The 57671-nt window shown below is 41.4% G+C and carries 55 protein-coding genes and 3 other annotated features (1 of these 58 only partly in view); of the genes, 7 read left to right on the top strand and 48 right to left on the bottom strand.

Going from position 1 to position 57671, the window contains the following annotated elements; translation table 11 throughout:
• The 32 genes from rpoC to M9R32_RS10570 all read right to left on the bottom strand — a co-directional run.
• Positions 1 to 3001, bottom strand: the 5' portion of a protein-coding gene (gene rpoC, locus M9R32_RS10725; RefSeq protein WP_269926743.1) for a DNA-directed RNA polymerase subunit beta'. It extends 602 nt beyond the left edge of the window; the window shows 3001 of its 3603 coding nt (coding positions 1–3001); its start codon is at positions 2999 to 3001; the stop codon falls past the left edge of the window.
• A gap of 137 nt (positions 3002 to 3138) precedes the next feature.
• Complete coding sequence (rpoB, locus tag M9R32_RS10720; protein ID WP_269926742.1) at positions 3139 to 6690, bottom strand: DNA-directed RNA polymerase subunit beta; 3552 nt, start codon at positions 6688 to 6690, stop codon at positions 3139 to 3141.
• Between the two features lie 235 nt (positions 6691 to 6925).
• Entirely contained in the window at positions 6926 to 7531 is a 606-nt protein-coding gene (locus M9R32_RS10715; RefSeq protein WP_269926741.1) for a class I SAM-dependent methyltransferase, read from the bottom strand.
• An 82-nt stretch (positions 7532 to 7613) separates the two neighbouring features.
• Positions 7614 to 7976, bottom strand: a complete 363-nt coding sequence (rplL, locus tag M9R32_RS10710; RefSeq protein ID WP_269926740.1) for a 50S ribosomal protein L7/L12 — start codon at positions 7974 to 7976, stop codon at positions 7614 to 7616.
• Between the two features lie 75 nt (positions 7977 to 8051).
• On the bottom strand, positions 8052 to 8552 hold the full coding sequence (rplJ, locus tag M9R32_RS10705) for a 50S ribosomal protein L10 (RefSeq protein WP_269926739.1): 501 nt from the start codon (positions 8550 to 8552) through the stop codon (positions 8052 to 8054).
• A gap of 33 nt (positions 8553 to 8585) precedes the next feature.
• Positions 8586 to 8725, bottom strand: a sequence feature (ribosomal protein L10 leader region).
• Between the two features lie 41 nt (positions 8726 to 8766).
• Positions 8767 to 9468 carry a 50S ribosomal protein L1 gene (gene rplA, locus M9R32_RS10700; protein WP_269926738.1) on the bottom strand — a complete coding sequence of 234 codons (702 nt, stop codon included), beginning with the start codon at positions 9466 to 9468 and terminating at the stop codon, positions 8767 to 8769.
• A 117-nt stretch (positions 9469 to 9585) separates the two neighbouring features.
• Positions 9586 to 10011 carry a 50S ribosomal protein L11 gene (gene rplK, locus M9R32_RS10695; RefSeq protein ID WP_016429869.1) on the bottom strand — a complete coding sequence of 142 codons (426 nt, stop codon included), beginning with the start codon at positions 10009 to 10011 and terminating at the stop codon, positions 9586 to 9588.
• A 409-nt stretch (positions 10012 to 10420) separates the two neighbouring features.
• Entirely contained in the window at positions 10421 to 10954 is a 534-nt protein-coding gene (nusG, locus tag M9R32_RS10690) for a transcription termination/antitermination protein NusG (protein ID WP_269926737.1), read from the bottom strand.
• A 105-nt stretch (positions 10955 to 11059) separates the two neighbouring features.
• Positions 11060 to 11245, bottom strand: coding sequence for a preprotein translocase subunit SecE (gene secE / locus M9R32_RS10685; RefSeq protein ID WP_269926736.1), 186 nt, complete (start codon positions 11243 to 11245; stop codon positions 11060 to 11062).
• 41 nt (positions 11246 to 11286) lie between these two features.
• Positions 11287 to 11436 (bottom strand): 50S ribosomal protein L33, encoded by a 150-nt coding sequence (rpmG, locus tag M9R32_RS10680; RefSeq protein ID WP_081637847.1) that lies wholly within the window; start codon positions 11434 to 11436, stop codon positions 11287 to 11289.
• An 84-nt stretch (positions 11437 to 11520) separates the two neighbouring features.
• The gene (gene sigH / locus M9R32_RS10675) at positions 11521 to 12168 is read right to left on the bottom strand and encodes an RNA polymerase sporulation sigma factor SigH (protein ID WP_269926735.1); all 648 of its coding nucleotides are present in this window, start codon (positions 12166 to 12168) and stop codon (positions 11521 to 11523) included.
• A 73-nt stretch (positions 12169 to 12241) separates the two neighbouring features.
• Positions 12242 to 12751, bottom strand: coding sequence for an NYN domain-containing protein (locus M9R32_RS10670; protein WP_269926734.1), 510 nt, complete (start codon positions 12749 to 12751; stop codon positions 12242 to 12244).
• Between the two features lies 1 nt (position 12752).
• The gene (rlmB, locus tag M9R32_RS10665) at positions 12753 to 13505 is read right to left on the bottom strand and encodes a 23S rRNA (guanosine(2251)-2'-O)-methyltransferase RlmB (RefSeq protein WP_269926733.1); all 753 of its coding nucleotides are present in this window, start codon (positions 13503 to 13505) and stop codon (positions 12753 to 12755) included.
• Positions 13502 to 13933, bottom strand: coding sequence for a Mini-ribonuclease 3 (locus tag M9R32_RS10660; protein ID WP_269926732.1), 432 nt, complete (start codon positions 13931 to 13933; stop codon positions 13502 to 13504). Before M9R32_RS10660 ends, rlmB begins: the two co-directional genes overlap by 4 nt.
• Positions 13930 to 15330: a cysteine--tRNA ligase gene (cysS, locus tag M9R32_RS10655; RefSeq protein ID WP_269926731.1), complete on the bottom strand. Its 1401-nt coding sequence runs from the start codon at positions 15328 to 15330 to the stop codon at positions 13930 to 13932. Before cysS ends, M9R32_RS10660 begins: the two co-directional genes overlap by 4 nt.
• On the bottom strand, positions 15327 to 15986 hold the full coding sequence (cysE, locus tag M9R32_RS10650) for a serine O-acetyltransferase (RefSeq protein WP_269926730.1): 660 nt from the start codon (positions 15984 to 15986) through the stop codon (positions 15327 to 15329). The genes cysS and cysE overlap by 4 nt, the downstream gene beginning before the upstream one ends.
• A gap of 151 nt (positions 15987 to 16137) precedes the next feature.
• Positions 16138 to 16362 (bottom strand) — a binding site (T-box leader).
• 54 nt (positions 16363 to 16416) lie between these two features.
• The gene (gltX, locus tag M9R32_RS10645) at positions 16417 to 17880 is read right to left on the bottom strand and encodes a glutamate--tRNA ligase (RefSeq protein ID WP_269926729.1); all 1464 of its coding nucleotides are present in this window, start codon (positions 17878 to 17880) and stop codon (positions 16417 to 16419) included.
• 56 nt (positions 17881 to 17936) lie between these two features.
• Positions 17937 to 18413, bottom strand: a complete 477-nt coding sequence (ispF, locus tag M9R32_RS10640) for a 2-C-methyl-D-erythritol 2,4-cyclodiphosphate synthase (protein ID WP_269926728.1) — start codon at positions 18411 to 18413, stop codon at positions 17937 to 17939.
• Positions 18414 to 19109: a 2-C-methyl-D-erythritol 4-phosphate cytidylyltransferase gene (gene ispD / locus M9R32_RS10635; RefSeq protein WP_269926727.1), complete on the bottom strand. Its 696-nt coding sequence runs from the start codon at positions 19107 to 19109 to the stop codon at positions 18414 to 18416.
• Positions 19110 to 19206: 97 nt separating this feature from the next.
• Positions 19207 to 20286 (bottom strand): PIN/TRAM domain-containing protein, encoded by a 1080-nt coding sequence (locus M9R32_RS10630; protein WP_269926726.1) that lies wholly within the window; start codon positions 20284 to 20286, stop codon positions 19207 to 19209.
• 177 nt (positions 20287 to 20463) lie between these two features.
• Positions 20464 to 21840 (bottom strand): DNA repair protein RadA, encoded by a 1377-nt coding sequence (gene radA, locus M9R32_RS10625; RefSeq protein ID WP_269926725.1) that lies wholly within the window; start codon positions 21838 to 21840, stop codon positions 20464 to 20466.
• 210 nt (positions 21841 to 22050) lie between these two features.
• The gene (gene clpC, locus M9R32_RS10620) at positions 22051 to 24489 is read right to left on the bottom strand and encodes an ATP-dependent protease ATP-binding subunit ClpC (RefSeq protein WP_269926724.1); all 2439 of its coding nucleotides are present in this window, start codon (positions 24487 to 24489) and stop codon (positions 22051 to 22053) included.
• Positions 24479 to 25579, bottom strand: a complete 1101-nt coding sequence (locus tag M9R32_RS10615; protein ID WP_269926723.1) for a protein-arginine kinase McsB — start codon at positions 25577 to 25579, stop codon at positions 24479 to 24481. The genes clpC and M9R32_RS10615 overlap by 11 nt, the downstream gene beginning before the upstream one ends.
• A complete protein-coding gene (locus M9R32_RS10610) occupies positions 25569 to 26114 on the bottom strand; it encodes a UvrB/UvrC motif-containing protein (RefSeq protein ID WP_269926722.1) in 546 nt (181 codons plus the stop codon). The genes M9R32_RS10615 and M9R32_RS10610 overlap by 11 nt, the downstream gene beginning before the upstream one ends.
• A 12-nt stretch (positions 26115 to 26126) precedes the next feature.
• A complete protein-coding gene (locus tag M9R32_RS10605; protein WP_269926721.1) occupies positions 26127 to 26597 on the bottom strand; it encodes a CtsR family transcriptional regulator in 471 nt (156 codons plus the stop codon).
• A gap of 536 nt (positions 26598 to 27133) precedes the next feature.
• The gene (locus M9R32_RS10600) at positions 27134 to 28099 is read right to left on the bottom strand and encodes a nuclease-related domain-containing protein (RefSeq protein ID WP_269926720.1); all 966 of its coding nucleotides are present in this window, start codon (positions 28097 to 28099) and stop codon (positions 27134 to 27136) included.
• 537 nt (positions 28100 to 28636) lie between these two features.
• The gene (locus tag M9R32_RS10595; protein WP_269926719.1) at positions 28637 to 29956 is read right to left on the bottom strand and encodes a YjiH family protein; all 1320 of its coding nucleotides are present in this window, start codon (positions 29954 to 29956) and stop codon (positions 28637 to 28639) included.
• A gap of 1 nt (position 29957) precedes the next feature.
• Positions 29958 to 30917: an agmatinase family protein gene (locus M9R32_RS10590; protein WP_269926771.1), complete on the bottom strand. Its 960-nt coding sequence runs from the start codon at positions 30915 to 30917 to the stop codon at positions 29958 to 29960.
• A gap of 6 nt (positions 30918 to 30923) precedes the next feature.
• Complete coding sequence (gene hutI / locus M9R32_RS10585; protein WP_269926718.1) at positions 30924 to 32177, bottom strand: imidazolonepropionase; 1254 nt, start codon at positions 32175 to 32177, stop codon at positions 30924 to 30926.
• Positions 32174 to 33847 carry a urocanate hydratase gene (gene hutU, locus M9R32_RS10580; protein WP_269926717.1) on the bottom strand — a complete coding sequence of 558 codons (1674 nt, stop codon included), beginning with the start codon at positions 33845 to 33847 and terminating at the stop codon, positions 32174 to 32176. The genes hutI and hutU overlap by 4 nt, the downstream gene beginning before the upstream one ends.
• 193 nt (positions 33848 to 34040) lie before the next feature.
• Complete coding sequence (locus tag M9R32_RS10575; RefSeq protein WP_269926716.1) at positions 34041 to 34235, bottom strand: DUF378 domain-containing protein; 195 nt, start codon at positions 34233 to 34235, stop codon at positions 34041 to 34043.
• A 127-nt stretch (positions 34236 to 34362) separates the two neighbouring features.
• A complete protein-coding gene (locus M9R32_RS10570; RefSeq protein WP_269926715.1) occupies positions 34363 to 35808 on the bottom strand; it encodes a helix-turn-helix transcriptional regulator in 1446 nt (481 codons plus the stop codon).
• A 247-nt stretch (positions 35809 to 36055) separates the two neighbouring features.
• On the opposite strand from M9R32_RS10570, the gene M9R32_RS10565 reads away from it, so the two are divergent.
• Complete coding sequence (locus M9R32_RS10565; RefSeq protein ID WP_269926714.1) at positions 36056 to 36397, top strand: PadR family transcriptional regulator; 342 nt, start codon at positions 36056 to 36058, stop codon at positions 36395 to 36397.
• The gene (locus M9R32_RS10560) at positions 36372 to 37418 is read left to right on the top strand and encodes a DUF4097 family beta strand repeat-containing protein (protein WP_269926713.1); all 1047 of its coding nucleotides are present in this window, start codon (positions 36372 to 36374) and stop codon (positions 37416 to 37418) included. Before M9R32_RS10565 ends, M9R32_RS10560 begins: the two co-directional genes overlap by 26 nt.
• A 149-nt stretch (positions 37419 to 37567) precedes the next feature.
• On the opposite strand, the gene M9R32_RS10555 is transcribed toward M9R32_RS10560, so the two are convergent.
• From M9R32_RS10555 to M9R32_RS10540, 4 genes are all read right to left on the bottom strand, one after another.
• On the bottom strand, positions 37568 to 37753 hold the full coding sequence (locus tag M9R32_RS10555; protein WP_269926712.1) for a hypothetical protein: 186 nt from the start codon (positions 37751 to 37753) through the stop codon (positions 37568 to 37570).
• A gap of 106 nt (positions 37754 to 37859) precedes the next feature.
• Positions 37860 to 38195 (bottom strand): L,D-transpeptidase, encoded by a 336-nt coding sequence (locus tag M9R32_RS10550; protein ID WP_269926711.1) that lies wholly within the window; start codon positions 38193 to 38195, stop codon positions 37860 to 37862.
• Positions 38196 to 38346: 151 nt separating this feature from the next.
• Positions 38347 to 38847, bottom strand: a complete 501-nt coding sequence (locus M9R32_RS10545; protein WP_269926710.1) for a DinB family protein — start codon at positions 38845 to 38847, stop codon at positions 38347 to 38349.
• A gap of 65 nt (positions 38848 to 38912) precedes the next feature.
• On the bottom strand, positions 38913 to 39863 hold the full coding sequence (locus M9R32_RS10540; protein WP_269926709.1) for a hypothetical protein: 951 nt from the start codon (positions 39861 to 39863) through the stop codon (positions 38913 to 38915).
• A gap of 152 nt (positions 39864 to 40015) precedes the next feature.
• Between M9R32_RS10540 and M9R32_RS10535 the strand changes: the two genes are divergently transcribed.
• Positions 40016 to 40387, top strand: a complete 372-nt coding sequence (locus M9R32_RS10535; protein ID WP_269926708.1) for a hypothetical protein — start codon at positions 40016 to 40018, stop codon at positions 40385 to 40387.
• 56 nt (positions 40388 to 40443) lie between these two features.
• On the opposite strand, the gene M9R32_RS10530 is transcribed toward M9R32_RS10535, so the two are convergent.
• The 4 genes from M9R32_RS10530 to M9R32_RS10515 all read right to left on the bottom strand — a co-directional run bounded on the left by M9R32_RS10530 (position 40444) and on the right by M9R32_RS10515 (position 45804).
• The gene (locus M9R32_RS10530) at positions 40444 to 43044 is read right to left on the bottom strand and encodes an MMPL family transporter (protein ID WP_269926707.1); all 2601 of its coding nucleotides are present in this window, start codon (positions 43042 to 43044) and stop codon (positions 40444 to 40446) included.
• Positions 43045 to 43047: 3 nt separating this feature from the next.
• Positions 43048 to 43491, bottom strand: coding sequence for a MarR family winged helix-turn-helix transcriptional regulator (locus tag M9R32_RS10525; protein ID WP_269926706.1), 444 nt, complete (start codon positions 43489 to 43491; stop codon positions 43048 to 43050).
• A gap of 123 nt (positions 43492 to 43614) precedes the next feature.
• Entirely contained in the window at positions 43615 to 44862 is a 1248-nt protein-coding gene (locus M9R32_RS10520; protein ID WP_269926705.1) for a GGDEF domain-containing protein, read from the bottom strand.
• Positions 44863 to 45093: 231 nt separating this feature from the next.
• Positions 45094 to 45804: a YwaF family protein gene (locus M9R32_RS10515; protein WP_269926704.1), complete on the bottom strand. Its 711-nt coding sequence runs from the start codon at positions 45802 to 45804 to the stop codon at positions 45094 to 45096.
• Positions 45805 to 46072: 268 nt separating this feature from the next.
• On the opposite strand from M9R32_RS10515, the gene M9R32_RS10510 reads away from it, so the two are divergent.
• From M9R32_RS10510 to M9R32_RS10495, 4 genes are all read left to right on the top strand, one after another.
• The gene (locus M9R32_RS10510) at positions 46073 to 46309 is read left to right on the top strand and encodes a hypothetical protein (protein ID WP_269926703.1); all 237 of its coding nucleotides are present in this window, start codon (positions 46073 to 46075) and stop codon (positions 46307 to 46309) included.
• A 324-nt stretch (positions 46310 to 46633) separates the two neighbouring features.
• Complete coding sequence (locus tag M9R32_RS10505; protein ID WP_269926702.1) at positions 46634 to 47665, top strand: serine hydrolase domain-containing protein; 1032 nt, start codon at positions 46634 to 46636, stop codon at positions 47663 to 47665.
• A 151-nt stretch (positions 47666 to 47816) separates the two neighbouring features.
• The gene (locus M9R32_RS10500; RefSeq protein WP_269926701.1) at positions 47817 to 48101 is read left to right on the top strand and encodes a hypothetical protein; all 285 of its coding nucleotides are present in this window, start codon (positions 47817 to 47819) and stop codon (positions 48099 to 48101) included.
• A 41-nt stretch (positions 48102 to 48142) separates the two neighbouring features.
• Positions 48143 to 49216 carry a DUF3626 domain-containing protein gene (locus tag M9R32_RS10495; protein WP_269926700.1) on the top strand — a complete coding sequence of 358 codons (1074 nt, stop codon included), beginning with the start codon at positions 48143 to 48145 and terminating at the stop codon, positions 49214 to 49216.
• A gap of 116 nt (positions 49217 to 49332) precedes the next feature.
• Here M9R32_RS10495 and M9R32_RS10490 read toward each other — a convergent pair whose 3' ends face one another.
• The 8 genes from M9R32_RS10490 to mutT all read right to left on the bottom strand — a co-directional run bounded on the left by M9R32_RS10490 (position 49333) and on the right by mutT (position 57607).
• Complete coding sequence (locus M9R32_RS10490) at positions 49333 to 49896, bottom strand: hypothetical protein (RefSeq protein WP_269926699.1); 564 nt, start codon at positions 49894 to 49896, stop codon at positions 49333 to 49335.
• Between the two features lie 17 nt (positions 49897 to 49913).
• A complete protein-coding gene (locus tag M9R32_RS10485) occupies positions 49914 to 50816 on the bottom strand; it encodes a DUF4349 domain-containing protein (protein ID WP_269926698.1) in 903 nt (300 codons plus the stop codon).
• A 113-nt stretch (positions 50817 to 50929) separates the two neighbouring features.
• Complete coding sequence (gene argS / locus M9R32_RS10480; RefSeq protein WP_269926697.1) at positions 50930 to 52594, bottom strand: arginine--tRNA ligase; 1665 nt, start codon at positions 52592 to 52594, stop codon at positions 50930 to 50932.
• Between the two features lie 45 nt (positions 52595 to 52639).
• Positions 52640 to 52847 (bottom strand) — a binding site (T-box leader).
• A 70-nt stretch (positions 52848 to 52917) separates the two neighbouring features.
• Positions 52918 to 53181 (bottom strand): hypothetical protein, encoded by a 264-nt coding sequence (locus M9R32_RS10475; protein WP_269926696.1) that lies wholly within the window; start codon positions 53179 to 53181, stop codon positions 52918 to 52920.
• 12 nt (positions 53182 to 53193) lie between these two features.
• Positions 53194 to 53598: a GNAT family N-acetyltransferase gene (locus tag M9R32_RS10470; protein WP_269926695.1), complete on the bottom strand. Its 405-nt coding sequence runs from the start codon at positions 53596 to 53598 to the stop codon at positions 53194 to 53196.
• An 86-nt stretch (positions 53599 to 53684) separates the two neighbouring features.
• A complete protein-coding gene (locus M9R32_RS10465; protein WP_269926694.1) occupies positions 53685 to 54284 on the bottom strand; it encodes a Type 1 glutamine amidotransferase-like domain-containing protein in 600 nt (199 codons plus the stop codon).
• An 11-nt stretch (positions 54285 to 54295) separates the two neighbouring features.
• Positions 54296 to 57193 carry a DEAD/DEAH box helicase gene (locus M9R32_RS10460; protein ID WP_269926693.1) on the bottom strand — a complete coding sequence of 966 codons (2898 nt, stop codon included), beginning with the start codon at positions 57191 to 57193 and terminating at the stop codon, positions 54296 to 54298.
• Positions 57194 to 57607 (bottom strand): 8-oxo-dGTP diphosphatase MutT, encoded by a 414-nt coding sequence (mutT, locus tag M9R32_RS10455; protein ID WP_269926692.1) that lies wholly within the window; start codon positions 57605 to 57607, stop codon positions 57194 to 57196.
• Between the last annotated feature and the right edge of the window lie 64 nt (positions 57608 to 57671).

The following is a 57671-nucleotide window of genomic DNA, read 5'->3' as shown; positions in this document are numbered from 1 at the left end:
TACGTGTTTCAACATCACCTTGAACAGTGATTTCTTTTTGACCTTCACGGATTTCATCAATAGCAGAGATAACCCCTGTAATTTCAGAAATAACCGCTTGACCTTTAGGATTACGAGATTCGAAAATCTCTTGGATACGTGGAAGACCTTGTGTAATATCGTCTCCTGCTACCCCACCTGTATGGAACGTACGCATCGTTAACTGAGTACCTGGTTCACCGATTGATTGGGCTGCGATAATACCGACTGCTTCTCCAACTTCAACGTTTTCACCAGTTGCCAAGTTGATTCCGTAACATTTTTTACATACGCCGTGTTTCGTGTTACATGTGAATGCAGAACGAATAGTTAATTCTTCGAATCCAGCATCCAAAATAACGCGAGCTACGTCTTCTGTAATCAAACCATCTCTCTCCAAGATAACTTTATTCGTTTCTGGATGGAAAATAGTTTTACGAGTATGACGACCGACAATACGCTCGTCGAACCCTTCGATTACCTCTGTGCCGTCCATTAATGCGCCAATCAACAAGCCACGGTCCGTTCCGCAATCATCTTCACGAACAATAACATCTTGAGCAACGTCAACTAGACGACGTGTTAAGTAACCTGAGTCAGCCGTTTTAAGGGCTGTATCCGCAAGACCTTTACGAGCACCATGCGTAGAGATGAAGTATTCAAGTACTGTTAAACCTTCACGGAATGATGATTTAATCGGAAGCTCGATAATACGACCGGCCGGATTGGCCATTAGCCCACGCATACCTGCAAGTTGAGTAAAGTTGGATGCGTTACCACGCGCTCCAGAGTCACTCATCATGAAGATTGGGTTCAAGTTATCTAATGATTTCATTAGTTTTTCCTGAATAACGTCCTTCGCAGCACTCCAGTAAGAAATAACGCGATCATAACGCTCTTCTTCTGTAATTAATCCACGACGGAATTGTTTCAGTACTTTATCTACTTTATCTTGAGCTTCTTCTAATACTTGCCCTTTGTCTGGAAGTACTACGATATCTGAGATACCGATTGTAATACCAGCTTTAGTTGAGTATTTGAAACCAAGGTTTTTCATACGGTCAAGCATTTTCGACGTTTCAGTAATATGGAAACGTTTGAATACTTCAGCGATGATGTTTCCAAGAATTTTCTTCTTGAATGGTGAAACAAGTTCCATTTCATCGATGTGTTTACGCACATCAGTTGATGTCGGAACGAAGTATTTAGAAGGTGTTTCAACTTGAAGGTTGAAATCCGTTGGTTCGTTAATGTACGGGAATGTTTCAGGTAAAATCTCATTGAAAATTACTTTACCCACTGTCGTCAATAACAACATTTTGTTTTGTTCTTCAGTGAATGTTTGGTTGTTCAATGAACCTGCCGCGATTGCAATACGAGTATGCAAATGCGCATGTCCGTTTTGATAAGCAATCAACACTTCATTTGGACCATAGAATGTAGAACCTTCGCCTGTTGCACCTTTACGCTCAAGTGTTAAGTAGTAGTTACCTAATACCATATCTTGAGATGGTGTAACAACTGGTTTTCCATCTTTAGGATTCAAAATGTTTTGTGCAGCCAACATTAGTAAACGAGCTTCAGCTTGCGCTTCTGCTGATAAAGGAACGTGAACCGCCATTTGGTCACCATCGAAGTCAGCGTTATAAGCTGTACATACAAGAGGGTGAAGACGAATTGCGCGACCTTCTACTAAAGTTGGTTCGAAAGCTTGAATTCCAAGACGGTGAAGAGTCGGTGCGCGGTTAAGTAAAACCGGATGCTCCTTAATAACGTCTTCTAGTACATCCCAGACTTCTGAATGCATACGCTCAATTTTGCGTTTTGCACTCTTGATGTTGTGAGCTAAGCCACGCTCAACTAGTTCTTTCATAACAAACGGCTTGAATAATTCAATCGCCATTTCTTTTGGAAGTCCACATTGATACATCTTCAAGTTTGGACCTACAACGATAACCGAACGACCAGAGTAGTCAACACGTTTACCAAGTAAGTTTTGACGGAAACGACCTTGTTTCCCTTTCAACATATGTGAAAGTGATTTCAATGGACGGTTACCTGGTCCAGTAACTGGACGGCCACGGCGACCATTATCAATCAATGCATCAACAGCTTCTTGTAACATACGTTTTTCGTTCTGAACGATGATGCTTGGAGCACCAAGGTCTAACAAACGTTTTAAACGGTTATTACGGTTGATAACACGGCGATACAAATCATTTAAATCAGAAGTAGCAAAACGGCCACCATCTAATTGAACCATCGGGCGTAATTCTGGTGGAATTACCGGAAGTACATCTAAAATCATCCAATCTGGTTTGTTACCAGAGTTACGGAATGATTCCACTACTTCAAGACGCTTAATTGCACGCGTACGTCGTTGACCAGCGGCAGTTTTAAGCTCTTCCTTCAGCATTTCTGTTTCTTTTTCAAGATCAAGTTCTTGAAGAAGACGCTTGATTGCTTCTGCACCCATTGCTGCATAGAATTTCGTGCCGTATTTTTCACGGTATGCACGGTATTCTTTCTCAGACAATAGTTGCTTGCGCTCAAGTGGTGTATTCGCAGGGTCTACAACGACATAAGAAGCAAAGTAGATTACTTCTTCCAATGAACGTGGAGACATATCCAGGATAAGTCCCATACGACTTGGAATTCCTTTGAAATACCAAATATGTGATACAGGAGCCGCTAATTCAATGTGACCCATGCGCTCACGGCGCACTTTTGAACGTGTAACTTCAACGCCACAACGATCACAAACGACACCTTTATAACGAACACGCTTATACTTACCGCAATGACATTCCCAGTCCTTTGTTGGTCCGAAAATGCGTTCACAGAACAAACCATCTTTTTCAGGTTTAAGTGTGCGGTAGTTAATTGTTTCAGGCTTCTTCACTTCACCGTATGACCAAGAACGAATCTTGTCAGGAGATGCTAAACCAATCTTCATGTACTCAAAATTATTAACGTCTATCAAGGAGCCTACCTCCCTTAGTCTGGGTCTTTTAAAGACTTTATCCACTTAGCTCAGGCGGATAACTTTTATGGAAATGGAAATGCGGGCAGGTATGAGGGCCTGCCCTTATTTCTTAAAAAGGATTGTTATATATTGCCTTATTCGGCTGAACCGACTGGCACTTCGTCCGTCATTGGCAGGATGTTGAGAGCATCAGCTGGTTGAAGATCGTCTTCTTCATCCAAATCACGCAATTCAATTTCTTGGTCGTTGATTGTCATCATCTTAACGTCCATACCTAAGCTTTGAAGTTCTTTAATTAATACTTTGAATGATTCTGGAACACCTGGTTCCGGAACGCTTTCACCTTTAACGATGGCTTCGTATGTTTTCACACGACCTACCACGTCATCGGATTTCACTGTCAAGATTTCTTGAAGTGTGTAAGCAGCACCGTATGCTTCAAGTGCCCAAACCTCCATCTCACCGAAACGCTGTCCACCGAATTGTGCTTTACCACCAAGCGGTTGTTGCGTAACAAGAGAGTAAGGTCCAGTTGAACGTGCATGCAATTTATCGTCAACCATGTGGGCTAACTTAATCATGTACATGATTCCGACAGAAACACGGTTGTCGAATGGCTCACCTGAGCGGCCATCATACAATGTTGTTTTACCGTCACGGTTCATACCAGCTTCTTCCATCGTATCCCAAACGTCTGCTTCATTGGCTCCATCAAATACTGGTGAAGCCATATGAATGCCAAGTGTACGTGAAGCCATACCTAAGTGAAGCTCCAATACCTGACCGATGTTCATACGAGATGGAACCCCTAGAGGGTTAAGCATGATATCAACTGGTGTACCGTCTGGAAGGAATGGCATGTCTTCTTCTGGAAGGATACGCGAGATAACACCTTTGTTACCATGACGTCCAGCCATTTTATCCCCTACAGAGATTTTACGTTTTTGAACGATGTATGCACGAACGAGTTGATTCACACCTGGTGGAAGCTCGTCGCCATCTTCACGGTTGAACACTTTAACATCCAGGATAATTCCGCCTGCACCATGAGGTACACGTAGAGAAGTATCACGGACTTCACGTGCTTTTTCACCGAAGATTGCATGTAATAAACGTTCTTCAGCTGTTAACTCAGTAACCCCTTTAGGTGTTACTTTACCTACTAAGATATCGCCATCGCGAACTTCCGCACCTACACGAATGATTCCACGGTCATCTAAATTACGAAGCGCTTCTTCACCCACGTTTGGAATGTCACGTGTGATTTCTTCAGGTCCGAGTTTTGTATCACGTGATTCTGACTCGTATTCCTCGATATGCACAGAAGTGTACACATCGTCTTTTACAAGACGTTCACTCATGATAACAGCATCTTCATAGTTGAAGCCGTCCCATGTCATGAAAGCAACAAGCACGTTACGTCCAAGTGCCATCTCACCACGTTCCATAGAAGGACCATCAGCAAGAATATCAAGTGGTTTTACGCGATCGCCAACTTTAACGATTGGGCGTTGGTTATAACTCGTCCCTTGGTTAGAACGAATGAATTTTTGTAATTTATATTTCGTTAAATCGCCTTTAACTTCTTTGCCGTCGATTTCTTCAATACGACGAACTCGAATTTCTTTCGCTTCTACATGCTCAACGATACCGTCAAACTTAGCGATAACCGCAGCACCCGAGTCACGCGCATTCACATGTTCCATCCCTGTTCCTACGAAAGGAGCTTCAGGATTTAACAATGGAACGGCTTGACGTTGCATGTTCGCACCCATTAGGGCACGGTTGGAGTCATCGTTCTCTAAGAACGGGATACACGCTGTCGCAGCAGAAACAACTTGTTTAGGCGATACATCCATATAATCGATTGATGAACGTTTGAATACCGTGTTATCTCCACGGAAACGACCTACAACTTCTTCATCCACAAATTCACCAGTGTCAGAAAGACGTGCATTAGCTTGTGCCACTACATAGTTGTCTTCTTCATCAGCTGTTAAATAGTCGATACGAGTTGTTACAAGGCCTGTCTCAGGATCTACGCGACGGTAAGGTGTTTCAATAAATCCGAATTTGTTCACTTTCGCAAAACTTGAAAGTGAGTTGATTAACCCGATGTTTGGTCCCTCAGGCGTTTCAATCGGACACATACGACCATAGTGGGAGTAATGAACGTCACGTACTTCAAAGCCAGCACGTTCACGTGTTAAACCACCGGGTCCTAATGCCGATAGACGGCGTTTGTGCGTCAATTCAGCAAGCGGATTCGTTTGATCCATGAATTGAGACAACTGAGAACTACCAAAGAACTCTTTAATTGATGCAATAACCGGACGGATATTAATCAATTGTTGTGGAACTATAGATTGTGTGTCGTTAATTGACATACGCTCACGTACCACACGTTCCATACGGGAAAGACCAATACGGAATTGGTTTTGTAATAACTCTCCTACTGAACGTAAACGACGGTTACCTAGATGATCGATGTCATCCGTGTTTCCAACGTTGTAAAGTAGGCCAAAGAAGTAACTAACAGAAGAAATAATATCAGCAGGTGTGATGTTTTTGATTGCATCTTCAATATAAGCATTGCTGATAACATTGATTTCTTGTTGCGCTTCGTTGTTTGGTGCATAAATTTTTATTGATTGCAACGTGATATCGCCATCTAAAACGCCACCGACTTGAGAAATTGTTTGGAATCCGATTCCATTCTCAAGATGTGGGATTAAACGATCAAGTAAACGACGGTCAATCACTGCACCTTGTTCAGCTAGAATTTCACCAGTTTCTGGATCAACTAGTGTTTCAGCAATTGTTTGATTGAACAAACGGTTTTTGATGTGCAGTTTTTTATTCATTTTGTAGCGACCTACATTTGCTAAGTCATAGCGTTTTGGGTCGAAGAAACGTGAGTACAACAGGCTCTTCGCGCTTTCAACTGTTGGCGGCTCGCCTGGACGAAGACGCTCATAAATTTCAAGCAACGCTTTATCTGTGCTCTCCGTGTTATCTTTTTCTAAAGTATTACGAAGGTATTCGTTATCGCCGATCAGGTCGATAATTTCTTGATCAGAACCGAAGCCAAGTGCACGCAGAAGTACCGTTACTGGTAATTTACGTGTGCGATCGATACGTACATATACTACGTCTTTCGCGTCAATTTCGTATTCCAACCATGCGCCACGGTTAGGAATAACCGTTGCACCGAAACCTTTTTTACCGTTTTTATCTGTCTTATCATGGAAGTAAACACTTGGTGAACGTACTAACTGAGATACGATTACGCGCTCAGCGCCGTTGATGACGAAAGTACCTGTCTCTGTCATGAGTGGGAAATCACCCATAAACACATCTTGTTCTTTCACTTCATCTGTTTCCTTGTTATGAAGACGTACTTTTACGCGAAGTGGTGCAGCGTATGTTACGTCACGTTCTTTCGACTCATCGACAGGATACTTAGGTTCCCCTAATGTATAATCGATGAATTCTAGTGAAAGGTTGCCTGTGAAGTCTGCAATTGGAGAAATGTCTCGGAACATTTCACGCAAACCTTCTTCCAGGAACCATTCATAAGATGCTGTTTGAATTTCAATTAAATTCGGAAGTTCCAGCACCTCATTAATACGCGCAAAACTTCTGCGCTGGCGGTGTTGTCCGTACTGAACTAGTTGACCTGCCAACTCATTCACCCCTCAATAAAGCAATATTAGGACTTTTCGACGCACCATATTTAGTGTATGATGTCGAAAAGACAAAAAGAAAACGAGTTCTATAAGAGCTCATTTTCGGTTAACTAAATTTATTCATGGTAAGTATACCCACTAAGAAAATATCTTTATACAAAAGGGCATACGACCGCAAAATAATATTTTTGCATTTTATTATAATATCATAGCGATTTTGTCAAGTCAATAATCATTTGACTTTTTCAGCTTTAATGATCCAGTAACCTCTTACCTTGTCGATCACTTCAACTTGACCGAAAATTTCTTCTAATCGATCGAAAGTTGACGGAGCTCCTTGTTTCTTCTGAATGACAACCCACAACTCTCCACCCACACGCAATTTCGTATAGGCATCTACATAGAAACGAAAAATCGTTTGTTTACCAGCTCGGATCGGCGGGTTTGTTAATATTGTAGCAAAGTCAGTTTCCGTAACGTCGGTTAACCCGTCACTTTCATAGATTCGTACATTTTGTACCCCGTTGACTTCCGCATTTTTTCGCGAAAGTTGAACTGCACGCTCGTTAATGTCCACCAGATGAATCGTACGGTCTGCCTCAGTTTTAGCGATGGATAAACCAATTGGTCCATACCCACACCCCACATCAAGCACAGGCCCTTCAGTAGCAGGCATTTTAAACGAATCAATCAAAACACGGGACCCAAAATCTACTTCGCTTTTACTGAAAACACCCGTATCCGTTTCAAAATGAAACAGCTCACCACGCAGTTTAAAACTCCATGATTTAGGCTTACTTTCAGTTTGAGGTTTTTTTGAATAATAATGATCAGCCATTCGGGCACCCTCCAACCTGATGATGAAATGAAGAAAAAGCCCGCCGTTAACTGACGAGCTTTCCATTACTTATTAAAAGAAATTATTTAACTTCTACTGAAGCGCCAACTTCTTCAAGTTTAGCTTTGATTTCTTCTGCTTCTTCTTTAGTTACGCCTTCTTTAAGAGCTTTAGGAGCGTTGTCTACAACTTCTTTAGCTTCTTTAAGACCTAATCCAGTGATTTCACGAACCACTTTGATTACTTTGATTTTTTGATCTCCTGCAGAGTTAAGCATTACATCAAATTCAGTTTTTTCTTCTTCAGCAGCAGCACCGCCACCAGCAGCCATAGCCATTGGTGCAGCAGCTGTAACGCCGAATTCTTCTTCGATTGCTTTTACTAAGTCGTTTAATTCAAGAACTGTCATACCTTTGATTGCTTCAAGGATTTGAGTGTTGTTCATTGTATGTTCCTCCTAATAGGAATATTTTTTTGTTTGGGTTATACCCGGTTTTAAACAGCTAAGCCGTGTAACGAATTACGCGCCTTGCTCTTCTTTTTGTTCTGCAACAGCTTTTGTGACAACTGCGAAGTTGCGCATTGGAGCTTGTAGAACGCTGAGTAGCATTGACAACAAACCTTCGCGAGAAGGAAGTTCTGCAAGTGCTTTGATATCTTCAGCAGTTGCGATTGTACCTTCAATCACACCAGCTTTGATTTCAAGATGTTCGTTCTTTTTAGCGAAATCGTTAAGGATTTTCGCTGGCGCTACTACGTCTTCTGTTGAGAACGCAATTGCGTTTGGACCTGTAAGACTTTCGTTCAAGCCTTCAAGACCAGCAACTTCAACTGCACGGCGAGTCATTGTGTTTTTGTACACTTTGAATTCAACGCCAGCTTCACGAAGTTGTTTACGAAGTTCAGTTACTTGAGAAACACTCAAGCCACGGTAGTCAACTACTACTGCAGTTGCTGCTGTTTGGAACTTTTCAGTAATTTCTTCAACACGAACTTTTTTAGCTTCGATTGCTCTGCTCATCTGGACACCTCCTAATAGAATGAGTCATTTATACCGCCAAAAGAAAAGCCCCTGGATCTATATAGACACAGGGGCTGAAACGTCATCTTTAAAAGAATCTGAATGCATGTCCTCGGTAGGATCATTATGCGACAAGTCGCCCCTACTGTCTACGGTACAAATAATTTATTTACAACAAAAGTCATCTTAACAGATAAACTTTTAACTGTCAACCTTATTTGTTAACTTTTACGCTAGAAGAATCCACTTTTACAGATGGACCCATTGTAGTTGTAACGTTAACTGATTTCATGTAAGTTCCTTTAGCTGCCGCAGGCTTAGCTTTTTGAACTACATCGAATACTGCTAAGAAGTTTTCAACTAACTTGTTGTCGTCGAAAGAAACTTTACCGATTGGTGCGTGGATGATACCAGCTTTGTCAGCACGGTATTCAACTTTACCAGCCTTGATTTCTTCGATTGCTTTAGTTACGTCGAATGTTACAGTACCAGTTTTAGGGTTTGGCATTAAGCCTTTTGGTCCTAATACGCGACCTAATTTACCAACTTCACCCATCATGTCAGGAGTAGCTACGATTACATCGAAGTCAAACCATCCTTGTTGGATTTTAGTGATGAACTCTGAATCGCCAACAAAGTCAGCGCCAGCAGCTTCTGCTTCTTTTAATTTTTCGCCTTTAGCGAAAACTAATACACGTTGAGTTTTACCAGTTCCGTTTGGAAGTACTACTGCTCCACGGATTTGTTGGTCATTTTTACGTGTGTCGATTCCTAATTTGAATGCCACTTCAACTGTTGCGTCAAAGTTAACAGTGCTCGTTTTTTTAGCAAGTTCGATTGCCTCTTGAGCTGCGTACAATTTAGTACGGTCTACCAATTTCGCTGCATCTTGCAACTTTTTACCTTTTTTAGCCATTGTAAAATGTCCTCCTTGATTGTGGTTTTAGCGGAATAAACCTCCCACGAATAAGGGTTGCGTGTCTTGTAGACATCCGCAACCCCCCAAAAACTAATGCATCATCAAGTGCAGGGATTAGTCTTCGATGACAATACCCATGCTGCGCGCAGTACCTTCAACCATCAACATAGCTGCTTCAACTGATGCTGCGTTTAGGTCTGGCATTTTTTGTTCAGCGATTTCGCGAACTTTATCACGCTTCACCGTAGCAACTTTTTTGCGGTTTGGTTCACCAGAACCTGACTGGATACCAGCCGCCACTTTAAGTAATACTGCTGCAGGTGGAGTTTTTGTAATGAATGTAAATGAACGGTCTTCAAATACAGAAATTTCAACAGGGATAATTAGTCCAGCTTGATCTGCCGTACGTGCGTTGAATTCTTTACAGAATCCCATGATATTAACACCTGCTTGACCCAATGCTGGACCAACCGGCGGTGCTGGATTTGCTTTACCAGCAGGAATTTGTAATTTTACTACTTTAACAACTTTTTTAGCCACGAGACACACCTCCTTAAGTCCGTGATGTGGTAATTGGGTTGCCCCTCCCACTCAATATCTGTCTGTCAGCTACTAGCTGAGCATAAGCTAAAATTTTCGCAGACTACACTATTTCAGTCTGACCTTTGAAATAATACCATTTTTCCAAAACTTAAGCAAGTAGCTTTTGGAAAAAGGTTGTAAGATTTAAATTTCGAATGGGTTTTTCCACTCTAAAGTTGCTTTGTTTAGTTAAGTGTCAGCGTGTATTTAAGCCATAGAGCTTGAGTGGCGCTTTTCACTATTCTACTATGTCTAGTTGCAAGCGCCAGCCTGCACCTAAGCTTCAGGCCTTCTCACGAAAGCAAGCTTTCGCGTCGGTCCTTCCAGCACCGGTGTCAGGCTTGAGTAGCGCTTTTCACTTTTCTAATTACATTTTAATAACTTGATCGTAGTCCAGTTCCATTTTTGTTTCGCGTCCAAACATATCAACAGAAACTTTCAACTTGCCTTTTGCATCATCAATCTCTTCCACTTTACCTTGGAAGTGTGCAAATGGTCCTTCAAGAACTTCAACCATTTCACCGACTGTGTATTGCGCTTCAAGTTTACGTTCAGTCATACCCATTTGTTTCAGGATGAATTCTACTTCTTCCGGCAATAATGGTGTCGGTTTTGCTCCACCACCTGAAGAACCGATAAATCCAGTAACACCTGGTGTATTACGCACGACATACCAAGAATCGTCCGTCATCACAAGTTCTACTAAAACATACCCAGGGAATGTTTTACGCATTACTGTGCGTTTTTTACCATCTTTAAAATCCGTTTCTTGTTCTTCCGGGATGATGACGCGGAAGATCAGATCGGACATACCCATTGTTTCAACACGCTTTTCAAGATTTGCTTTTACTTTGTTCTCGTATCCAGAATACGTGTGAACAACATACCAATTCTTTTCCATAAGTAGCAGGACTGTTCGTCCGTCCCTCCATTTCTTTAGACAAATGAAAAAACCCGTTCTCAGTTTCTGACGGGCTATTTTCCACAAGTGCTATCAGTTATCAAATTACAGTTTAAGGAACCAGCGAAACGCTTCTGAAATTCCTAAGTCAATGACTGCGAAAAACACTGCCATAATTACGACCGTTGAAAGTACAATGACTGTATAACGAGTCAGTTCCTTACGTTTAGGCCAGCTAACTTTTCTCATTTCCGAGACAACATTACCAAAGAAACCACTGATATTAGCCATTCTGATTTAACCCTCCGAGTAAAAATTATCTATATTTATATTTACAACGTTTGCTTATGAACCGTATGCGCTTTGCAATGGGAGCAATACTTTTTCAGTTCCAGACGTTCACTTGATCCTTCTTTCGAAGCAGGCACTGTATAGTTTCTTGAACCACATTGCACACAGCTTAAGACGACTTTATTAGCCATTTTATCACCTTTTAAGTCAGCATTTGTCTTTTTAAAGACTATCACCTACGGTTTAGACTGTCAACAAACGCCCGGGTGAAGATTTCAATGAACGCCACCGATTTCAATGTGCCGTTCCAGTTTCCTCTTCACGCGTTGCAGTGCATTATCAATGGATTTAACATGACGATTCAACTCTTCGGAAATTTCATGGTAAGACTGGCCATCCAGATACAAAGCCAGTACTTGCCGCTCCAATTCGCTAAGAATTTCGCTCATTTTTTCTTCCATGTAATCAAAATCTTCACGATGAATCATCAGTTCTTCAGGATCGTCGATGACGGAACCCGAAATCACGTCCATTAACGTACGGTCAGATTCTTCATCAAAAATCGGCTTGTCCAATGACACATATGAATTGAGCGGAATATGCTTTTGACGTGTTGCTGTTTTAATAGCGGTTATAATTTGACGCGTGATGCAAAGTTCTGCAAATGCACGAAACGATGAGAGTTTGTCCCCTCTAAAATCCCGAATCGCTTTATAGAGTCCGATCATTCCTTCTTGAATGATATCTTCTTTATCGGCACCGATTAAAAAGTAAGATCTCGCCTTCATACGCACAAAAGATCGATATTTTGTGATTAAAAAGTCCAACGCTTCGGAGTCGCCATTGTGTACCAATTCCACAAGTTCATCATCAAGTAAGTCCTCAAATTGGTGCAGCTTCACGTGTACATAGTCACTCTTCATCAACAGTATCACCTCGGCCGGTCTGCATAGTTTGACCCTAGTATACAGGATGTGGAAATCGAGCGTCAACGCCTCATTTCATCCCTCTGCGCCATTTTTCGAAAATTTCTGCCACTTCATTGGTGAGCTGAATTTTTGAAAACGGCCGTTGGTCCTGAATCGCCTTCACTTTCTTCGTGATATTGTCCTGCACTAACTCCATTTCAATTTCAAGTTCTCGTGCAGACTTCCTCAGTGCACCTTGCGCAAAGATTACCCATTGTTCTGTCAAATCAGATGTTGCTACGTGCACTTGATCACGTCTTGTCATTAGTTGAGAAGTTAATTTTTCAATGCGTTCATCCGCCGTTTCATTTTCACGGGTGAAAATGACTTCGACATCGTACTGCTTTTTCTTCTTTTCTATTCCAGGTACGAGATGCGCATCAAACACAACAATGACTTTCCATCCGGAATACGCTTTGTATTCCGCCATCATTTCAATCAGTCGATCTCTGGCATCAATAAGCTTGTCCGTTTTTAATGCACGCAATTCTTTCCATGCGCCGATAATGTTGTAGCCATCGACGAGTAAAATGTCCATCTCAATTAACCGGCTGGCGGTTGCGCAACACTTCGTACATTAGGATTGCGGCAGCAACAGAAGCATTTAGCGACGTTACATGACCAACCATCGGCATGTGATAAAGGAAGTCACACTTCTCTTTCAGCAAGCGGCTCATCCCTTTTCCTTCACTGCCTATTATGATTGCCAATGGTAATTTGGCATCCATGCGACGGTAGTCAGCCGATCCTTTGGCATCTGTCCCAGCTATCCAAACACCGCGTTTTTTCAAATCTTCAACAGTTTGCGCTAAATTGCCCACGCGCGCTACCGGCACATGTTCAATTGCCCCTGTAGACGTTTTCGCCACAACAGCAGTAAGACCAACCGCACGGCGCTTTGGAATGATGACGCCATGGACGCCGGTCGCATCCGCAGTACGTAAAATAGAACCCAGATTATGTGGATCTTCCAATTCATCTAAAATCAAAAATAACGGATCTTCATTGCGTGACGTAGCACGCTCGAAAAGTTCATCAATCTCCGCATAACGGTAAGCTGCAACTGATGCTGCTATCCCCTGGTGATTGGCTCCATCCGTCAATTGATCGACCTTGTTTTTCGGTACAAACTGGACGATGATGCCAGCTTCTTTCGCTAGTTGCAACAACTCGGCGATGCCGGCTTTTTTGACACCTTCCGCTACCCATACTTTATTCATATCCCGCCCAGATCGAAGGGCTTCCAATACTGGATTTTTTCCTGAGACGATTTCATTGTCTAGTTCAGTCACGATATCGATTCTCCTTTCGGTTCTTCTATAGTGGAAATTGCTTTTTCGATAATTTCCTTCACGCGTTCAAATTCTCCAGATAAATACAGACTTCCGAGAACCGCTTCAAACGCCGTACTATACTTGTACGTCTGTACATCTGTGTTTTTTGGAATGGTGCCAGACTTGGCATTACGACCGCGTCTGAGCACCGCTTCCTCATCTTCCGTCAAAAACTTTTCAGCCAGCAGTACACGTACTACGGATGCTTGAGCTTTTGCTGAAACATATTTTGTCGCTTCTTTATGCAACGTATTTGGTCTGACCCGTCCTGAACGAATCAAGTGTTCACGAACGGCTTGCTCGAGGACTGCATCCCCCATATACGCAAGGGCGAGTGAGTTTAATTGTTTTACATCTGCCGGTCGCAGTGAATATTCTCTGTTCATCCGCGCTTCCAACGGATACCTTGCGCCGTGTCTTCCAATAAAATATTCATTTCTTTCAATTGATCTCGAATCGCATCTGCACGAGCGAAATCTTTATCTTTACGAGCCTGGATTCTCTCAGCAATAAGAGCATCAATTTCTTCATCCAGTACTTCAGTTTGCACTTCCACTTCAATCCCTAACACAAGTGAAAGTTCTTTCAACGTTTCCATGAACGCCGTCAGTACAGCTGCTTCCGTATGTTTTTCAATCAAATACACATTGGCCAGACTTGCCAACTCGAATAAAGCAGCAATCCCGTTTGCCGTATTGAAATCATCGTCCATTGACGAAATGAATTGTGTGCGGACTTCTTCAATCTTGTTTAACCAGATATCCTGGTGGTCTCCAAGTTCAGGGGACGCTTCCAAACGATGCGCCAAATTCGCATAAGATGTTCGAATGCGCGCCAGACCATTTTCCGCATTTTCAACAAGCTCTTGCGAGAAATTGATTGGGTGACGGTAATGTACTGACAGCATAAAGAATCTCAATACTTGCGGATCGATTTGTTTACGAATGTCGTTCACCAATACAAAGTTACCAAGTGATTTCGACATTTTCTCATTATCTATATTGATATAGCCATTATGCATCCAGTAGCGAGCAAATTGTTTGCCTGTGTATGCTTCCGACTGCGCAATTTCGTTTTCATGATGCGGGAACGTCAGATCCTGGCCACCTGCATGAATGTCAATTGTGTCACCAAGGATTTCACGAGCCATTACCGAACATTCAATATGCCAACCCGGACGACCGTTGCCCCAAGGACTCTTCCAGAAAATTTCACCCGGCTTCGCATCTTTCCATAAGGCAAAATCGAGTGCATCTTCTTTCTTTTCGCCCGCTTCAATACGTGCACCAATTTTCAAATCATCGACCGATTGATGGGACAATTTTCCGTAACCATCAAACTTGCGCGTACGGTAGTAGACGTCACCTTGCGACTCGTAAGCATAACCTTTTTCAATCAGGACTTCGATAAATTCGATGATGGAGTCCATATGTTCTGTTACACGTGGATGAGCATCCGCTTTTTGGCAACCGAGTGCGGTCACATCTTCAAAGTAAGCAGCGATAAAACGCTCCGTCAATTCGGATACATCTTCTCCAAGCTCATTTGCAGTCTTGATGATTTTGTCGTCAACATCCGTAAAGTTGGAGACGAAATTAACTTCATATCCACGGAACTTCAAGTATCGACGCACCGTATCGTAGACGATGACAGGACGGGAATTCCCGATGTGGATGTAATTATAGACAGTCGGTCCACACACATACATTTTCACCTTGCCCTCTTCCAGTGGCACAAAGGGCTCTTTTTGTCTTGTCAACGTGTTGTAAATATGAATGCTCATTTATTTCGCTCCTTTTCGAGTTGTTCACTGACGACCGCCACTTGCTCTCGCAAGATAGCAATTTTCTCTTCCAGCATATTGCATTTATCCGCAACCGGATCCGGTAAATCTTGATGATTTAGGTCACGTTTCACTTTGACTCCATCTTGTATCACGACAGTTCCTGGAATACCTACTACCGTGGAATTCGGGGGAACATTTTTTAATACAACGGAGCCGGCACCGACTTTACTGTTTTCACCGATGGTAATTGACCCAAGTACTTTCGCTCCTGTGGCCACTAGTACGTTATCGTGTAACGTTGGGTGTCGCTTACCTCGTTCCTTCCCTGTACCTCCCAGTGTAACGCCTTGGAAAATCGTGACGTTGTTGCCGATTTCACACGTTTCTCCGATGACCACTCCCATACCATGGTCAATAAAAAAGCGACGGCCAATTTTGGCACCCGGATGAATTTCAATTCCGGTGAAAAAACGACTCATTTGTGACACGACTCTCGCCAGGAAAAAGAATTTTCGTTTAAAAAGGGCATGTGCTACACGGTGTGCCCAAACTGCATGCAATCCGGCATATGTCAGCACAACTTCCAGCACACGTCTTGCTGCTGGATCTTGTTCAAAGACGACTTCAACATCTTCTTTCATTAGACTGAACATTTTCTTTCCTCCTATTTTGATTATTTGCTTCGTTCGGTAGCATATTTGTGGCTTTGCGAAAACTCTAACGATTAATTCGGTGTATTTATCGTTTGCTTTCTGAGATAACTCCGTTTTTTGCCCAAAATAAAAAGCGCCCCTGTCATTGACTGACAGAGACGCTGTAATCGCGCGGTTCCACTCTGATTGGAAGGATGTTGTGCATTCCTTCCCACTTGGCGTCTTTTAACGTAGACGATACGGCTCGCTTACTAAACGTTTCAGCTGAGCGCTCAGAGGTGCATTTCCATAGTGCCTGAGCTCAGACCACTTTCAGCCGGTGGTGGTCCTCTCTAAAGAGCGTGCCTTATGTACTTCTCCTCATCAAAGCGTTTTAATGTTCTGGTTAAAGATAGCTTCATTTTCACACCATGATGCGTGAAAGTCAAACTTATTGTTTCGCGAATTTCTCAACACGTGCAAGTACTTTTTCTTTGCCGATTAACGCGATGGCATTCGGCAATTCCGGACCGTGTGTTTGACCAGTCGTCACAACACGGATTGGCATGAACAAGTTCTTACCTTTATGTCCAGTTTCTTTTTGCACAGCTTTAATCGCACCTTTAATAGCATCCGCTTCAAACACTTCCAGTTGCTCAAGTTGTGTTTTGAATGACGCCATAACTTCCGGCACTTGCTCACCAGCTAAAACAGCAGTCGCTTCTTCATCATATGCAAGTTCATCCTTAAAGAATAGGTCAGTTAGCTCAGTAATTTCAGCACCGAAGCTCATTTGTTCATGATAAAGCGCAATCACGCCAGTTGCCCATTGCTTTTCTTCTTCTGTCAATGTTTCAGGCAAACGACCTGCTTTTTGTAGATGAGGCAATGCAAGTTCAACTACTTCATCCAATGAAAGTTGCTTCAAGTATTGATTGTTCATCCAAGTCAATTTTTGCTTATCGAACATCGATGGTGATTTAGATAAACGATTGACGTCGAACTGGCGAATGAATTCTTCTTTCGTGAAGATTTCTTCTTCCCCTTCAGGAGACCAGCCAAGAAGCGCAAAGAAGTTGAACATTGCTTCTGGAATATACCCAAGATCTTTATACTGAGCAACGAATTGAATAATCGATTCGTCACGTTTTGAAAGTTTCTTACGGTTTTCGTTGATGATCAACGTCATATGACCATATTCAGGCGCTTTCCAGCCAAATGCGTCAAATACCATCATTTGTTTTGGTGTGTTAGATAAATGTTCTTCCCCACGGAATACATGAGAAATCTTCATGAAATAGTCATCCAACACGACTGCGTAGTTATAAGTCGGAATACCGTTTGCTTTTACAAGCACCCAGTCCCCAACGTCTTTTGATTCAAATGAAACTGAACCACGAACGAGGTCTTCAAATGTATACGTTACATCTGACGGGACACGCATACGAATCGTATGTGCAAGACCAGCCGCTTCTTTTTCCGCCACTTCTTCTTTTGTTAAGTTACGGCATGTACCTTTGTACATTGGTGCAGCGACACCTTTTGCTTTTTGCTCTTCACGCTCTGCTTCTAACTCTTCCGTTGTACAGAAACATTTATAAGCATGGCCATTTTCAAGCATTTCTTCTGCATGCTTTTGATAAATGTCCAGACGTTCCATTTGACGGTAAGGAGCATATGGTCCACCGATATCAACAGACTCATCATACTCGATGCCAAGCCATTTTAAGTTTTCCAGTTGCGATAATTCGCCACCTTCAATGTTACGTTCAATATCCGTATCTTCAATACGTACGATGAATTTGCCGCCATGGTGACGTGCAAATAAATAGTTGAATAAGGCAGTGCGGGCTCCACCAATATGTAAATTTCCTGTCGGGCTTGGTGCGTAGCGTACGCGAACTTCTTGTGTCATGTGTGTTTCCTCCTCGAATACGTGCTAAACTTTGTCCAGTTTAACACAGGTCATGCTTATTTTTGAATGAGTAAAATCGTCGCCTGTGCCGCGATGCCTTCTCCGCGTCCTGTAAAACCAAGCTTTTCAGTCGTTGTCGCTTTGACATTTACTTGCGTTGGCTCCGCATTTAACAGTTGTGCGATGCGGTCACGCATTTGCGTTATGTAAGGCGCCATCTTCGGTGCTTGTGCAATAATCGTGCAATCCACATTGCCTAATTTATAGCCTTTTTCTTCGACGATGTTCCAAATGTAAGCCAGTAGTTTAGCAGAGTCCGCATCTTTAAATTCAGGATCCGTATCAGGAAAATGACGTCCTATATCCCCTTCGCCGATTGCCCCTAGTGCCGCATCCGTCACCGTATGTAATAAAACATCGGCATCCGAATGACCAATTAAACCTTTTTCATATGGAATCGTCACTCCACCTAAAATAAGCGGTCTATTTTCTGCAAATTCATGTACATCAAACCCTTGTCCAACTCGAAACATTTAGTTTTCCTCCTGCTGTCGTTTTTGTAAGATCGCTTCGCCCATCAATAAATCTTCCTGTGTCGTCATTTTTACATTATCATACGTACTCTCCACCACGTGTACGGGAATATTGAGTCGCTCGACCAACATGGATTCATCTGTACCAAGGAATTCATCCTGTTCCGCTTGCTTCTGTGCTTTTACCAATATGTCCGTTTGGAAAGCTTGCGGTGTCTGGATGATCCACAACTGCTCGCGGTCCACTGTCTCTTCAATGATGTGATTATGTACGCGTTTCATGGTGTCTTTTGCTTTTACGCCAGCAATTGCCGCACCCGTTTCGCTCGCTTTTTGAGCCAATTTTTTAATAACGGCTGGTTCGATAAACGGCCTTGCCGCATCGTGAACGAGAATTAAGTCAGCCTCATGTTCAGCTGCCTGGATACAGGCATACACACTGTGCTGTCGTTCCTCGCCACCTGCAGGCATCCCTTTTACTTTTGTAATGTGATGCTCATCTAACATCTCTTGAATTATCATGCGCTCTTCAGGCTTCACTGCAAGCCATATCCCGGCGCAATTTGGGTCCTGTTCAAAAACCTCGAGCGTATGGATCAGAATCGGCTTATTGCGTAATGTCAGAAATAATTTATTATGGCCAGCCCTCATCCGTTTTCCACTGCCTGCGGCTGGTAATACAACGATATAGTTCATTTCATGTATTCTCCTCATTCATGATGGAAAAGGAGGCCGCCTTAGCTGTCTCGTGTTGATGACAGAAAGGGCAGCCTCTTATTTTTGGTGTGATGTATTATTTCGTTTTGGCAAAAATCATTCGACCTGCCGAAGTTTGAAGAACACTTGTGACAACGACATTAATTGCTTGGCCGATATACGACTTGCCATCTTCTACCACAATCATCGTTCCATCGTCCAAATAAGCAACGCCCTGATTTTGTTCTTTTCCATCTTTGATGACGACGATATGCATTTCTTCACCAGGAATAACGACTGGTTTGACCGCATTCGCAAGATCATTGATATTCAGAACAGGCACTTGATGCAACTCACATACTTTATTCAAGTTGAAATCATTTGTCACTACCATGCCGTCCATTTTCTTCGCAAGACGCATCAATTTCAAATCAACTTCCGCTACATCATCAAAATCTTCTTCCGTAATCAAAACAGCTGAAGCGCGTTCTGACTGAAGTCGTTTCAAAATATCAAGACCTCTTCGGCCACGTGTACGTTTCAATGTATCCGAAGAATCGGCAATATGCTGAAGTTCAGTCAAGACGAACTGAGGTACGACGAGCACCCCTTCCAGGAAACCCGTTGTGGAAATATCAGCAATCCGACCATCGATAATGACACTCGTATCGAGTAATTTATAAGACGCTTGTTGCAATGCCTGCGGGTTGTTTTCATCGAATTTCTTCTTTTGAACAACCGCTTTATTAGCAGTAAACATCTGTACAATCTCATCGCGCTTCTTAAACCCTACTTGGAAACCAAGGTATCCTAAGGTGATGGTCAGCAATACCGGCAATACGGCATTGATGACTGGCAACTGAATGGAATCCACCGCAAAATTCAAAAGAAATGCGACACTAAGACCAACAATCAGACCAAGTGTACCAAACAATAAATCACCGATTGGCGCTTTCAGTAATCGATCTTCCATCCAACTTAAAAACTCAATCAAATAGTCAGTCAACAGTAACGCAAGGACATATAAAAGAATGGCCCCTATTAGTACAGACACATACGGATTGTTCAGCCACGGGTTAGAAGATAAATGTATAAGATCGTATAATTGCGGTAATAAAAGTAACCCGAGCGTTCCACCAATCAAGATAAAGGTAATTCGAATAATCCACTTTAACACAAGCCCACCTCCTGTTTTTGATTATACACGTTTTCACATGGAAACACCTACTAGACGAAGAAGGGATGTGTAAAGTTTCGTTCGACAAACAGTTGTTGTCGGGATTTGCTCATTGCGCTAGGGAGGTAATCGGGGTAATCAGTTTCACTAAACAAGCAAAAAACTTCCCCGAAACGCCTAAGCGTTCGGGAAAGCTTCTTTCAATGCTTGATTTACGGTTTCAACACCGACTACTTGTATGCCTTTTGGATAATCCCAACCGCCAAGGTTCGACGCTGGAATGATTGCACGTTTGAATCCAAGCTTCGCTGCTTCCTGCACACGTTGTTCCACACGAGACACTCGGCGCACTTCACCTGTTAACCCCACTTCACCAATAAAGCAGTCATGCGCACTTGCAGCCACATCGCGGAAACTGGACACGATGGTCGTCAGTACAGCCAAATCGATTGCTGGCTCGTCCAACTTCACGCCGCCCGCCACTTTGATGTAGGCATCTTGCGTTTGCAGCAACATTCCGACCCGCTTCTCTAGAACAGCCATCAAGAGTGAAATCCGGTTTTGATCAATTCCGCTTGCCATCCGCTTCGGATAATTGAAACTCGTCGGCGTAATTAACGCCTGAATTTCAACCAAAATCGGACGCGTCCCTTCCATCGAAGCCACTACCGTTGAACCCGCAGCTCCTTGTGAACGTTCCTGCAAGAACAGTTCAGATGGATTCAGCACTTCTTTCAAACCACCTTGCAACATTTCAAAAATAGCAATCTCGTTAGTTGAGCCGAAACGGTTTTTTTGTGAACGTAAAATGCGATAAGTATGGTGACGTTCACCTTCGAAGTAAAGAACCGTATCCACCATATGTTCTAGCAATCGTGGTCCGGCAATCTGACCTTCCTTCGTGACGTGCCCTACCAGGAAAATCGCAATATTTTTCGTTTTGGCAATTCGCATCAATTCCGCTGTACACTCACGCACTTGAGAAACGCTACCTGGGGCAGACGTGACTTCCGGGTGGTGAACCGTTTGAATAGAGTCGATGACGACAAACTTCGGTTCGACTTGGTCAATTGCTTCATTGACCAGTTCCAAGTTGGTTTCTGAATAAATATAAAGCTCTGAGGATGCCACTCCAAGGCGCTCCGCACGAAGTTTCGTCTGTCGGATCGATTCTTCCCCAGACATATACAGTACGCGTTGCCCTTTGTTTGCAAGTAAAGAAGAAACTTGTAGCAACAGCGTTGATTTTCCGATACCAGGGTCTCCACCAATCAAAATCAACGAACCTGGGACAATCCCGCCCCCAAGAACACGGTTTAACTCTGAAAGGTCCGTATCTACGCGTGGTTCATCGACCGTTTCAACCGCTGTAATTGGTGTCGCTTTTTGAGCAATTTTTTCAGAATGTTGGAATGTACGGCGTGGTCCTTTTACGACCACTTCCACTTCTTCCACCATTGTGTTCCATTCACCGCATCCCGGACAGCGTCCCATCCATTTAGCAGATTCATAGCCACACGAGTTACACATGAATTTCGTTTTACGTTTAGCCATAGTGCCTCCTATGTAGGAAAGCGTAGAGCGCCACTCAAGCTCGACACCGGCGCTGGAAGAAACGTTTCGGAAACCTGTTTCCGAAGAAGTTTCTGAAGCTTAGGTGCGAGCTGGCGCTTGAAGCTGGACAGTAACCCAACTGCAAGTCCCACGCCTTCAAAATACTTAAAAGAGCATTCCGAACAGCCTCGCCGGAATGCTCCAATTGTTTTATTCGGTTACTGCTTCTTTTGTGCGGACAATAAATTCATCGTTCTCCACATCGAACACAATATTGTGACCAGTCAACACTGTGCCTTTTAATAGTTCTTCAGACAAGCGATCTTCGACGTGTTTTTGAAGTGCACGACGGAGCGGACGTGCGCCGTACTCTGGGTCGTAGCCTTCTTTTGAAATTTTTTCTTGAGCCGCTTCCGTTAATTCCAACTCAATTTCCTGCTCTTTCAAGCGTTTCGTTAATTGAGCTGTCATTAGTGTAACGATTTCTTTTAAGTGTTCTTTTTCTAGTGAATGGAACACGATCATTTCATCGACACGGTTTAAGAATTCAGGACGGAAGGCTTTTTTCAGCTCTTCAAGCATTTTGCCTTTCATATCCTTGTATTTCTGTTCGCCGTCTTGCAAATTGAAGCCGACATATTTGTTTTTCTTCAACGCTTCTGCGCCGACGTTTGATGTCATGATGACTACCGTATTGCGGAAGTCGACCGTGCGTCCTTTCGAATCCGTTAAGCGACCGTCTTCTAATACTTGTAGCAAGATATTGAAGACATCTGGATGTGCTTTCTCAATTTCGTCTAAAAGAATAACAGAATAGGGTTTGCGACGAACTTTTTCCGTCAATTGACCGCCATCTTCAAATCCTACGTAACCAGGAGGTGACCCGACAAGACGTGAAGTCGAATGTTTCTCCATGTACTCAGACATGTCGACGCGAATCATGGCATCTTCGTCACCAAACATACTTTCAGCAAGCGCGCGGGCAAGTTCCGTTTTACCAACACCTGTTGGTCCAAGGAAAATGAATGAGCCAATTGGACGTTTTGGATCTTTCAATCCAGCACGTGCTCGACGTACTGCACGGGAAATGGCAGTAACAGCTTCCGCTTGACCGATGACACGTTGGTGCAATGTATCTTCTAGTTTTAGTAATTTCTCAGACTCGGTTTGAGCGAGTTTAGAAACAGGAATTCCCGTCCACATGGACACAACTGCTGCAATATCTTCAACAGTCACTTCAGATTCCGCTTTACCTTGCTCTTCTTTCCAAGACTTCTTCGTGCTTTCGAGTTCTTCTTTCAGCTTCTGTTCCGTATCACGGAATGATGCCGCTTTTTCGAACTCCTGGCTTTGAACAGCCGCATTTTTCTCTGAACGGATTGCCTCTAGACGAGCTTCCAGTTCTTTCAAATTCGGCGGTGTTGTATATGAACGTAAACGGACTTTTGAGCCGGCTTCATCAATTAAATCAATCGCTTTGTCCGGTAAGAAACGGTCTGAAATGTAGCGGTCTGACATTTTAGCAGCTGCAGTAATCGCTTCATCCGTAATTTTCACACGGTGATGCGCTTCATAACGGTCACGAAGTCCTTTAATGATCTGAATGGACTCTTCTACTGAAGGTTCATCCACTTGAATCGGTTGGAAACGACGTTCCAATGCAGCATCTTTTTCAATATATTTACGGTATTCATCCAGCGTTGTAGCACCAATACATTGTAGTTCACCACGAGCAAGTGATGGTTTCAAGATATTGGATGCATCAATTGCACCTTCAGCGCCACCAGCACCAATTAATGTGTGGAGCTCATCGATAAATAGAATGACGTTACCTGCTTGGCGGATTTCATCCATCACTTTTTTCAGGCGATCTTCAAACTCACCACGGTATTTTGTACCTGCAACAACCGTACCCATATCCAATGTCATGACGCGTTTGTCACGCAGAATTTCAGGCACTTCGTTTTGGACGATTTGTTGAGCCAAACCTTCCGCAATCGCTGTTTTACCAACCCCTGGTTCCCCAATAAGAACTGGGTTGTTTTTCGTACGACGTGATAACACTTCAATGACACGCGTGATTTCTTTGCTACGGCCAATGACTGGATCCAAGCTTCCTTCACGGGCAATCTGAGTTAAATCACGAGCCAAACTATCAAGCGTCGGCGTGCTCGCTGCAGGGTTTGTTCCGCTGTTTGCCTGAACATGGTCGTTGCTTCCAAGCAATTGCAACACTTGTTGACGAGCTTTATTCAAGCTAACACCTGAATTATTAAGAACACGTGCCGCTACTCCTTCGCCTTCACGAATAAGCGCCAGCAATAAATGTTCTGTGCCGATGTAAGAATGACCTAATTTACGCGATTCATCCACTGATAATTCAATGACTTTCTTCGCACGTGGTGTGTAATGAACGATCGGACCTACGTCACCTGTTCCCATTCCCACTAATTCTTCAATGCCTTCTTCAATCATTTGCGGGCTGACTTCAATTGCTTCCATTGCTTTCGCAGCAATGCCGCCGCCTTCACGAATTAATCCCAATAATATATGTTCAGTTCCAATTGACTCGTGCTTCATACGAATGGCTTCTTCTTGAGCTAATTGGAGTACTTTTTGTGCGCGTTGTGTAAATCGATTAAACATCATGAGGTTCCTCTCCTTCATTGTCTAAATTATTGTCTACTTGCAACCGTTCCCTAAACAACTTTGCGCGAAACACATCGCGTTCTTCGGGTTGCAGGGACGTACCTGCATACTTTTGTAAAAAACCTGGTTGCATGAAAACCATGCATTCATTCAAGATTGAAACATCGACACCTTTGATCAATCCGAGATCGATGCCAAGACGCACATCTGATAGACAGCGTCCCGCTTCTTCTGTTGATAAAAGTCGGGCATACGTTAACACACCAAGTGAACGGTACAGACGATCTTCCAACACATTCGGTCTCGTATGTAAAAGAGCCGCTCTTGCTTCACGTTCTTTTTGAATAATTTGTTCCGTGATACTTTGCAAATCAGTTAAGATATCTTCTTCTGATTTCCCGAGAGTCGTTTGGTTCGATACTTGATACACATTGCCGAGGGCTTCACTACCTTCCCCGTAGATGCCGCGAACGACCATCCCGAGCCGTGTAATGGCTGTCACAATGCGATCCATTTGCTTCGTCATCGTTAGTGCCGGTAAATGCATCATCACCGATGCCCGCAGGCCAGTGCCCGTATTCGTTGGACAACTCGTTAAATAGCCAAACTGTTCATCAAATGCGTAAGGCAGTTCTTTTTCAAGGACGTCATCGATATGGTTAGCCTGACGCCATGCTTCGTTCAACTGCATTCCCGGGAAAATACATTGTATGCGAATATGATCTTCTTCATTGACCATCACGCTGACCGCTTCATCATCTGATAATAAAACGGAACCAGCTACTTCCGAATGAGCCAGTTTCGGACTAATCAAATGCTTTTCAACCAAAACTTGCCGATTGAGCGCAGATAGCTCTTTTATATCTATATACGAAAAGGTCGACTCAAGTTCCGCTTCTGCGTCAAGTAATACTGCAGAAATCGCTTGATCCACTTGTAGCGCTTCATTTTCCGTAAAAGAAAGTGGAAATCTGTAGCCTGTTAAATTTCGAGCGAGCCTGATTCGCGTACTCATTACGATATCTGCATGCTCTCCTTCACCAGCCATCCAACTTGTCACGGAATTATTTAGAAAACGTTCAATGGACATCGCGGTTTTCACCTCCGCTTTGTAGCTGTTCTTCTAAAGAGCGAGCTTCATCACGCAGTCTTGCCGCCTCTTCAAAATTCTCAATTTCAATCGCCGTACGCATGGACGTGCGAATGGCTTCTATTTGTTTTTTTAATTGCAGGGTCTGACCAAACGTACCTGGCGCTTTCCCCACATGCTTAACATTGCCGTTGTGTAATTTCTTGAAAACATCCGGCAATTGTTTGTGAAAACTTTCATAACAATGTGCACAGCCGAACTTCCCTTGGTTTAGAAACTGACGGAATGTCCAACCGCACGAACTGCATGTTTTTGACTCCGGTTGCGGTTTTTGCTGCACTTGTTTGCTTTCTGGGACACCAAACCAGTTGGATAATAACTGGTGTAGCGAAAGTGGATCTTGTTGAAAATCCAAATGAAACGGATGGAAATTTTTTGCGCAAACTTCACAATAATGACGTTGCACCTGGTCTCCATTTTGTACTTGCGTCACGGTAACTTTTGCCGGACGCTGTTTACAATTCTCACAAATCATCTCGCGCTCGCCTCACTTTAACTGTTCATACTTGAATGTCATTAGCATCGCTTGCAATATGCGCGAACGCAATTCGTCTCGATGCGGCAATGGGGTATTGAGGGTTGTGCGATCGAGTGCCGCGAGCATCATTTTTGCTTCACGCTTCGTCACTACATTCTCATCGATTAAACGAAAGATAATATCTTCTGTCATCGTTTGAGAAGCTCCACGCTCCAAACTCACTAGTATTGCTTCAATTAAATCGGCCTTCGTATGAGCGCGTACCCGAACTATCCGAATATAGCCACCCCCACCCCGCTTACTTTCAACGAGGTAACCACGGTCGGCGGTGAAGCGCGTATTAATTACATAATTAATTTGTGAAGGCACACACTGAAATTGCTCCGCAATCTCACTGCGCTTTATCTCAACATGCCCTTTATCATCTAATTCGATAACTTTCTTTAAATACCCTTCAATAATATCCGATATATTCCGCATTCAATCACCTCCCGATCAATTAAATGTGAGTGCGAGTCAAGGTTAGTTGTGATATTTTGTGAGCGCAATTTATCCAGACTCACCTGACTTTGACTAACTTTGACTTTATTATATAAGGGGAGGTAGGAAGTGTGCAATTCATATGCTTTAGAGGTGCTTACTTTCAAAATAAATCACCTTAAATTATACAAACTATCGGCAAAACTTATTCCACAGTGCACTTCACTTGCGCCATATATAAAGAACTACTCACCGCAGAAAAGAGCCATGTAGCGATGAAGCGAAATGGCTCCTATTCAGGTTCAGGAATTTGATTGCTTTGTTTCGCTGCGCTCTATTTGAAAGAAGTGTCGTCTCAATAGCTAGTCGACTTGTGTATCGAGACGGTTTTGTGTCTCCTGTTGAGTTTGTGAAAAATTTAACGCTCATATTGAAGTGTTTATCGCTCACTCCAGGGATTTATCGCTCATACCGAGAATTTATCGCTCATATAGGCAAGTTTATCGCTCAAACACGTCTCAGCCCCTAGTTAACTTCTAGAGATGAACGCTATGAATTCGCCATTTTCTATTTCTATTGCCGCCTATTCTCTCTAAATTACATTCGCTCAACATTCTTTTGGTCGTAGCCAGGGACTTGAGATTAGTAAAATTCATCCACTCGGTGGTGGTTATTTCTTCACTAAAAAGAATTCGATATTCTTGAAGTGTCGTTAAGTGAGTTGTTTCGCTTTTGTATTTACAAATGGAACAACGCCATAATTTATGAATATACTTGAGTTTGCTTTTATCACAATTGGGACATAGGACCCCGACGATCAAATCGCTAAAAATTGAAGTTGGAATATGTGATGGTTTATTTGGGGGTAATTTGGGTTCGTTTTGTAAAAACAACTTGTGCAACTCGTTGACATCAAAGTGGGGGGATGTCGGATGTTCACGATAAGTGCGATGCAATTTCTCTAATGTTTGATAAAGTCCCGAAACATGAATGGCGAGACAATTTGGAAATGGTTTCTCGAGAATAGAAGATGGATTGGAAAAAACGATTATTCCATGAACAGGTAGTGAAATTTTATGAAAGTCCAGAAACTGCCTTACCATACGTTCACTGCGTTTAAGTTGGTCTTCGGGATTTCCCATCCCTTCAATTGGACCGTCGTCTCTTCGTCTAGTCAATTGATGCGTTTTTTCATCGTATGTAAGTAGTCCGGGGATATTTTTCACTTCGATGATTAGAATAAAATTCTTATATATTACTAATGTATCAATTTGGCAGTAGAATTCTTTTGATCCAACCAGAATATTACGCAGTACACAATACGATTGATAATATTGGCCCTCAGATAATTCCCGATCAACCCGAATCTCACCTGCATATCCTCCGCTTTCTTTACGAAGAATACTTTGAACAGTCGGAGTGAAATAATGATTGTGAGGCAGTCGTTTCGCAAGCGCTTCATAAAATATAAATTTATCCGATTTTTTACGAGTAGGATTCATTAAAACCTCCTAGTGATGACATAATCTCACTATAAATATTCCTGGAAATTTTAGCAAGAAATTCAGATAGTATATTACTCTAGCAATTTAAAAGCGCATTACACTCTATTATATTTGCTGAAAATTTTTAAAAACCTTTCTTTACCACACCAAACAGAAAAGAGCCATATCGCGAATAGCGAATTGGCTCCCATTTTGATATAAAGATTTGTTGGTTTTGTTTTCGCTGCGCTCCTGTTTAAAAGAAGGGTTGTCTCAATAGCTAGTCAACTTGTGTATCGAGACGTTTTTGTGTCTCCTGTTCAGTTTGTGAAAAATTTAACGCTCATATTGGAGTGTTTATCGCTCACTCCAGGGATTTATCGCTCAAATGGAGAATTTATCGCTCAAATAGGCAAGTTTATCGCTCAAACGCGTCTCACACCCTAGTTAACTTCTAGAACCAACCTAATTGCTTCTGTTTCCGCTGCGCTACTGTTACTAAATGAAAGCACATAAAAAAATGCCATCCTTTTTATGAAAGGATGGCACTTCTTTTTATAAGATGAAATAAGCAATTGGTGTAACAATAATTAAAGTCAAAATGACACGTTGAATCCAGATCACAATTAGTTTCGGAATCGAAATCGGAATTTCTGTTGCTACGATACATGGAACTACCGCAGAGAAGAAAATAATGGACGATACAGAAACAACGCCGATTACAAATTTCACAATAATTCCAGACTTCACTACCAGCAAGGCTGGAAGGAACATTTCAGCGATACCAAGTGCGCTTGCTTTGGCAACAAGCATTGGTTCAGGAAGCTGTAAAATATAAGTGAATGGATAGAAGATATAACCTACCCAATCAAATAATGGCGTGAATGTCGCAAGGACGATCCCTAGTAAACCAATTGATAGAATGGAAGGTAAAATGGCCATCGTCATCAGTAAGCCGTCACGAACATTTGCCCAAATATTTGCGCCAAATGTCGGTGCGTTCGCTACCGTTTCTTGAGCTTCACGCCATGCCACTGCAAAGCGGCTGCCTTCTGGTTTCATCTCGGGTTGCGGTACCGCACCTTCATAGTAATCGTCTTTCATACTGCCAAGCGGCCAGATTCGTACCGTAATCGCAGTCACGATAAATGTAACCAAAAGCGTTACCCAGAAATACGTATTCCACATGTCCATTAAGCCGAGTGTTTTGGCAACAATGACCATGAATGTCGCGGAAACCGTTGAGAAGCCGGTTGCAATAATGGCTGCTTCACGTGCAGAGTATTTTCCTTCTTTATATACACGGTTTGTAATTAATAGACCTAAAGAGTAGGACCCTACAAAAGATGCCACTGCATCAATAGCGGAACGGCCTGGTGTCTTCCAAACAGGACGCATGATTGGTTGCATAAGAACTCCTACAAACTCTAGCAATCCATAACCAACCAACATAGCCAAGAAAATAGCACCAATAGGTACGAGTAAGCTAACTGAAATGACAAGTTTATTAAATAAGAACGGACCCATATCAGGACGGAATAACCAAGCTGGACCAAATTCGAAGACAATCATAATTCCAACAATTAATCCAATTACTTTAAAGAACGAGAAAACGATATCTACCGTTGACCTTTTCCAAGTTCCTGAGAAAAATGGATAAACTGCACCGGCAAGTATAATGATTAGTGCGTAAAATGGTAAAACGCCGGTTGCATTTGCTTGGATCCAGGACACGATGTGGTCAAGCATGATTGAATTTTTTTCACCAATTGTTACAGGAACAAAAAACATGAAAGCGCCGATTAAACTGTATACGAAAAACTTCCACGTGCCTGTGCTTGAACGTAAACTTGAACTTTCCCCCACTTGTTGCAAATTAAATCCCCCTTTGTAATAAAACTCTCCCCGTGATAAATTCCAACCACGCATACACTCCTGTTTTGACCGTGGCGCTTGTCGCTACATCGCGTGATGGATCCAGACAGACAAAATCAATATGTCTGACCGCATCATGTTGACCGATTCGTATTAAACTTTGGAATAACTCCTCCGCTGTCATGCCTCCTGGTGTGGAAGCGGGCACACCAGGCGCAACCGCAATATCCAAAACATCCATATCGACAGTTACATATACGCGGTCGACTCTTTTGGCTAATTCCTTTACCTGTTCTTCGACGCACTGAGCCACCCCTAGCTCACGTGCTTTACGTAAAGTAATCATATGAATGCCATGTTTCTTCGCATACTCCACTAACGGCGCTGCGTTGAAGTAACCGTGCAGACCGATGTTGACAACATCTTCCCCGCGGACTATTCCCCCGTCAATTAATTGACGAATGGGCGTACCGTTTGCAGGACCCAATTCAGCCGGATCTCGTACGTCCAAATGGGTATCCAGTTGTAAAATGCCGATTCGCTCGTCCGGGTAGGCCTTCTTAAGACCTCTTACCGCACATGCAGTAACGGAATGATCGCCGCCAATTAAGCATGTTGTGGACTGATTAAACACGCTGACTATTTCACGCGTCGTATCTTCAATGCGTTCATGCGACAACAAAATATTCGTTGTATGCATCAGGACATCTCCTGCATCACGAACGGTGTATCTAGACAAATCTAAGTCTTCGTCCAAGTTATAGGTTGAGAACCCTTTCCACAACTTGCGGAATTCCATTGGATACAAAGAAGCTCCGGAAACACTGATGGAAGAACGGGAAATGGGCGCACCATAGACCACCATGTCTGGGGACTGTTCATCTAGAGGTTTTACCCACTGATGAACGAAATCTCCAGAAGCATCGCGCCATGACCATTCGGGTGGTTGTAAATACTTCATGTCCATTTAACCCACCACCTGAACGCCTTTTTTCCACACTGAGCCAACGTGGTTCACACCGAAAAGATACTGTAACTCCTGGTAGTTGGACACATTCCACATCACGACATCCGCTTGCTTTCCAGCTTCCAATGAACCGACTTTGTCTTGCATACCAATGGCACAAGCTGCGTTCATCGTTGCCGCAACCAAAGCTTCTGCAGGTGTTAAACGCATGGAGATGCAAGCCAAATTCATGACTAGCGGCATGGACGTTGTAGGCGAAGAACCCGGATTGCAGTCTGTCGAGATTGCTACGGCAACACCCGCGTCAATCATTGCTCGACCTTTCGCCGCTTCTTCACGTAAATACAATGCTGTCGCTGGCAACAGACAGGCAATGACTCCCGCTTCCGCCATTAAACGCACACCTTCAGTAGAGGCTTTCAATAGATGTTCCGCTGAAATTGCTCCGACTTTTGCAGCCAATTCCGCTCCACCGTACGACTCAATTTCATCGGCATGAATTTTCGGAATCAAGCCGAGTTCTTTGCCCGCATTCAAAATACGTTCAGACTGCTCAGGCGTAAATACCCCCACTTCACAAAAAACATCGTTAAAGACAGCCAGTTTTTCTTCCGCCACTTTCGGTAACATTTCATTTATCAATACATTAATATACTCGTCTTCGCGGCCCTTATATTCCTGAGGAACCGCATGACCGCCCATAAAAGTGGGAACTAAATCGATTGGATGTTGATCGTTCAACCGTTTCATTACACGCAGTTGCTTCAATTCTGTTTCTAAGTCGAGTCCGTAGCCACTTTTGCCTTCCACAGTTGTTACGCCATGTGCTAGAAACGAGTCTAGGCGGCGCGTTGTCTGCGCCACCAACTCCTCTTCGGAAGCATCGCGCGTCATACGTGTCGTAGCGTGAATACCGCCACCTGCATTCATAATTTCCATATAAGTGGCACCTTCAAGACGCATTTCGAATTCACGTTCACGGCTTCCACCATACGCCACGTGCGTATGTGGGTCGACTAAACCTGGTGTCACCAAACGGCCTGTCGCATCGATGATATCCGCTTCATGTGCACGTGACCCGTATAATGCTTCGAGCTCTGACGTCGTACCGATTGCAACTACTTCACCGTTTTCCATCCACACACTGCCATCTTCGATCAACCCGAGGTCAGACATTCCTTCCCGAACACGGGGACCATTTTCACCGGCTACCGTTACAAGTTGAGCTGCATTTTTTATCCAAACTGGTTTCATTCTTCCGACCCCTTTAGCATCGGAATGTTGACACCTTTTTCGCGCGCTGTTTCAATCGCCAAATCATAGCCGGCATCTACGTGACGGACGATGCCCATCCCTGGGTCTGTTGTTAATACACGTTCCAATCGAGCTTCCGCTTCTTTCGTACCGTCTGCTAAAATAACCATTCCTGCATGAATGGAATAACCCATGCCAACGCCACCACCATGATGAACGGATACCCATGTTGCACCACCTACTGCATTGACCATTGCATTCAATATTGGCCAATCCGCTACAACGTCCGAACCATCTTTCATTGCTTCTGTTTCACGATTCGGTGAAGCAACTGACCCTGAGTCCAAATGGTCACGTCCAATAACGATTGGTGCACTTAATTCGCCACTTGCAACCATATCGTTAATGATTTTCCCGAAACGCGCACGTTCCCCATAACCTAACCAACAAATACGTGAAGGAAGTCCTTGGAATTGGATTTTCTCCTGCGCCATTTTAATCCAGTTACATAAATGTTTGTTGTAGCTGAATTCACGCAAAATAACTTCATCTGTTTTGCGAATATCTTCCGGGTCACCTGAAAGTGCTACCCAGCGGAACGGTCCTTTTCCTTCACAGAATTGTGGTCGAATGTATGCCGGAACGAATCCTGGGAAATCAAACGCGCGTTCAACGCCTTCATCTTTTGCGACTTGTCGGATGTTGTTGCCGTAATCAAATGTAATAGCGCCTTTGTCCATCATTTCGACCATTGCAGAAACATGCTTTGCCATGGATGCTTTTGAAAGTTTGACGTACTCGGCAGGATTTTCCGAACGTAGCTTCGCCGCTTCTTCCAAAGACATTTTCGATGGAATGTAGCCGTTTAATGGGTCGTGCGCAGAAGTTTGATCCGTCAACACATCTGGGATGAAGCCACGAGCGATCATTTCCGGAAGGACGTCTGCTGCATTGCCAAGCAACCCAATCGATAAAGCTTTCCCTTCCGCTTTTGCTTCTTCAGCCATACGTATCGCTTCATCTAACGAATCTGTTTTCACATCTGTATAGCGCGTTTCAATACGGCGATCGATGCGCGTTTCGTCCACTTCAATCCCGATACATACGCCACCAGCCATTGTTACCGCTAAAGGTTGAGCTCCCCCCATTCCTCCAAGACCCGCTGTCAATGTAATGGTACCTTTCAATGATTCTCCGAAATGTTGTTTTGCCAGTTCAGCAAAAGTTTCGTACGTCCCTTGTACAATCCCTTGCGAACCAATATAAATCCAGCTGCCTGCCGTCATTTGGCCGTACATCATCAAGCCTTTTTTATCGAGCTCGTGGAACGTTTCCCAGTTCGCATACGCCGGTACAATATTTGAATTAGCAATCAACACACGAGGTGCATCTGTATGTGTTTTGAAAATCGCTACCGGTTTTCCTGATTGAACAAGCAACGTTTCGTCATTTTCCAACTCTTTTAATGAACGCACAATCGCGTCGAAGCTTTCCCAGTTACGCGCAGCTTTACCGATTCCTCCGTATACCACTAAATCTTCAGGATGTTCTGCCACGTCCGGGTGTAAATTGTTGCTTAACATACGAAGTGCCGCTTCTTGTTGCCACCCTTTTGTGTTTAATTCTGTTCCTCTATATTGAATTACTCGATTTGATGTATTCGCTTTCATTTTCAGTCGCCCCCTTATTAATATCTTTATTGTATCGTGAAATTTCTGATAATTTATTATAATTTAGTTTAATTTTTATGTTTTATTGTCTAAAATCTCTAATTTTTAAAGGTTTTTATATTTTGTTGTCTTTAGAACATAAAAAAAAGACCGATTGGAGTATCGGCCTTTTCGGACAAATTATGGAGCTTGATTAAGAAACTTTCTTGAATAATGTTAAACAGTACAGAGCAGCAATTCCGACAAGTACATAAATAACTCGAGCGATGGCAGTATCCATACCGCCGAAGATTCCGCCTACTAGATCCCATTGGAATAAACCGAAAAGCAACCAGTTTAATCCCCCGATAATAACAAGTAAAAGTGCGATAACGTTTAAGTTTTTCACTTCTGTCCAACTCCTTTCGTTTTGTAATGTACACCTTTTGTATAACCATTATATAACAACCATAAACATAATAGAATAAGTGAATGTGCTAATAATTTTATTTTTTCAAAAAATCGTTTCAACTGCTCTAATTAAATCGGAACTGGGATGGCGTTTGTCCAGTTGAAGCTCTAAATTTCGCATTGAAATAAGATTGATGCGTAAAGCCAGCCAATCTCGATACTTCCTCTAAAGAAGCGTTTGTTTCTTTTAATAAACGTTTTGCTTCTCCAATGCGAATTTCCTGCAGTGCGTCCCTGAATTTCTTGCCGGTGCTTTTGGAAAACCTTCTACTTAACGTACTTTTATTCATTTGCAAAACTTCCGCACAAGCTGCCAAGTTCCAATTCGAGTCCCAATAATTTGACTCCATCATGGTCCTGACTTTATCGGAAAAATTAGAAGTACCCGATTCTACAAGACTTGTTTCTTTCATTAAATTTGCTGTGAAGTCGCCGAAGTTTTGTATGATGTGGTACATCACCGGCTCGCGGACGATGTCTTGAAACAGTTGATGGTAATGTTTTGCAAGCGTTCCATTTTGAATTGAATTGGCCGACATATATCTTCTGATTTGCGCCAGAACGCTGGTCAAACGAATTCGAACCATTTCCGGGTCCGGGTAAGGTTCTTCAAGAGTGAGGAAATCTTGTTCCAACCACTGTCGAATCGCCTTAACATCCTGTTTACCTAACATTTCGATCCACATACGTTGCTCAATCGGAGATAAAAAAGGATCCATCTCACGCCACGTTAAATCTTCTGTCTCCATGGACAAAATATCGTATCCATCATAAAAAATCCGTTCCTGAAAGCGACGCATTTTTTGATAAAGTGAACGAATATCTATGTCGCCATGCGATTCGTATAGGTAAATAGACAATAAAGTATTAGATTGACGTTTCCATGAGGCGTAAAATGCCAAATAAGCATCCTGCAGACTTTCTTGTTCAGTCAATCGGTGAATGACGAGAATGAAATCGGTAAATGGGAAAAGTTCTGCATGCGAAGGAAATGCGAACTCTTCCAAAGCATGCACCAATTGCGTTCCCTGCGCTCGATTCGCAGGTACAATCGCACTCAAAAGTAAAGGTGTTCTTGGGTAAGTTTCAGCCAACAATAAATCTTCATATGTAAAATGCGAATTCTGAACTGAATCCAATTGTGGAGTCTTTTTCTTTTCGTTGCGCAATCGAAAACGCGCTTGTTGGATATGTTTGATTAAATGTTCAGGCTGGAAGGGACGGAATAATAGATCCTCCGCTTTATGTTGGAGCGCGCGGTATGTAGTCTGAAATGTTCGATCCGACGACAGCCCTAGCCACCTTGAACCTGATGGCAATAGAATTTCTTCCGGTACTGACCATAAATCCATATCAATTACATAAAAATCAGATTCCCTAGAATGCATATCTTTTCGGTATTTACTAATTGAATCCCCAGTTTCCACAGAAACGTCCCGAAGCTGAGATGTAATCATCCATTTTATGCCTTGTGCTTCAAGTGAGTCCTTCGTCAGAACATATACATGCATAAGAAACCCCCTCTTTCGCCAGCTCATTAAGAGCCAGTAAACAGTTTAGTCGTAGGTAAGAATATACGTTCATTGTCATGTCTGCGTTCATCATAAGCAAGAACTTTTAAAGATTCTGTAAGTACTCGAGCTCTCCATTTCAAAAATAAATGGTTATTTTCCAGTACCTTGCATAGAATAATACCGTGTGATATATTGTTCCTAATAGTACTGTTTATTAATTAGTAGTGGAAGGAGGGGTTAAAGGATGAATATTCAATTTAAAAAAGGCGTTCTTAATCTTTGCGTACTTGTGTTATTAGACCAAAAAGATCGATACGGATACGAACTTGTACAAAAAATCTCGGATCAAATCTCGATTTCCGAGGGATCTGTATATCCCTTACTAAGACGTTTGACCAAGGAAGGTTATTTCACGACATATTTACAAGAGTCTACGGAAGGTCCTTCGCGGAAGTATTATAAACTGACCGATTTAGGCAGAACGTATTTACAGGAACAGTTAAATGAATGGAAAAGCTTCACAAACGGGGTTAATACTTTAATTGAGGAGAGTGTGAAAAATGACGGAACAACAATTTCTAAATGAACTTGAAATGTCTTTAACTAAACTTCCTTCCGAAGAAAGAAACGATATTTTTCAGGATATTAAAGAGTATTTTAAGGATGGCCGTGAAGACGGGAAATCCGATAGCGAAATAGCCGCATCCCTTGGCTCTCCAAAACAAATTGCCGAAGAACTTATTGCCAGTTATGTTCCTGAGAAAACAGAGCCAACTGCAGCTACGAAAAAGATAAAAATTACGGATACTACATTCACTAAAGTGGACATGAACATCCATTTCGGTGCGCTGAAAGTGTACCCATCCGAATCAGAAGATACAATCGTGGAACTGGTTAATGGCAATGATAAACTTGAATTAACCGCAGAAGTTAAAGGGGATACGCTGAAGATTAAATTAAGAGAAGCGAAATTCAGATTCCTAAGCTTCCTTTTTATTGGCAAAGGTGTGCAAGTAAATGTTGCGCTCCCTGCTAAAATGTATTCGAGCATTTTGATGAAAACGGATAACGGCAGCCTAGTCGCGGAAAAACTTCTTGGAAAAACGATGGCGGCAACTTCGGACAACGGAAGCATTAAACTAACAGCATTGGCAGCAACCAGCCTCGATGTGGAAACAGATAATGGCCGTATCACAATCGAAAAAGTCCAAACCAACACCTTCTCGGCCAAGACGGACAATGGACGCATTGAATTACGTCATATCGATGCTGATCAAATACACACTGAAACAGACAATGGGCGAATCGAGATGGAGTATGTGAATGGGAATATTACCGGTAAAACGGATAACGGTCGCATTTCCCTGTTAACAACCACTCTTGATCGTATGATTGATTTAGAAACGGACAATGGGAGTATATCGGTCGTAACCGAACATAGTCCAACCGACGTAACCATCCGTGCAAATGTTGAACATGGGAAAGTGGATGTATTCGGTGAAAAGAATTCCCGTACCACTTTCGGAAACGGAACAAATACAGTTCAACTTTCAACGGATAACGGAAAAATAACTGTCTATAAAAAAGAAGTAAGCGTTCCGGTTTAAATCTTAATAAGATGACAGGTTCCTTTTAAAAGTAGTCCAACTAGAAGTAAGCAAATAACATCAAAAAACTCAGAGTTTATACGCTCTGAGTTTTTTAGGTATCAGCCTCAAGTAAACCTTATTCATCCATATTTTCTCCAATCACTGGTCTAATCCCCATCATCCGAGAACACCTTGAGACCAACTGCCCCCACTGTCAGGGTAACTGCAATTACGGTTATCACAATTAAAAGGTCACCCGTTGTATTTGACATATCCTCTACAATATAAAGCCATATGATCTCGACAAATAATATTAAAAGCCACACAAAATATAATTCTTTAACATTTTTCATATGTCTCCCCCTTTGCGAACCACCTTGTTTATAAGCCCTTTCAAAACAACACAAAGAAGCAGTTTAAATGGGAAGTTAATTAAACTGCTTTTTTGTTTGCACTGCATCAACCATGTATATACACATTCGTTCCAATCGGCACGAATGTGGAAAGCTCCGTCACGTCTTCGTTATACATCCTGATACATCCACGCGAAACTTCTTTGCCAATAGATGAGGGATTATCTGTACCGTGAATTCCATAGTGTGGTTTAGATAAACCCATCCACAATACCCCATACGGGCCACCTGGGTCGTATTCTTTGTTCACAACAATATAATTTCCTTTTGGTGTAGGTGTTAACACTTTCCCCACTGCAATCGGATATGTCTTCAATAATATACTGGCATCGTAAAGTTTCAGCTGGCGTTTCTTAACATTTACATCAATCCAAACGACCATGATCCCATCTCCTAAAACTGACTTACTTTAGGTATATGGAATGGATGCTGGATATGACCATGTTTAGACTAGAAAGAAGAATCAATCTAGACAGCAATCGTTCATTTCTAACAAAAAAGCAACTCCAGTATCGAAGTTACTTTTTATCGTCTTATTTTGGAACCTCTACACCATAGGACATCCACTCTTCACGTGAGGGACCATATATCCCTTTCATCGGCAATCCCGCCAAACGCATTAACATGGTCATTTGGCCGCGGTGGTGAATTTGGTGTTTTACGAGAACGTCTAATGTAGTGGCGTTCGTCCACATTTCACCATACATGTCGTGCTCATCAGAAAGTTTGGCATCCGTCCATTGTGAACGAACGGCTTCCTTGAACGCCATATTTGCCTGTCTGTACCCAGCGGCAATTTCCGCTGCGGATTCCGGCATTGGTGCATCATGATGAGGCGCTTCAAATACCAATCCAACTCGTGACATCATTTCGTGTACAGAGACAATGGTATGCCAAGCCAGATAACCTAAAGACCTTTCCCCTTCTTTGACTTTAGTTCCTAACGAATCATCGTTTAACAAATCCAATATTTGCTGAGTAGAGTCACTTTCGTATATCCATTCATTTAAGAATTCATCTATTGTATGGTACATGACTTACCCCCTTAAGAATCTTCATGTCTTAAGTATCTTTCGTGAAAATTAACAAAATCCCTGCATCACGCTTCGATTAACTGTTTTCTTTTTGCTTCAATTTCGGCAAGCTCCGCATCAAGTACATGCTTTTTACCTGCTAATGAATGCATGACTTTCACCACTTCTTTTATGGTGTCTTGCAAGTTATCCTGAGATTTGGAAATGCGTGAATGAATGGTCCACTCACTAAAAATATCATCAAAAAAGTAGTCCGCCATTTTGATAAATTCACCGCGTTCTACGATAAAACTATTGGCTTCGAGTGCCTGCACATCTTTGACTTCCGTTCTGAATCGATGGAGCGCCATTTGGGCTTTATGAATCGTGTCTTCCGATTCGTCAATTGCACTGTGCTTCATCGCTGTCACAATCATACCGCCACCCAAAAACGTATCCCAAGTGGAGTAATTGCGTGCGGATTGGAGCTGGCTGATTGCGTAAGACAGCAACACATTTGCTTTACTGCCTGCCTCCCGTGCTTCTTCGATTTCCCTAAGCATGGTTTGGACAACCATTTTGCGCTCATAAAGTTCTTCCATCTGCGCCTTGTCTTTAGGTGAATTTACTTTTAACCATAACTCTTTTTCTTTCATCAACCGTTCCCAATTGACATGGAGGTCCCGGAAACGTAAATCCGCCAGTTCTTTTCGTATGGTATCTAATTCAACTTCCAAATCACGAACCATTTTTACAGCTTCGTTCCATTTGAGTTCTACCGAAGCGGCTTCAACCATTTCCTGATCACGTACATCTTCTTGCGTCCCTTTCCACTTTCTCATCATATTGGAAAATGAAAACTCATCTAATTTTGCTACATCCCGCTGTTCTTTTGTCAGCTTTCGTTCGAGTTCATTTCGTTTATGCGTATGCTCCAAGACATCGGTTTGAAGAGAAGCCAGCTTCTTTTGCAAACGTTCTTGTTCGTTCATTAATAGCTGTAATTCCGATTGTCGTTGTTGTAAAGTTGACCACATCGCCATCACTCCCTTACGTTTTATACGAAATTTTGGAGATGAGGTTTCAATTGATTTGTATTTTGGGAACTTAGTGAAATGTTGGAACTTTTGTGTTTGGTAAAGAGTCTAATGAATAACGATGAAATTTGAATGGATGGGGCGGGTTTGAGATGAAAAAGTGGATAATTCCAGTAGTTATTCTATGCCTTATTGCGGTGAACGCTGCTTTGTCAACGAAATTTCATTACCCAGAACTTCCATTTACTAATAAAACCAAGCAAGAAGTAGCGACACTTGCCACCTCATCAGAATTACCTCTTTCCAAAGTAACTCAGCAAGATGGCTACGTTTGGTTGGTAACGGATGATTCCCTCGATGTAGCAGTAGACTCCCTTAAGCAACGAATGAAAAAGAATGGATGGAATTTTGTTGAACAGTATGGCTCCAGCTATTTGTTTGAAAAGAACAATGAAAAAGTATTTATCGAGAGTGAACAATGGACAGGCAACTTTCTGCTCTTTCAATTGCCTCTTGGATTCTAATCTTGGACCATAAGAAAAAAGCCCTTCGATTGATTATCGAAGGGCTTTCCGTTTTGTTATTTATTTTTTTTAAGACCGAATGGCCACCACACGCCGCGATCAAACGATACGGTAATAGCCGGTATGAGTAATGGCAAGACAATCAAGCCATAAAGTAATAATCCAATGACCACGATTGACGCAATCTGCATCAAACTCAGAACACCTGAAGGCATCATGGCACCAAATGTTCCTGCCAAAATAATAGCTGCCGTGATAATAACCGTACCCATTTTAGCCATGGAAATACGCATTGCTTCTCTAACGGACAACCCACTTTCTGCTTCTTCACGGAATCGGTCGAGTAGGAAAATGGAATAGTCGACACCTAGAGCAACCAACATGACGAATCCGAAGAATGGAACTGCCCAGCTGATTCCGTCATATCCAAGTAGATTCTCGAAGATTAGTTCGGCAATGGCAATAGACGTAAAGTACGTCAATAACAACGAACCAATCATGAACAATGGCATAATCATGGAACGGAATAAAATCGTCAAGACGATAAACAAACTGATTAACATAATCATTACAGTACTTGAAAAATCGCTGGAAGAGATATCAGCTAAATCACTGTTTACGCTAGATATGCCACCGAATGCAATATTTGCATCTGCAAAAGGTGTTCCTTTTACTTCAGCTGCCACTGCGTTTTTCAAACGTTGCACCGTTTCAATAGCTTCAGGTGAATATGGGTCATCTGAAAGAACAACTTCCATTTTAATTCCTTTGCCATCCGCAAATGTATAACGGTCCAAGACTTGAGAAAACTCTTCATTCTCAAGGGTTCCCGCTGGAATATACAATCCCGTATCACGCACACTGTCACTTTCGCTCATATTCTTCATCATGTCGCTGACTTCGGTTAATCCTTCGGCAATTTGTGTAAGACCTTTATTAGACGCTGCAAGTCCTTCAGTTAACTGAGATAGTCCTTCACCACCAACGCCTGCTCCGGCAAGTCCTTGCTGAATCTGTCCGAGTTGGCCACTAATCGCATTCAAAGCACCGACTGTTTGTTGCACATTGCCAGTCTGTTGCAACCCTTGTGCTGTCAAAGCCAATTGATCGTTTAGCTGACCAAGACCTGCCGCTACTTCGCCAAGTCCACCACTATTACCAGCACCAGCCAAGCCGTTTTGAATTTTCTCAAGACCCGCTCCGATTTCAGTCAGTCCTTCGCGCGCCTCAGTTAATCCATCAGCCATTAAGCCGAGTTGACGGTTGACATATAAGTCTTCGATTATTTCTCCTGTCGGACGGGTAACCGTACGAATTTTCTCCACGCCTTCGATTTGCTCAAAGCGTTGGCTTAATCTTTCCACATACGGAATCATTTCTTCGTTTGCCAGATTTTCATCCGACTCAATGATTACTTGAACAGGCAATGAATCCCCTTTTCCAAAGCCGTTTTCAATCGCACGTAATCCTTGTACTGATTCATAATCACTGCCGATTTCGTCCACCGTGTTAAATGACAAAGAATTATCGTATGTCAGCAACAATGGAACTGTAATAATCGCGACCACCAGCATTGAAAGGACAGGGCGATTGACGGAAAGCTTGCTCATCCATACCCAGAGTTTGCTGTCGTGATGCGCTGCCGATTTTTTAGATGGCCAGAACAGTTTTTCTTTCAAAACTACCATAAATACGGGCACAATCGTAAATAACACGAGCAATAATATGGCAATTCCCACAGCTACGGCAACGGCCGATTTAAAAATGGGGAAATCAGCAAAACCGATAGCGAAGAACCCAATAAATACAGCAAGCCCACTGATCAACAACGTACGTCCAGCCGTTTTGTAGGTATTCACTATGGCTTCTTCAACCGCATGACCTGCAGATAACTCTTCCTTGTACCGGCTCAACAGTAAAATACAGTAGTCCGTTCCAATTCCGAACAAGATCGCCACTAAGAAAATCTGGGTGTAGTTCGAAACCGGGAAACCAAACCAATCAATGAAAAATGCCACAAGTGATTGGCTTAATAAATATGTAATCCCCACTGCCACTAAAGGAATGAATGGGGTCACAATGGAACGGAAAACGGCAAGTAACAACCCAAAAATCAGCACAACTGTAATAATTTCCGTACGCTTTAAGCCTTCTTGTGCACTTTTATTCACATCATTGTTGATGATGGCTTCACCTGTCACGTAAGCTGTCAGGTCTGACGGAATGATGGAATCACGAATTTCTGTCGCAACTTCATTTACGTCTTCATCGGACCCATCCACTGTAATGGGAATGAGCACCGTTTTTTTATCTTCGGATACGAGTTGACTCTCAAGTTCCTCACTTTCAACGGGATTTAAGACACTGGTCACCGTTTCTGAGAGTGTTGCAATTTCCTTCGCCATACTGTCCAATTGCTCACGGTCTTCATCAGCAAGCGCTTTATCTAGTTGTACAACGACGGAAATCGTTTGGTCGCTTTCCCCTGCGTCCGCAAGCATTCTCGCAGCTTGTTGTGAGGAAGCATCTCCAGACAGTTGGAATGAGCCCGCTTCTTCCGCTTGTTTCGTTAAATTCGGGGCAAGGATAAATAAAAGAATCGTAATGGCAAGCAGACCAATTGTTATTGGCCATTTCCATTTCAAGATGGTTTTCATTCGTCAGACTCCATTCATTTTCAAGATTTCTCTTAACTTGCGGAACGTCACTAAAAATTGGTCAATTTCCTCATCATCCACTTGATTTGACATCAATTTCCCAATGTATTCATGTAATACTCGATCTGATTCATTAACAACTTCTTCTCCTAAAGAGGTGAGCACAAGAATCTTTTCTCGTTTGTCACCTGAAGGTTTTGTGTCTATCAACTCTTTTTCCATCAATTTTTTTAAGCGATTGGAAATAGCACTTTTGTGAACGCCTTGTAAAACGGCGAGGCGACCAGATGTAATTTCTCCTTCTTTGTAAATCAGTTTCAACAGTTGAATTTGTTCGGGTGAATATTCTTTCCATATGGGATCATCCACGCTTCTAATCACACGTTCAGTGCCATATATCAGTACTTCTTCAAAGAGCGATACCGCTTCTCTTATTCTCTCATCCATAATAGTTTACCCCCTAAACCAATAATAGTAGTTTAGGGGGTAAACTATGCAAAGTCAATAATAGGTATGTAACAAAAAAGTAAATAAAAAATCTCCCCGACAACAACATCGAGGAGATGAAAATTATGCATAAGCAGCTGATCGTTCACCGTTTTTAACGACGTGACGATTGCGTCCTTGTTCTTTTGCTTCCAGTAACAGTTGATCCGCATAAATGTAGGCACGTTCCATCGGTAATTCTTCCGTCATTTTATTGAAATACAGACCAAACGAAGCACTATAATCGATGAATGTTTCTTTACCATCAAATTCGACTTCTGCTGGATGAGCATTTACATGCGTGCTTACCGACTTAAGGAAATCCAGACATTCTACATAATTACGACCTCTCAAGAAAATCGTGAATTCTTCCCCACCACTACGGAACACACAATCTTCTTTCGTTGTATGAGCTTTCAAAACTTCTGCAAAATGTTGAATGACGCGGTCCCCGACTGCATGGTTATAGTTATCATTGATTTGCTTGAACTTATCAATGTCCGCTACCACAATTCCAAGTACTTCATCAGTCCCATTAATTTCATCCATTTGTTTATCCATCATTGCCCGGTTCGATAAGCCTGTCATGAAGTCGGTGTATGCCATTTCACGGAAACGATCACGTTCTAATTCATTTTGAACCTTTTCCTGATTGGAAACGAAGGATTTACTCACCACGTAATTTAACAGGAACAACCCAATTAACATTTCCCACTGACTTTCCATGACAAAATAATATAACAGCGCATTTGTAATCGAAACTTTACCTATATCAAAAAGAGTTATTTTTTTAAAGAATAATGTCACTACTTCTGACCATGATTTAATATTTCCACTTAAATAAAAAGCGAAGGCCATAAGACCACTGGCTTGCAGACGGTTAATTAACGTCACTGCAAAAAACAGAAGGAAGTAACCAAATGGTATCGTTTGCGCATAAGGAAGCACCGTGAAAAAGATGATAAATCCCACGGTATTGTACAACACGAATGAACCAATGTTATAAAGTGTATCCGTGAATTCATCCGCATCTGCCGTTTTTGTATATTTCCGTTGAAAATAAACGTTAAATCGATGGAAGAATTCAAAAATTAACAGCCCGAATGGCCCTGCAAATAATATAAACGACAGGCTATATGAAATTCCGTAATCGAAGGTTCCTCCACCATTGCCATGTTGTATGGTTATATTGGAATAAACCGCTGAGAAGACAAGAAAAATGGAAATAACAATTAAAAATTTAGTTAGATCTACCTCGAGCGGTGCAAATGATAAACCAACTATTAAACTAGCAATAAACAATAAAATATCAAAAATTTTGTAATTCCACATTCCGTGCACCTTCTTACTTATGAATATGAAAATTATAGCACACGATTTGACAATTGAATGTAAATTCCGAATACTTTTTCTACACTTTATTTTCTGATACTCATCAACTGAGTATTCAAGCGCTATCTCTATTAAAATTTTTTCTTTTACCTTCCAAACTTTTTTAATTTGTTCAATCTCACAGATATAGATGAAAGCTTACAAATAAAAACATTCAATCCACAATACACATCAGTAAGTTACTCCTGAACGCTTTTCTCTAAATACCAACCATAAGCATACGAATATGAAGAAAGCTACCACTTCAAGGGACACAATATACCATGGATATGGCCCCAGGAAATCTAGCAAACTCCCATTAACAGGTTTCGATCGTAAAAACATATAGTTCCCGTCAAATAGGACATTAATCAAAAACACGATTGGCAGTAATACGTTCAATGCGAGCATCGTTTTGAGAATCCCTTTAAATGTAGGACTGTACCCTTTCACCCACGTGAAATATAAAGCTACGAGAACAATCCCTGCGTGCGTGTAGAAAAAGTGGAAGTATCTAAAATGAGGAAAACTTATATCCAAGACTGGTGTAGCGATGGCTTGAAGTGCTCCTCCAATACCTGCATAGAAAACAAAATCATAGACATGCTTATTCCCCGTCCACAATAGAACAATGGTCAACACTAAACTGATGCTGCACAATTCAAGAGGTAATGAGTTGCCCAAGCTCCACCTTTCGGATTGAAAAAGCCATATATAATACGCGAGATCCATCCCCAGCAATGACACAGCAAAAAGTCGTTCGTATCGTTTCATTTTTCGAGGTTGAATCGTCCATTTATTTTTAAAAACAACTAACAATACAATCATCAGACCCAACCCCACAATTGCGACTACATGGGCGGTGGAAAACATGACGAATGCCTGTCCTTCTTGTTTCAACATTGCACTCCCCCATTTCTCTCTTTCACCAACATACATATGTATTCGATTCTAACCTGTGAATTTCCTCGTTTTAGGTTTGTTTCCGAAGAGAAAAAGGAAGAGACTGGGTGATTGGCGAATACTATATTCGTAGATCCTAACAAAAAATTAGGGGGATTTGAATGCAAATGATGTTTCAGGAAGAACGCGTATTAGAATACAGTGAAATGGATTGCTACTGTTTTGGTGAAGAAAAAACAAGAGTAATTCTAGTGAAGAGGAAAATCACATGAAGAAGCTCATGATAATATTATTGGCTTTCGCAACAGTGGCACTGACTTTCAGCTTAATTCCGTTCTTATTAAACTATCCCTATAGTAATTCCGAGAATTCAGGACCAGCAAACTTTTGGGAATTAATAAATATGATGGCTTATGAACATAAGTTTTTACTGCCTGGCATCATAGCTCTGTTTGCAGGATTAATCTTGTTTTACAAACATAAGAAGTATGAAGATACGCCATGAATTGGACCATGGTTTTAGTCATTGCTTTAGTAATTGCCTTGTCTCGATGGGAGAAAAACGAATTTCATCTACAGTCATTTCTAAAGGAATTACTTTTATTTTGCATTTTCCTCTACATTATCGGCTTCATTGGAAAAGTTGTAGCAAACTACTTGGATTTTTCATTCTCCCTAGAAGCTATCTCTTCTGAAACAATGCAACTATGGATTAGTAGCTCTCTTTTCTTTCTATTTTCCTGCTTTCTTGCGTTTAAGGGGTGGCGGACTAGAAGCAAAATGAAGAATTCAAGTTAAAAATTTTAGGTAAAGGAACGGAGGGTTTCACATGATAAAAACGATGATGGAGCGGATTACCTCCATTCAAAGCGACAATGATTTTTCCGGTTCCGTTCTGGTAAAAGAAAGCCACAAGGTTCTTATAGATTCTAGTTTTGGATATGCCAATCGAGCAGAAAAAATAAACAATCAGTCTGGAACAAGATATGGAATTGCTTCAGGATGCAAACTCTTCACGGCGATTGCCATCTGCCAACTAGTTGAGAAAAGAAAACTCTCCTTCGACGCAAAATTGACAGAATGTCTGGATGTAAAATTCCCTCATTTCGATGAACACGTCACCGTCCATCACCTGCTTACCCACACTTCAGGCGTTCCTGATTATTTTGACGAGGAAGTGATGGATGATTTTGAGGAATTGTGGATTAAAACGCCTATGTACCATATCAGGACTTTGCAGGATTTCCTACCTCTATTCCAAAATGAACCGATGAAAAATTCACCGGGGGAGATTTTCCGTTATAACAACTCCGGCTATATTTTATTAGGGTTAATTGTGGAACAGGCAAGTGGACTTTCCTTTACTGATTACGTGGAAGAACATATTTTCAAAAAAGTTGGGATGATCGATTCAGGCTACTTTGCTTTTGACTCCTTGCCTGAGAGAACGGCATTAGGATACATCGATCATCCGGATGGCACGTGGAAAACCAATATGTACTCCCTTCCGGCAAAAGGTGGCTCGGATGGCGGCGCCTATGTCACCGTTACCGATATGGCTCGTCTCTGGAAATCTCTTATGAACCACCAAGTCCTGAGCAAGGAAATGACGGATCGCCTGCTTACGGCACATGTTCAAGAAGAAAAAGGTAGCTTTTATGGTTATGGAATTTGGATTAATAAAAAAGACGTAGACGTAGTTAAATACCATGTCATGGGCTACGACCCAGGCGTAAGTTTTCACTCAGCATACTACCCAGAAGATTCCCGCATTGTCGTGGTTTGTTCCAATAAGTCTTCTGGTGCGTATAAGATTATGACAGCCATTGAAGAGGAATGGGCTAAAGTGACCAATCGCTAAACAAACTAACGTGAGGTGAATCCATATGAATAATGACTTTAGGTCTTTTCTTCAACACTTCTTAGGGATTTGGAAGAGCTGTCATCTCCATGAGCTAAAAAACGTGATCTCACAGGATTATACAGCGAGAGAAATTACCTCGGAGGGGGTCGTGGACTTCGGGTATGAGGAATCCGTTGAAGGTTGGAGACAAGGGTTTTCATTTATCAAGGAAAATGACGCTAAATGGGATTTGAAAGAACTGAAAACCTTTCCTTTGAAGGAACAAGAGTGGATGGTGATTATCTGGGCAGCACCTGTAATCGAGGGAAAAGCCCCAATGAATGGGCATTTATTTTTCGATACTTTTAAACATGACAACGATACAGGATGGAAATTAGTCAGAAGTTATATCGAAACAAATATCCCATTTGAACATGTTATGGGTTGTTGGTGAATCTTTAGATTCAAATGGATGAAAGGAGGTATTCATTTTTTATGGAATTATCAAGGCCTCAATTATTAGCTTTAGAGAATATTACTAATTACGCAAGGAACCATAGACATGATGCTAACGAAACAATTAATCATATTCTTAGAATGTCTAATATCTCGGATGAATTATTTAATAATGCTGTTGATAAATTAAAGGCTCACGCAAGGATAGGGTTACATTTTCATCCAGATAGACCAAATTCGACTATGAAGATGGTTGCAGAATCACTTTTGGAGCAGGGAGTATATAAGAGTCAGTTTGAAACATTTATTTCGAATGGTAGCGTCTCTGCTTACCCTGGTGGGGAACGCGACCTTTGGGAGAAGAGAATTTTTGGAGGAGCATATCAACTTGATGGTACAACCAATAACCAGCGTCCTAAATATGGGGCACTAAATTTGATGTTACACCCAGATGGACCTGCTCCACGTTTTGGATCATGCTATTTTCTTCTATCCCCCAATGCCTCATATCGTTCCACTTATACCTACTTAGATTCACATCAAGATCCAAAAGAAAAAGGTACTTATAAAGAATTTGATCTTATTTTGGTTGCACTCTTGGAAGAGACATTCTTAAGAGACTTTGCAATTGGAGAAAGAAATCTGACACCAGCAAGGTTAATTAATCATTTGCTAATTAATATTGAAAAACCTTTTACCGACCCAACAAACAAAGAGCCAAACCGCAATCTTAATCACTATATTGAAGCCCAGGTTCATGGTGATATATCACTCAAAGAAGATGTGGAAGTGCTTGTTGCAGATTCTTCTTTCAAGAAAACTTACGTAGGGGGAATCCTGGAACAAATATGCCATAAGTATTCCATTGATCTGTATTGGCACAAGGGCTTTGCTCTTACGGTAGACGAAGTTCCTTCTGATTTTAGAGGGCCATCAATGCCTTCCTTAGCAAAACGCATTGCACAAAATAATGTTATCGATGCAAAGACCATTGGATTAGCTGTAATGGAATTGAACCGCAACCCCGAAACATGGATTGATTACGGATCTTATAACGAGGTACTTCAGGAATTAAAATTATTGTGGCACGTTTTAGTGAGGTATGGAAAGTAAAATTCCACATTGAAATAATGGTGAATTTCGAATGCGGTTCAAACTAAAAGAAAAAGAGTTTTTGACGGTGGTCAAAAACTCTTTTTCACATCTCGGTCCCTGAGGTTCTCGTTCAACTACCTTTTTTTGTACCATCGCCACGCCAAGAAAATAACAATGACTAATATGATATTAGCTATGACCCACATCATGAGATTCGATTTTTCAACTTCTAAATCCACTTGAACTGTGGGTTCTTTCCCTTTACCTAGAACGGCCAAATCTTCTTGTGCAGCACCTAATTCTGTCGTACGATCACAAATGATTGTCACAAGCTCTTCTTGATTTCCATACATGGTAGACTCTGTTGCGTACACTAAGTAATCCTGACCAACCTGGAATTCATATCCACAGTCACCCCCACCACTGCCGGTGGTAATAAAGACTTGAGACTCAGATACACCTTTCCAGGTTTCTGCGACTTCAATCAATACTCGTTTCTTCATATAACCTCTAAAGTCTTTTTGTTCTTTTACTTCAAGCACTTTCCCTGAAAAAACGGCTTGTGAACGTTCCAACTCGTCTTCGACTGATGGGGGCTCTATACAGCTACACGCATAGCTCGTTGTCGGGACGATGGACATGCTGATTAAACTAAAAAGGACACTTAACAACATCGTCAAAATGATCTTTTTCCTCACGGGCAGTCTCCTTATCTTCATCCTTTTTTCTGTTCATTTAGTCTTCTTCTAATAAACCAATACACCCCGAATCCTATCAGGCTCAAAATAAACAGAACCGGTAAGTTTCCGATGAAGAATACGATAAATGCTGAAGCTGCCGATAATAATGAATTCGTACTTGTTGCGAATTGTTTTTTCGTTTTTTCCCATGTATTTAACTCTTTGCTGTCAATCTCAGGAACGACCACTCGGTTTTCATACATCGAGATTTCAATCGTTGAAAACGACGTCTGGTTTTCAAGATACTTCATCTTGCCGACCATCACTTCAATCTCTTCTTGAACCTGTGCTAAATCTTCAGAGATTTTCAGCAAATCCTCGGTTTTCTGTGCTTTGCTCATGAAATCAAGCAAGCGTTCTTCAACGGCTCGTTTGGATCTAACGCGTGACTCCAAATCTACGTATTGCTCGGTAACATCCTGACCCGTTACATTGCGCTCCAATACTTTAGCCGCTTCCCCTTCAGCCTCTAAAAGGAATTTTTCAAAATTCTCTTCAGGGACCCTAACAATCATTGTGCCGCTGCTCGTTTGATCGTCTTCTTGATAGACGTTTGATTCAACGATGTACCCACCATATTGCTCGACTTTCTTCTGAATATTACTTTGTGCTTTATCCAATTCTTTAACGTTTACACTTAATATCGCCTTATGAATAATCATTCGTTGCACGGAAACAACAGGCGCAGCTTTTTGCGATTCATCTGAACTTGTTTCGTTAGCTAATTCCTCTGACTCAGTACCTACTTCATTCGAAGCCTCCATCTCTGGCGCCATTGCTTTGTCCTCAGAACTCTCGGTATCCATCTCGCTTGCACTACAAGCTCCCAACAGAACCAACAAGCTGAAAAGTAGAATAAATAAAATTTTCTTTCTCATCTTCGACTGCCCCCTATCTCTATACTATTTATGACGAGATAGTCAGGAAAAATGTTACAATTTATAAATTGAATATTGAATTTTTAATATATCGTCTACACGTTATGAATTATTTACATTTCCTCAGGTGCTTGTATCCCTAAAAGTCTTAATGCTTCTCCAAGGACAATGACGACACAGTGGACTAAAGAAACTCGGTATTCCATTAAATTGGAATTGGTCACGATTTGAACGTTTCCATAATATGAATTGAAAGTTTGAGCTAAACTCACCGCATATTTGGCAACGACGGAAGGATCGAGCTCAGTTGTCGCCCGACTTACGATCTGCGGAAAAATTTCAAGTTGCTTGATGACTTCCCACTCATGGTCATTTACCTCCGTGACGTGAAAAGATTCTACCTCTCCCGCTTTTCTCAAAATTGAGCATGCTCTGGCATAGGAGTATTGCAAATAAGGTCCAGTTTCACCTTCCGTTTGCAGCATTTTCTTCAAGTCAAATTCAATGTCATGTTTTCGATGTTGTTTTAAATCACTAAAAATAATTGCCCCTACACCCACTGCTTGAGCGATTTCTTTTTTATTCAACAATTTTGGGTTCTTTTCTTCGATATTAGCTTCAGCCAATTGAATTGCTTCTTTTAATACTTCTTCCAACAAAACAATCTTGCCTTCACGTGTCGATAGTTTCTTTCCATTCTTCAATATCAACCCAAAAGGAATATGTTGGAGGCTGTCCGCCCATTCATAGCCCATTTTATTCAGCACTATCTTCAGTTGGGCGAAATGCAAGCTCTGCTCATTACCCACTACATACAATGATTTAGCGAATTGGTGAGTAGTAAATCGATCTATCGCTGCCGTTATATCTCTCGTTGCGTATAAGGTCGCTCCATCAGACTTCTTAATCAAGCAAGGCGGCATATGTTCTCCTACATCTACAACAAGTGCTCCGTTTGATTCCATTAACAAGTTCTTTTGATTCAATTCCTCTACAATTGGCTCCATTTTATCGTTGTAATACGCTTCGCCTTGATAGGAGTCAAAGGATACCCCTAGCAGATCATAGATTTTCTGGAACTCTTTCAAGGATTCTGTACGGAACCATTTCCAAAGAGCCAACGCTTCTGGGTCTCCATCTTCCAAAGACTTGAAAGCAGCTCTTCCTTTATCATTCAGTGATTCATCCTGTTCAGCTTCCTTGTGAAACCGAATATAAAGCATCAACAATGATTCGATAGGCTTTTCTTGTACCTGTTTTTCATTTCCCCATAATCGATAAGCGACAAGAAGCTTTCCGAATTGCGTACCCCAGTCCCCAAGATAGTTGATTTTCACAGGTTGAAACCCACTTTTCTCGTGCAATAAAGAAATAGAATTACCGATGACCGTCGACCGTAAATGCCCCATTGAAAATGGTTTGGCAATGTTTGGTGAAGACATATCTATGGTGATCACCCTACCATTTCCGATATTTGAAGAACCATACTGATTAGAATCGGAGAGAATCTCATTCATAATTGATTGGGTAAATCCAGTTCGCTTCATGAAGATGTTTACGTATCCATTGACGGCTTCTGCTTTTTCAATACTCGAATCCTTGATTAAAGCAGCTATTTCCTCAGCAATTAAAACAGGCGACTTTTTCATTTTTTTAGCAAGTGGAAAACAAGGCAATGCATAGTCCCCTAAGCGTGTGTAAACAGGCACTTCAATCATCTGATCTTCGATGTTCTCCGCTAAGATTGCTTGAAGAACTTCCATAACTTTTTGTTTCATCCGAACGCCTCCTTATGAAAATAAAAAAAGCCCTCGTCTCATCAAAAATGAGACGAAAGCTTAACTTCCGCGGTACCACTCAAATTGCCCAGTATAGGGCCACTTTCTCCGTAACGGTGAGTCTCCGGCTTTTCCTACTTCATTCAAAAAAGCATCTTTGAAGTGCGGTTCACAACTCTTCTCCACTGGGCTTACACCGTCCCCAACTCGCTCGATGATTGGATGTTGTTACTCTCTTCGTCCTCGATATTGTATTTGAATTTATCAAAATCAAAAGTGAAAGTCAATTTATTTTTAGAAATAAATGTAAAATTTATCACGTATCATCGACGAGCTGTTCGTAAACGACGGAACTGAGTAATTTCTTTAAATAGGAATTGCCAGAAAGCGAAAGATGCGATTAGCAAAAACCCAATCTTCCAGCCCTGTCCCCAATCATTAAAATACACATAATAAGCCATTGAAGCGAAAACACCTATATAAAATATGAGTCCCCAAAGGAGCGACTCCCGTTTGACGTAAAACTTTATCGCAAACAACAAAGCGCAAATGCCTAACAACACCCACTTTAACGTATCGAACTCCATTAGGTTCTCCCCTTACACACCAGATTGTTTGGAATAATTTCTTCGTATCATTCCATGTGCGCGTTGCATTCCGAGCTTTTCATAGTACCCCAACAAGTCTTCGTCACACATCAAATCAATCATATAAATATCCTTTAACAAGGCGAACATTTCTTGAACAAGTTGTTGACCAATACCTTGTCCCTGATAAGCTGGCAGCACTTCTAAAAACGGAATATACGCGGACAATATACCATCACTGTTTGCAGTAATAAAGCCAATAACTTGTCCGGATCCTTCATCAATTGCCACTACCACATGTGAGCTTCTTTTCAGTAATTTCAAATGGACTTCAGAAGAAGGTGGGTTTGGCCACCCAACAAAAAATCCGTTCAACTGTTCTTTTGTTATATCTTTAATAGATGTTGTATAGATCATATTCAGAACTCCTCACTATCCATATTTGTATTGGAGTCGTTCTGTCTTCTCAATTGTAAAACAACATGAAAGGCACCTCTTAATGGTTAGAATGTTATCAGTTTGAACTCGTCATCTGCTAATCGCAATACGTGCTCACCTGACGATTTCTCAAATTCTCGAATTCTTTCTTCTATCGAAGTCGTACCTGGGAACAGGTCAATGCGGTCTACATGAGGGAACAGAGAGTAGTTATATAACTCGCATCCCTTGAAATCCTTCAAATCTATCGTATTCAAGGATGGACTAAACCATTCCACAATGCGAATGGATGCACCGAGTACCACTGCACCAGCACTTACGCCAACAATGACACAGTCTTCTTTCGCCCTCTTTTGAAGTAACCCGTCAGCACCACTCTCCCTAAGAAAGTGCAACAATCTAAACGGGTTTCCCCCATTCAAATAAATAATATCTGCATCTTCTAAAGCACCAATAGCTTCCTTCTCGACATCCAAGAACGTGACTTGCTTAAATCCCATGTCTATTAAATCCACCTGAGCTTGAATTGCATACTGATTCAACTCTTTTTGAGGGGATGCAGTCGTGATAATGACTGCGGACTTTTTATTAGAGATTAATTCATTAAATTGGTTTCGGACTTTTTGATGGAAAAAGCCTGTTGAAGTTAAGAGAAGATAACTCATTTGTATCCCCTTTAAGAAATTGTTTCTGATCGTAAGTAATGATACAAATTACTATTTACTGGCTTTTCAAATTGCATATTCATCGTTACTACAGGAAGGGTCTTCCCATTTTTATCTTTCATTTGTTCTTGAGCAACACTATTCGGATCTAGTTTCACTTCTCCCAAATAGTAAAAATCATTTCCTTCTCCATTATCTTTTTTCACAAAGAAATGAATTTCAGTATCGTTCTTTTGTGCATTAATTATTTTGTTAACTTCTTGTGACTCTAATGTTCGATTACTTCGTGTATACCATTTAAATAAATTTTGGTCGATGAATTCATCTCCATAAGCTACGCTTGACTCAACTTCATCATGTTTATGGTACGTTACAAATATTGGGCATGTTTGATGTTTTATTTTATATCCATACATTGTTGATGTTTCGTCTTGATTCCAATTTAATAATTTACACGCATCTTTTCTGGAGTATTTTTTAAACAACGTCAGTTTTTCTTGGCAATCATAGTCTATACTTTTCAATAAACCACTTTTGATTATGTCTTCTAATAGATGTAGAAAATAAGCATTGTTATTAATACTATCTTTAATATGCTGATTCAGTTGAATTCTTTGGTCTTTTTTAATAATTAATGGTTCAGAACCGTATTTCTTCCTATTCCCACTTGTGAAAAACGATAAATCAAGTACTCGATAGACTGATTCCAAGGTTGCATCATCATATCTACAGTTGTTATCGATTAAAACGGTCTTAAAGTCATCAACTAGAATGCTTCCACTTTGAATTAGCAGCTGTATTAATAACAATTCATGCTTTCTCTTACCGTTTAATATTTCTTGAGAGAACATTGTTAGCACTTGTTTTTGATAGTCGTTTATTTGAGGAATTTCTTGTTTAATCTTTTTTAGAAACGCATAATAATTATCGTGCTCCGACACAATGGCTACGGGATCTAATGACTCATTGATTACGAAGTCATATAAATATGGAATATGTCCAATTCGATTTTTCAATTTTTCAAAAGCATCTTTTAGCAATTTAAGTTGTGTTAACTTCGTGTTGTTAATTGATTTATAAATTTGATCCTTCGCAATACCTTCAAAAATAACTGTCGATATACCCTTAATATAGCTAGTGTCATTTAATTTCCGTCTAATATTATCTTTATTTTGTGATTGATCACCAGATAACGCTACTGGAATAAGGTAATTATTTTTGTAATTTCCTATAAAGTCTATAATGGTTACAAAATCTTTTGACTCATGTTTACGTAAACCTCTCCCAAGTTGTTGAATGAAAATGATGCTAGATTGTGTTTGTCTTAGCATTACTACTTGATTAACGCTTGGGATATCTATTCCCTCGTTAAATATATCGACAGTTAGAATATAATCTAGTTCTCCGTTCTCAAGTTGTTCTACACGTTTAATTCTTTCTTCTGGAGAATCGGCCCCGATCAATGCAATCGTTCGATATCCTTTTTCATTTAAGAGACGAGACAGTTCTCGAGCCTCTTCTATCCCACTACAGAACATCAAACCTTTAACGGATTCACCTGAATAACCGTAGTACTCAATCTTATCGATAATATGATTAACCCTTTCGTCTGTTACTAATTTAGAAAATAGTGCTGCGTCATCTATTGACTCTCCATTAATCTCAAGATCCGTTACACCAAAATAGTGAAAAGGACAAAGCATATCTTCTTCAAGTGCTTGTTGAAGGCGAATTTCATAAGCAACATTGAAATCAAATAATTCATAGATGTTAAATGAGTCTGTTCTTTCCGGGGTGGCAGTCATTCCCATTAGGAACTTTGGTTTGAAATAATTAATGACTTTACGATAAGAATCTGCACCTGCTTTATGAACCTCATCGATTAAGATGTAATCAAATTCATCCTCTTTAAATTGAGAGAGCATACTATCTTTTGATAATGATTGAATGGTTGCAAATAGATACTTTGCATTAGTGTCTTTAGTCGTACCTGACAAGATTCCGAACTCATCATCATATCCACCAAGTATTCTTTTGAAATCGGATTTGGCTTTTTGTAAAATCTGTTCTCTATGAACGACAAACAACATTTTCTGTGGTGCGTAATTTCTTACATCAAATGCGGAAAGGTACGTTTTACCGGTACCCGTCGCTGAAATAATTAATCCCTTGTCTTTTTCAGTTCGAAGACTCGCTATATTTAACAATGCTTCTGTTTGCATCTTGTTTGGAATTATCTTTAATGCATCTTCAAGATTATTAATTTGATATGCTTCAAAACCTTCAATGACTTTCTCCATCTTTCTCTTTTCAACTGTTTCCACATACACTTTCTCGTACTCTTCAATCCATTCAGGTGATAAATCCTGAGACTGACCCCACACATGTTCAAACTGATTTTTGAAATGATGAATAATTTCTCCATTCTCATGCGTAGTCAGCTTTACATTCCATTCATAATTCACCTTTAAAGCATGGGATGTCAGATTCGAACTTCCCACAATTAACGAATAATGGGTTGGATGTTGAAAGATATACCCTTTTGAATGAAAGCCTTTAATATCTGATAATCGTACTTGTACATTTTCAATTTTCAACAGCTCTTTAAATACTTTTGGTTGGTTAAATTGCAAAAAGGTCGATGTTAATATTCGTCCTTCAATGCCTTTCAAATTCAAGTCATGAAAATGTGCTTTCAATGTAGCAAGACCGCTTTCAGTAATAAAAGCTACTGAAAACAAAAAGGTTTCGCAATGCTCTAATTCATCTAGTAAAGTCGATAAAACATTCTCATTTTCAATGGTATTGTTCACTAATAATTGTGGTTTATAGGAACCAGGAGTAATAAAATTTTGATTAATAAAGCCTTTATGTAAAGACTCTTCTAAATTACGAAGAAATTCCCCCATCTACAGCACCTTCTTCACTTCGAATAATTTTTTTAGTTCTTCCACTGCCGGGATATCAGCTGGTGCCCAGTTTAGTTCGTCTAAGTGATTAATTGTTACCCATTTCAGTTCAGCATGCTCAGTGGCTTTTAAATCTCCTGCAGTTATTCTTGCTAGATATGAAGTTAGTTGAATTGTGAAAGTATCATACTCATAATATGTATCCTCTACTTTGTCACCAACTTTAATATGCACACCAAGCTCTTCTTGAATTTCCCTAACTAATGCGATTTCATGACTTTCTCCTTCTTCAATTTTCCCACCAGGAAACTCCCATAAGTTCGGAAGAGCCATTACTGAGGAGCGTAACGCACAAAGTATTTCATTTTGATCATTATTTATTACCGCCGCTACAACATTTATATGCTTTTTCATTTGATTAACCCCTAACAATATTGGAATTTATTTGCCATTAATATTTTGATATATTCAGTATACC

Origin of the sequence: Paenisporosarcina quisquiliarum, from assembly GCF_027563315.1 — a bacterium.
GTDB lineage: Bacteria > Bacillota > Bacilli > Bacillales_A > Planococcaceae > Paenisporosarcina > Paenisporosarcina quisquiliarum.
Note: the sequence above shows the minus strand (reverse complement) of the source record. Positions and strands in the feature narration are given on the sequence as shown.

Bases quoted from the DNA above. Each gene is read 5' to 3' on its own strand.
- M9R32_RS10715 (WP_269926741.1), bottom strand. From the start codon at position 7,531: ATGGCTGATCATTATTATTCAAAAAAACCTCAAACTGAAAGTAAGCCT.
- rplL (WP_269926740.1), bottom strand. From the start codon at position 7,976: ATGAACAACACTCAAATCCTTGAAGCAATCAAAGGTATGACAGTTCTT.
- rplJ (WP_269926739.1), bottom strand. From the start codon at position 8,552: ATGAGCAGAGCAATCGAAGCTAAAAAAGTTCGTGTTGAAGAAATTACT.
- rplA (WP_269926738.1), bottom strand. From the start codon at position 9,468: ATGGCTAAAAAAGGTAAAAAGTTGCAAGATGCAGCGAAATTGGTAGAC.
- nusG (WP_269926737.1), bottom strand. From the start codon at position 10,954: ATGGAAAAGAATTGGTATGTTGTTCACACGTATTCTGGATACGAGAAC.
- secE (WP_269926736.1), bottom strand. From the start codon at position 11,245: ATGGCTAATATCAGTGGTTTCTTTGGTAATGTTGTCTCGGAAATGAGA.
- rpmG (WP_081637847.1), bottom strand. From the start codon at position 11,436: ATGGCTAATAAAGTCGTCTTAAGCTGTGTGCAATGTGGTTCAAGAAAC.
- sigH (WP_269926735.1), bottom strand. From the start codon at position 12,168: ATGAAGAGTGACTATGTACACGTGAAGCTGCACCAATTTGAGGACTTA.
- M9R32_RS10670 (WP_269926734.1), bottom strand. From the start codon at position 12,751: ATGGACATTTTACTCGTCGATGGCTACAACATTATCGGCGCATGGAAA.
- M9R32_RS10660 (WP_269926732.1), bottom strand. From the start codon at position 13,933: ATGAACAGAGAATATTCACTGCGACCGGCAGATGTAAAACAATTAAAC.
- cysS (WP_269926731.1), bottom strand. From the start codon at position 15,330: ATGAGCATTCATATTTACAACACGTTGACAAGACAAAAAGAGCCCTTT.
- cysE (WP_269926730.1), bottom strand. From the start codon at position 15,986: ATGTTCAGTCTAATGAAAGAAGATGTTGAAGTCGTCTTTGAACAAGAT.
- gltX (WP_269926729.1), bottom strand. From the start codon at position 17,880: ATGACACAAGAAGTTCGCGTACGCTACGCACCAAGCCCGACAGGAAAT.
- ispF (WP_269926728.1), bottom strand. From the start codon at position 18,413: ATGTTTCGAGTTGGACAAGGGTTTGATGTACATGAATTTGCAGAAAAT.
- ispD (WP_269926727.1), bottom strand. From the start codon at position 19,109: ATGAACTATATCGTTGTATTACCAGCCGCAGGCAGTGGAAAACGGATG.
- radA (WP_269926725.1), bottom strand. From the start codon at position 21,840: ATGGCTAAACGTAAAACGAAATTCATGTGTAACTCGTGTGGCTATGAA.
- clpC (WP_269926724.1), bottom strand. From the start codon at position 24,489: ATGATGTTTAATCGATTTACACAACGCGCACAAAAAGTACTCCAATTA.
- M9R32_RS10615 (WP_269926723.1), bottom strand. From the start codon at position 25,579: ATGTCCATTGAACGTTTTCTAAATAATTCCGTGACAAGTTGGATGGCT.
- M9R32_RS10610 (WP_269926722.1), bottom strand. From the start codon at position 26,114: ATGATTTGTGAGAATTGTAAACAGCGTCCGGCAAAAGTTACCGTGACG.
- M9R32_RS10605 (WP_269926721.1), bottom strand. From the start codon at position 26,597: ATGCGGAATATATCGGATATTATTGAAGGGTATTTAAAGAAAGTTATC.
- M9R32_RS10600 (WP_269926720.1), bottom strand. From the start codon at position 28,099: ATGAATCCTACTCGTAAAAAATCGGATAAATTTATATTTTATGAAGCG.
- M9R32_RS10590 (WP_269926771.1), bottom strand. From the start codon at position 30,917: ATGAAGTATTTACAACCACCCGAATGGTCATGGCGCGATGCTTCTGGA.
- hutI (WP_269926718.1), bottom strand. From the start codon at position 32,177: ATGAAACCAGTTTGGATAAAAAATGCAGCTCAACTTGTAACGGTAGCC.
- hutU (WP_269926717.1), bottom strand. From the start codon at position 33,847: ATGAAAGCGAATACATCAAATCGAGTAATTCAATATAGAGGAACAGAA.
- M9R32_RS10570 (WP_269926715.1), bottom strand. From the start codon at position 35,808: ATGCATGTATATGTTCTGACGAAGGACTCACTTGAAGCACAAGGCATA.
- M9R32_RS10565 (WP_269926714.1), top strand. From the start codon at position 36,056: ATGAATATTCAATTTAAAAAAGGCGTTCTTAATCTTTGCGTACTTGTG.
- M9R32_RS10560 (WP_269926713.1), top strand. From the start codon at position 36,372: ATGACGGAACAACAATTTCTAAATGAACTTGAAATGTCTTTAACTAAA.
- M9R32_RS10555 (WP_269926712.1), bottom strand. From the start codon at position 37,753: ATGAAAAATGTTAAAGAATTATATTTTGTGTGGCTTTTAATATTATTT.
- M9R32_RS10550 (WP_269926711.1), bottom strand. From the start codon at position 38,195: ATGGTCGTTTGGATTGATGTAAATGTTAAGAAACGCCAGCTGAAACTT.
- M9R32_RS10545 (WP_269926710.1), bottom strand. From the start codon at position 38,847: ATGTACCATACAATAGATGAATTCTTAAATGAATGGATATACGAAAGT.
- M9R32_RS10540 (WP_269926709.1), bottom strand. From the start codon at position 39,863: ATGTGGTCAACTTTACAACAACGACAATCGGAATTACAGCTATTAATG.
- M9R32_RS10535 (WP_269926708.1), top strand. From the start codon at position 40,016: ATGAAAAAGTGGATAATTCCAGTAGTTATTCTATGCCTTATTGCGGTG.
- M9R32_RS10530 (WP_269926707.1), bottom strand. From the start codon at position 43,044: ATGAAAACCATCTTGAAATGGAAATGGCCAATAACAATTGGTCTGCTT.
- M9R32_RS10525 (WP_269926706.1), bottom strand. From the start codon at position 43,491: ATGGATGAGAGAATAAGAGAAGCGGTATCGCTCTTTGAAGAAGTACTG.
- M9R32_RS10520 (WP_269926705.1), bottom strand. From the start codon at position 44,862: ATGTGGAATTACAAAATTTTTGATATTTTATTGTTTATTGCTAGTTTA.
- M9R32_RS10515 (WP_269926704.1), bottom strand. From the start codon at position 45,804: ATGTTGAAACAAGAAGGACAGGCATTCGTCATGTTTTCCACCGCCCAT.
- M9R32_RS10510 (WP_269926703.1), top strand. From the start codon at position 46,073: ATGAAGAAGCTCATGATAATATTATTGGCTTTCGCAACAGTGGCACTG.
- M9R32_RS10505 (WP_269926702.1), top strand. From the start codon at position 46,634: ATGATAAAAACGATGATGGAGCGGATTACCTCCATTCAAAGCGACAAT.
- M9R32_RS10495 (WP_269926700.1), top strand. From the start codon at position 48,143: ATGGAATTATCAAGGCCTCAATTATTAGCTTTAGAGAATATTACTAAT.
- M9R32_RS10485 (WP_269926698.1), bottom strand. From the start codon at position 50,816: ATGAGAAAGAAAATTTTATTTATTCTACTTTTCAGCTTGTTGGTTCTG.
- argS (WP_269926697.1), bottom strand. From the start codon at position 52,594: ATGAAACAAAAAGTTATGGAAGTTCTTCAAGCAATCTTAGCGGAGAAC.
- M9R32_RS10475 (WP_269926696.1), bottom strand. From the start codon at position 53,181: ATGGAGTTCGATACGTTAAAGTGGGTGTTGTTAGGCATTTGCGCTTTG.
- M9R32_RS10470 (WP_269926695.1), bottom strand. From the start codon at position 53,598: ATGATCTATACAACATCTATTAAAGATATAACAAAAGAACAGTTGAAC.
- M9R32_RS10465 (WP_269926694.1), bottom strand. From the start codon at position 54,284: ATGAGTTATCTTCTCTTAACTTCAACAGGCTTTTTCCATCAAAAAGTC.
- M9R32_RS10460 (WP_269926693.1), bottom strand. From the start codon at position 57,193: ATGGGGGAATTTCTTCGTAATTTAGAAGAGTCTTTACATAAAGGCTTT.
- mutT (WP_269926692.1), bottom strand. From the start codon at position 57,607: ATGAAAAAGCATATAAATGTTGTAGCGGCGGTAATAAATAATGATCAA.